Raw genomic sequence first — 57,671 nt, forward strand, 5'->3', positions numbered from 1 at the left:
CGGCCAGAGGCAATGGCCTGTGCAAAAAAGCTGATGCTGCTGAGGGTAGCGCTCACTTCGTCGTGCAGATCGGCCGAAATGCGGTTCCGCATCTGATACTCGCGGGTTAATTTTTTTAAGCGAATGGTGAAGCCGATGTAAAACAGGCTGCCAATCGCGCCAAGGTACAGCAGATAAGCCCACCAGCTACGGTGCCAGGGCGGCAAAACGGTAAAAATGAAAGGCTCAGAGGTTGAAATACCACCGAAGGCATTTCGTGCCTGAATTACAAATTCATAGCGGCCTTCAGGCAGGCTTGTAAAATCGCGCTGGGTTTCAGCTGACCACGGGGTCCAGTCGGCATCAAAACCTGCCAGTTTTACCCGGTATTGGTTTGAGCCCATGAACGTATTTGACGACCACAGGAACCGCATCAAACTTTTGGAGAAAGGAAAAACCGGGCGCATCTCCTGCAGCTCACCGCGAAACTGCTGCACCCCGTCGCGAAAGAGGCGGTAAAGCTGTACGTTAAAGGGCCGTGATGCATCAAAATTATGTTGCGGCACATACCGGATTAGGCCTTCTTCCGTGCTGATCCAAAGCTGACCGTTCGGGTCGGTTGTAAGGTAATTCGACTGAAAGCCCGGTACCAGATTCAGCACCCCGGTGTATTCGGCAAGCTGCCCCGACCCGGTTTGCAGCAGCCCGCGGTATCCGCCGGCAGCCCGCCACCAGATATTTCCCTGCGGGTCCTCTGAGGCCCAAAAAAACTGATGCTCTTCACTGCTGAAGAACTCCCCCCATTCAGGAACAGACTCCATTTCACCGGTTTCGGCATTGAAGCGCATCACCCCGTAACCCCAGGTCAAAAATGATGGCTCACCCTGCAGAACTTTTGGGAGCACCCTAACCAGCCGCCGCAGGTTTCGGGCTTCGGTGAAATGTCGCTGAACAAGTGTGAGTGAAGGCTCACCGTTGGCTTCTCCGGTTTCAAACTGATACAGGCCCGCGTTTTCGCTGCCCACCCAAAGCCAGCCGCGCGGATCACGGATCATGTTATTAATGCTTCCGGAAAGTTCCTCGTCAGTAAAAACGGATCGGGTTGTTTCGGGCTGCAGTACACCATTTTCAGTTTTTACCAGTACCAGCCCGGCATCTGTGGCCATTAAAAGCCGGTGCTCATCCCACTCACTCACAGAGTTAACGGCGGTAAAAGAAGGAAATCGGTTCAATTCACCGTTTCGGAGCATAAAAAGATCACCCTGACATCGCAGGTATAACACACCCTGATGCTTTGTGTATCGGTTACAATCGGGCTGCCGGGACACCTCTGTAAAGATTCCTGAAGGTGTCATTTTTTTTATGCCGGATTGAGTGAAAACATAAAACTCTCCCTCAAACATTAGCATACGCTGCACCAACGATTCCAGACCTGAACGCTTGTCAAATATACGCAGCGGAAGGGATGCATCTACCCGCGATATTCCGTTAAGGGTTGCTGCCCAAATACTTCCCCACGTATCCTCATGCAAGCCGTAAACCGTGTTGTGTATCAGTCCCGTTTCTGTATTAATGATGCGCAAAAGCTCAGCCTGCGCACTGAGATGAATAAGGCCGCTCCGCCGCGTAGCCAGCATAACGCTGCCGTCGCCCAGGGTTATCAGGTTGCTGATCTGAACATCCGAAAGAATATCGGAAGGGCTTGTTTGCCAGGATCGCATTTCGAAACCGTCGTACACATAGCAGCTGCCCGGGTCGCAGAACAAATCCAGTTCCTCCAAAGCTGTGTACCCCCGAAATCCCCGCATCTGCTCAATACCCGCCGGATTCCAACTGTGCAGTCCGCCATCTCTGAACTGCATAAATTTGTGTTCCCTGTCGTAAACGATTATTCCCTCACGGGTAAGCGCCATACGTACGAAAAAAGCCGGCGCAGGAAATAACTCAATTTCACCCTCTTCCAATACGATGAGGTAGCGTTCAGCCATAAAAAAAATACGCCCCTCGTGCTCTTCAACTGCCCAAACGGTACCGATGCGCTTATCAGGGCTTATAAGCCCGCTCAGGCTTTCATAACTTCTGAGCCCCGTACTTGGAGGTGCCATTACATCAACCGGCCGAACCATACCGATTTCATTATTACCGCCCAAATAAATATTACCATCAGAAGCATGTTTTACCGAAAACGTGCTGGCATTCGGAATCAGAAAATGAAGCCAGCGCTCACCGTCGTAAATCATCAGCCCCCCCTGATTGGCAACCAGCAGATTTCCATCGGTATCAGATTCAAAGCCCCAATTCTGAATATGCTGCCCGTAAACATCTGTTCCGTAATTCGTGATGAGCGGAAAACCCAGCCGGTCAGCCTCTGATGCCGCCATTACGGCTTTCTGCATATTCCCTAAAAAAATACAGCACAGCAAGCAGACAGAAAGTCTGGTGCAGCGCTGTTTCAATTCCGTTTTTTTTAATCGGATCATTCCCTGCATTTAATCCATTCTAAGCCACTAATTTTCGTGCAATTATGAATTTCATATTACCTGATTTATTCATCACTCAAAAATAATTAATTGGCAGAATCAAGTTACGTGCCCCCTGATTAATCAGGCGGGTTTATGATCTCAATATCGCCGACTTTTGGCCTGTTTGGCTGCGTTCGGCGAAACTGCAGCGTAACGCTCCCCAAAGAGGCACTTCTGCCTGTTTCCGAAAAAGTAGAAGCCGTTCGGACACCGATCCGGTCTGTTCCGAAAGCAATGATTTCAACTGTGGACCTGACTGCTATGCTGGTTCTGTCTCCTGCCGCAAGCCTGCTGCCAGGATTGCCGTCAGGCCGCAATTCCAGCATAAAGCGGCTGCTATTGGTAATGGAGCAGCTGTTGGATGAAATAAAATCACCGCCAACCCGCTGACTGTTTAACTCATCTGACATTTCGATAACCCAATTACTATGTTTGGTTTACACATACCCCGGTATTTCCGGCGCAACTCGGTGTAAAGCTGTTAAGCGAATATAGGAATTCAACTTAACACCTGCCCGGCGAACGCAATCTTTTCAAAGTTAGCCAATCAGTCTTGTTTTATCGTAATATTACGATTACATTAATCTAATCCATTATCACTCTCATTTCTGCTGCTCACCAATGCTCTACGCCGTATCAATTGACGCGCCCGAAACCAAACGCCTTGCTGAAATAGCCAAAGCGCTTGGCCATCCTGCACGGGTAGCCATCCTCAAAATTCTCGCAGCCCGCAACACCTGCTTCTGCGGCGACATCACCGATCTGCTGCCCATGGCACAGTCAACGGTTTCGCAGCACCTCAAAGCCCTTAAACAGGCCGGGCTTATCCGGGGGGAAGTGGAAGGCACGCGTGTGAGCTACTGCCTCAACCCCGACGGCATCCGTGAGCTTCAGCAGCACCTGAGCAGCATCTCCTCCGATTTAAGCCGCGTATGCTGCTGAGCTGTGTTTAGCCCCCCCTCCCGAAAAAAGAATTTGACTTCGTCTTTATTCATCGTATTTTTACGATATACGATAAATACAAACTGAACGCACAACCTCAACACCATCCCCCTCCGAAAATGATGAACGACTCAACAACCCTCCAAACGCTCATTCAGGTATATGATCCGGCCATGTGCTGCAGCACCGGCGTTTGCGGCTCCGATGTAGATGAAGCACTCGTAAATTTCGCTGCCGACGTAAAATGGCTCAAATCGCAGGGCATTGATATACAGCGGTTTAATCTCGGTCAGGAGCCGCTCGCCTTCAAAGAGCAGCCCGAAGTGCTCAGCCGCCTCAAAAATGACGGCGCCTCCATCCTGCCGCTAATTGTGGTGAACGGCAAAATCGTTGCCGAAGGCCGCTACCCAAGCCGGGATGAAATGTCCGCTCTCGCACTGCCACAGCAAGCGGAAATAACACAGCCCGGAAATGAAGCCCCCAACCTCAGCAAACTTCTTGAAGATATCGAGGCAGCCGTTGCGCACGGCACGGAAGCAGATTTGGTAATCGCTTTTGAAGCGGGCGAGTCGGCCGGGCTTACCTCTCAGGATATGGCCAACGCCATGCAGGCCGGCCTCAACAAAGCACAGCGCCGAATTTCAGTTATTGTAAACACAGCCAATCAGCTGCTTGGTGCCGGTAATTCCTCCGGAAGCTGCTGCACCCCCGGCGGCGGTTGCTGCTAACACCCGGCCCGATACCGCTATCCTTCAATCTTTTTCACACCAAATAAAATCAATATGTTACCCAACATAACCCCCTACATTTTTTTCACCGGTAAAGGCGGGGTTGGCAAAACATCGCTCGCAAGTGCCACTGCCGTTAAACTGGCCGACGAAGGGCATCGCGTGCTGCTTATCAGCACCGATCCCGCCTCCAACCTTAAGGATGTGCTCGAAACCGACATCGCAGAGAAGATTACGCCGGTAAACGGCATCCAAAACCTGCACGCCGTAAATATCGACCCTGAAGCGTCAGCTGAAGCCTACCGGCAGCGGGTTATTTCCCCGCTTGAGGACATCCTGCCCGAGTACGACCTGAACCGCATCCGCGAGGAGCTCTCCGGTGCCTGTACTACCGAGATTGCAGCTTTCGACGAATTCGCGCGCTACGTTGCCGGCGACGGCGAGGAGCAGCCCTACGACGTCATCATTTTCGACACCGCCCCCACCGGGCACACCCTGCGCCTGCTCGAACTGCCCGAGGCCTGGAGCAGCTTCATCGAGTCAAACCCCGACGGCGCCTCCTGTATCGGGCCGTCATCAGCGCTCAAAACGAGTCAGGAGCGCTATCAGAAAGTCGTTGACCGCCTCAAAGATAAAGACGCCACCACCATTTACCTCGTAACCCGTCCCGATACCTCCGCCCTGCGCGAAGCCAACCGCTCCGGACTCGAACTCGAAGAAATGGGCCTCGCCAATCAGCTGCTGCTCATCAACGGCTACTTTGAACCGGTTGATGAGTCCGACCCTTTTGCCCGCGAAATGAAAGCCATGGCCGATGAAACCCTGGCGAACATGCCGGCACGCCTTAAAGGCCTGCGGCAGCTCGTGTTTCCGCTCCGGCCGTACAACCTGCTCGGCCTCGGCCGCCTTCGCACCGTTTTTGAGCCGCTCGACAAAGCTGCGATTCTGGCTGATATCGGCGAAACCGCACCGGCTACACACGAAAGCAGCCTGCCCGATGTAGATGCCCTCGTTGATGACCTCACCAACGGAAAAGATGCCGGCCTCATCATGACCATGGGCAAGGGCGGCGTCGGCAAAACCACGCTTGCGGCGGCCATCGCCCTCAAGCTGGCGCAGCGCGGCTACCCGGTGCACCTCACCACAACCGATCCGGCGGCCCACCTGCTCGATCAGATCGGGGATATCACCCTGCCCGAAAACATTTTGGTTGACCGCATCGACCCGCATGCCGAGAAAAAGGCCTACATCGAAAAAGTGCTGAAACAGCGCGGCAAGGGCAAAACCGAGGAAGAACTCAGGCTTCTGCGCGAGGACCTCGAATCGCCCTGTACCGAAGAAGTCGCGGTTTTCCAGGCTTTTTCGAAAGCCATCCATGAAGCCAAGCGCAAATTTGTGGTGATGGATACCGCCCCGACCGGGCACACCCTGCTCCTGCTCGACACTACGGGCAGCTACCACAAGGAAGTGCTGCGCAACACTGGCATGGACGCCTCCCGCCTCAAAACGCCCTACATGTACCTGCAGGATCCCGAATACGCGCGCCTGCTTATTGTAGCCCTACCCGAAACAACCCCGATTTCTGAGGCCGCAAAACTTCAGGCCGACCTCCGCCGCTCCGGCATCGAGCCCTGGGCCTGGATTGCAAATCAGAGCATGTCTGCGGCCGAAGTCACCGATCCGCTGCTACTTCAGCGCGCCGCCGCTGAGCTGCCGCTGCTTGAAAGCATGAAAACCGTGCACGCCAAACGCCTCTACAGCAACCCCTGGATTCCCGGTGCAAACGTGCTCGAAACCATGCTCCGGAAAGGCGAAGAAGTAGCGTAGTTTCTTTTCGGGGGATGGGTTTCCGGCCCGAATCCCGCTCCCAAATATTCAAAACGCCGTTGCGGCCTGTTCGCAGCGGCGTTTTTTTGTAGGGTGATGGGTTCTGGGACCTGAATCCGGGCTCATGTACATCACCAGAAACTTGCCGGTGATCCTTCCTACGGGGCCTGAATGAAGCCTGATATCCCATTTGTGCTTCTCGTTCCGAACTCAGCCGGGTTAACGTCCCCCCCCGGAAATTCGGTGTGATACCCCTGACCCAAGAGGGCCTCACCCCCGATTTCATTTCAGGGCATTGAGCCCTTCACTCAATAAAAAAAGCGCCGAAGGAAAATTCCTCCGGCGCTTTCTTGTGGTGTGGCGGGTGATGCGATTTGTGAGCGCATCACCCTAAAAAACACACAGATGTTGCAGGGGTTACTTCACAAGCATCATCTTATTGACCTGCTGGAAGCTGCCTGCCTGCAGGCGGTACAGGTACACGCCGCTGGAGAAGCGGCTGGCGTCGAAGGTGACGCTGTGCACACCGGCCGGCTGCTGACCGTTTACGAGAACGGCTACGCGCTGCCCCGCAATGTTGAATACTTCGAGGCGCACATCAGCGGCTTCGGGAAGTGCATAGCGGATTTGCGTGGTCGGGTTGAACGGGTTCGGGTAGTTCTGGCTCAGCTCGAACTCAGCCGGTACGCCGTCAATCGGGCCGAGGCTGGTTGTCGGGTTGAGGAAGGCCACGTCGCCCGTATCGAGTACGGCAAGCAGGCCGAAACTTTCGCCCTGTGATGCATCGAGGAAACCGCTTGCAAGTAGAACCGCTGAGCGGCCGCCGAACATTGAAAGGTCGGCTTCGAAGCTGAACACGGTGGTTTGGGTACCGGCAAGGTTTACATCGAGGGTGTAGGCATCAGCCGGCACTTCGATAAAGAACTCGGTAACATCGGTGTAGGCGAGGTTATCGGCCAGTACGGCGATGTCGCGGGCTACCACATCAACGGCAGGCGCATCGGTTACGCCGTGGTAGATGAGGAACTCGAAGGAGGTGCTGCTGTCAGCGCCTTCAATGGCACCCTGAATTACATCAAGGGTGAAGGCGGTGCTTACGCCGTTCGGGTTCGGGTCGAACGCCGCCGGGTCGAGCACACCCTGTGCAATCACGTAGTACGATTCGCCGCCGTCGAGTTCAACTTCCGCTTCGAATACGGCATCTTCGAGGTCTGCACCGGCAGCGGTGAGGCTCACAGTAAACTCCGTGGGCGCATCGAAGAACGCAGTTGCGCCGCGGAACGGCACGTCGCCGAAGAGCAGCTCGCCGTCAACATACACATCAACCAGGGCAAGGGCCGGGTCGGCTGCGTTGTGGATGATCTGAACGCGCGGGGCGATGGTTGGCTCTTCCAGCTCGAACAGGAAGAACGGGAAAAGCTGCGCTTCTTCGTTAAAGCGGCCAAGTACACCTGAGAGGTTGAAAACGGCCGGCGGTACCGGGCTGCCATCAAACTCAGACTCACCGCGGTCAATGCGGATGTCGTACAGGTTGCCTTCGGCATCAATAGCCTGAACCGTTAAACCGCTGCCGCCCGGAATCGGCTCAGTCGGCCACTGACTCGGGTCAACCAGCGAAACTTCCTGAATGGTTACCCGGCGGCCCTGATCCGCGCCGTCGAACAGCCACTGGCTCTGGTAGTCGGTAATCGGGTTTGCCTCGGGAAGCGGGTTGTCTTCAGAAAGAACGTCGAATTCCAAGGGCTGAATCAGGATTTCCTGGAAACGGTCAGCCATGAAGCCGATAAGTTCAACTTCCTGACCTGCGGCGAACGGGGTATCAGTGTTACCGCCGCCGAAGCCGGGCCAGCGGACTTTCATCCCGCCGTCTTCATCCTGCATGTAAAACTCAGCCGCGTTGAAACCGAAATCGGGAGTTGTAACAATACCGGTTGTGCGCACCACAGTACCAAGAGGAAGCTCGCGGGCTTCATTCAGGGTGGCATCAATGGGGATATCAACAAACAGAGTCCGGCTTTCATTGGCAAGGCGGGTGAGTTCTTCGTTTTCAGCTTGTACGGTCCATTCAATGATAACACTACCTCCCGGCTCGAAACCAAGCGAAAGCAACACCTCGTATGCATCGCCGCTTGTAATCGAAAGGGTTGTAGCGGTGCCGTCTTCATCAGAAGGCAGAGCAAGTACGGGATCGTCAAAACCTTCGCCGGGTACGGTACCAAGCCAAGTGTAGGTCTGCGCGTTTTCGCTCGCTTCCCATTCCACAACGATGAGTTCAGGGTCGTTTTCGAAAACAAAAAGCTGCGTATTATTCGGCGGACTTAAGAGATTAAACGCTCCGGGTACCGGCAGTTCGGTTGCACGCTCAAGGGTAATGGCAAACGGGCTGTTTGCGAGGCGGCTGTCGTCGCCGGCTTCGGCACGCACAGTCCACTGCAGGTTAGCTACGCCGCCTTCCTCTATACCAAGGTCAGCAAGAATGCCGTCGAGGGCAGCTACAGTTACCGTAAGCGTTGTAGCAGTACCGTCATTATCAGCAGGAACAGCGAGCAGCGGCTCTGCAAAATCACCACCGGCTAAAACAGCAAGCCAGGTGTAGCTTTCAGCACCTTCGGCGGTTTCCCACTCGATAACGACTTCGGTTTCGTCGTCACCAGATGTTACAAGCGCAGTACCATCAGCAGGAGCGAGGAGGTCGAAACCTGCAATTGCGGCTTCAGACGGGCTGAAATCGGCCAGATTTCGGGCTGCAATATTCAGACCAGCATTGTTTTCCTGAACGATGGATACGATATCCCATTCACCGGCAGGAATTTCGGATCCTGTGATATCTGATCCGCCGAATACATTACGATGGCGCCCGGTAAAGCCTTCAATACTTGGATCGGTAATCGGCGTTATTGAGCCACCGCCGCCGAAATTCTGACCTGCGTTTTCGAAAGAAACATTTCGAACTACAATCAGAAGTGCCTGGTCATCAAATGAAAGATCAGCAAGCGTTCGCTCTGCAGGCTCCACAACATTACCTGAAGATACCGGTGCACCATAATCCACAAATGGGGTCAGTCTTAACTGTCCCTGGAAAATTGCAAGTGTTCCGTGCAACAGGTTAACATTATCACCGGCCTCATACACGGTTGAGATAATACCGGGCTGATCATCAATCTGAATACCAAAGCCGGAGGCGTCCTGGAAAAACTTTGTGTTCCGGAAGCTGTCAGCCGCAGTGAAGGTTGCTTCACCAGCAACGGCATAGATAGTGCTGCCGGTTTCTGAACTGCGAAGGGCTTCAATATCAGCTACTACCACAGGAGCAACAAGGCTGATGTTCCACTGCTGCTCAGCAAGACGGGTAATCTCATCAGCTGAAGCTTCAACGGTCCACACCAGGTTCGCTACTGCGCCCTGATCGATGTCGAGTGAAGCAAGCACATCAAAAATTGCACCGCTCGTGAGGCTCAGTGTCGTTGCACTGCCATCGTTATCAGCAGGAATCGAAAGCAGCGGCTCATCGAAGCTGCCGCCTGCTACAGTTGCAAGCCAGGAGTAAGAAGTTGCGTTTTCAGAAGCTTCCCATTCGATCACAACTGCATCATCAGAACCTTCAAAAACCGGCAGGCGTGTATTGTTTGGCGGGCTCAGCAGGCTGAAAGTTCCAAGCTCAGGGTCTTCATCATCATCGGAAGGGCTAAAATCGGCCAGGCTGCGGGCCGCGATATTCAGACCAGCATTGTTTTCCTGTACAATTGATACTAAATCCCATTCACCGGCCGGGATTGGTGAACCGGTAATGTCAGAATCACCAAAAACGTTACGATGCCGGCCGGTAAAGCCCTCTATACTCGGGTCTGTAATCGTAGTGATGGATCCACCTCCTCCAAAATCCTGCCCTACGTTTTCAAAAGCTACATTTCGTACCACAATCAGCCGTGCCTGATCGTCGAATGAAAGCTCACCCAGAGTGCGCTCAAGCGGCTCAATTACATTTCCTGATGTAACGGGCGCACCAAAATCAACAAACGGGGTCAGGCGAAGCTGCCCCTGAAAAATACCAAGCGTACCATGCAGAAGATTTACGTTATCGCCAATGTCGTATGTCGTTGAAATGATACCCGGCTGATCATCAATTTGAATTCCGAATCCGGAGGCATCCTGGAAAAACTTGGTGTTCCGGAAGGCATCGCCGCCAATGAAGGTAGCCTCAGAAGCTACTGCATAAACCGTACTACCTGTGGCAGCACCGCGAAGTGCTTCAATGTCAGTAAGGATTGCGGGTGCAACCAGACTGATTGACCACTGCTGAGTGGCAAGCCGTGTTTCTTCACCATCGGATGCGCGCACCGTCCAAACGAGATTGGCAACAGTACCCTGATCGATATCAAGGGAGGCCAAAACATCAAAAATAGCGCCAGATGTAAGGGAAAGCGTAGTTGCAGTTCCGTCGTTATCTGCCGGTAATTCAAGAAGTGGGGTATCGAAGTTTCCGCCGGCAGCAACAGCAAGCCAGGTGTAGGAGGTTGCGTCTTCTGCTGCCTCCCATTCGATAGTTACGGCATCAGATGAACCCTCAAATACGGGTAGGCGTGTGTTGTTTGGGGGGGAAAGAAGCGAAAATGCCCCAATCGGATTTGGTTCGCCGCCGTTATCATCATCAAGCCTGAATAAGCTAAGGTTTTGTCCAAAAGCGGTTGCATAAGCCACAAAGCGTGGTGAGCTCGGATTGTAACGCAACGTTCTGGTGGTGATCGCAGCGTTAGTTACCACAAACTCACCATCCGTAAAGTTGATATCCCAGCGCTGGTTATCGGAAGTCACTTCCTCAACAACCTGAATGTTGTTGGAACTTCCGGTGTAGGAAACAAAACGCTGAGTTGCTTCACTAAAAATGGTCCATGAATCACCATCGGCCTGAATAAGCCATACATCGGCAATGTTCGGATTCTGCAGAACACCATCGACCGGCGATACTGCGGTTTCCGGCAAAAGCGTACCCGTATGGGCGCTGTTCATGGCAAACTCTCCCGGTGCATTGGTTACAACGTAGTAACCGTCTTCAAGCTCAGTAATACCAGTTAGCTGCGTAAATGCGCCCGAACCGGTGTACTGTGCCTGAACCTGAATGGCAAAACCCATAAAAAAGAAGGGAATCAGCCATAGAAAAGACTTGGAGAATCGCTTCCCTAAGTTTTCAGTAACATGATTAATCATAGTTCTTTTATTTGTTGTGAGATGACTTAAACACGGACACGGTGACCGTGCGGATTGCAAGAATGATTCAAACCTGAAAATACCACCGCACTATTACGTGAGTATAAAGGCGGTTTAGCTAATTACTTTGGCAACAAAACGATAACGTATGGAGCGGATGATTAAAGAGGGCTGATATTCTAATATTGCAATTTACGAAATTAGAACTATTCCTGAAGCCCTACTTTATTCTGAATCAAATAGTTAGAATGCATTGCTTCCGGCAGATATTATTACTTGACAAGGGTCATTTTATGCGTAAGAACCAAATCATCGGATTGCAGCCTTACAAAATAAAGACCGCTTGCAAAACTACTGCCATCGAAGCGCACCTGGTGTCGGCCTGACTGCACAGAACCATTCACCAGTGTCGAAACCAGCCGCCCCATCGAATCAAATATTTGAAGCCTTACCTCGGCTGTTTCCGGCAAATCGAAAGTGATGTTAGTGACCGGATTAAAAGGATTCGGATAATTCTGATGCAGCACAATTTCCCGCGGCACTTCCGGCGCAGGTGCGGTACTCACCGGGCTCTCCACAAAAAACGGAATAGCTTCGCTCCAGGCAGCTTCCCCGGCTTCATTTACCGGCCGCACCCGTGCCCATACATTCAGGCCGCTTTCTTCAAGGGTGATGGCAACTGAGCCTGATTCAGACTCACCCGATACCAAAAGCTCCCCGAAACCGGCTGATGAGCTGATTTCGTACTGATAAAAATCCGCACCGGCGATATCCTCCCAAACGAGCTCAAAGGCTGGCTGAACCGTAGCATCTGCCATCGGCTCGGTAATGGCCGTTGCCTCAGGCGTAGTCACAATCCGGAAGATGCGTCCGTTGCTGTAACCCAGAATAAACAGCTCGCCGTCGTTATCCTCCGCAAAAGATGAAATATTTAGCGGAAGATTGATCAGCTCCGTGTTGGAAATGGCTTCGAAGCTTTCCTCATTAAACTCAAGCGCCCAAACGCGGCCTGATATGAAATCACCAAAAATATACCGGCCGTAGAGCGACGGGTTCTTCACCCCGCGGTACACAAATCCGCCCGTAACCGAGCGGTCGCCGTTATCGTGATTGTACTCAAAAACCGGCAGTTCAAGACCGTCAGTATTGCAGTTACTGCCCGGCGGGAAGCAATTGGAGCCCTCAAGAATATTCCACCCGTAATTCTTACCGTTCTCAATAATGTGGATGGCTTCCCATGCATTCTGACCCACATCGCCCGTCCACAACACGCCTGATTCCCGGTCAAAAGAAAAGCGCCAGGGATTTCTCAGCCCCCATGCAAATATTTCAGGCATCCCGCCGGCATCCGCAAACGGATTATCAGTGGGGATGGCGTACTCGGCCGCTTCTATGCTAACATCGATCCGGAGCATTGCACCGAGCAGATTGTTTGTGTTTTGCGCATTGTTCTGCGGATCGCCCCCGCTGCCGCCATCGCCTGAGGCGATATAAAGATAGCCGTCAGGCCCGAAAGAAATATCCCCGCCGTTGTGATTGGCAAAAGGCTGCCCGAATATGAGCAGCTGCTCTTCACTTCCTAAATCAGGTATTCCGTTTTCATTTGTCACAAAGCGCGAAATGACCGTGCGCAACGGACTTGCGATCGTGTAGTTTACATAAAAACGCCTGTTTTGCTCAAACTCCGGGTCAAAAGCTAACCCCAGCAAACCGCGCTCTCCCCCGGAAATAAGCTGAGAAGTAAGATCAAGCCAGGGCGTAATTACCGCGCTGCTGCCGGAGCGGTCAATCCGGAAAATGATCCCGCTTTGTGAAACCGCAAATAAATCATTTGTTCCGGGCGCAGACTCTAAACCCAAAATACCGGAAACACTTACCCCCGGAAAGGCATCAGTTACAATCAGATTGGCGTCCTGCGCCGTAAGCGGCCTGAAAACTCCCAAACAAAAGAGGAGAAGAAAAACGGTCGTTTGATACCTCATTCTGAAAATCATAATTCCCTCAGCTGTATATTAATTTTGTACTAAAAAGCAAAACCGCGGCAAATAGTTCATCATATTGTTATCCGAATATTAATGATGGCTAGTCACCACGGTTTCACTACTTCCGTACGATACCATAACACACGAAACAGACGGACTGACTAACCTTGAAAATATTTTTTTAATCAAACATAGCTGCCTGCAGGTACCAGCTGCCCGGATCTATGACCGGTCTCATCGCTGAAGTAACAGTGAGCCAGTCGCCGCTAATTGGCACCACCTTTAGCCCCTCAGAAGTCCAGATCTGCACCGGCAGACTTCCCTCAACACCGGAAATCCTCAGCCGCCAGGTATGCCGGTCGTTTTCTGACTGCTCCGTTTCAAAGCGCGGCAGCCCTGTTTCGTAGAGATAAATCCGGAACAGGCTGCTGAGATCGTGAGCCGTAAACTGCTGCAAATGCGCCTCAACTGAAGCAGTATCGGTGTAGCCGAACCGGTTTTCTTCCACAAACGAACGCATGGCCACAAAAAAACTTTCGCGGCCTAACACGTGCATAAGGGTGTGCATAAACCATGCGCCTTTGTAGTACACATCATGATTGTACACTTCCGCTGAGGTCATATCAGTGCCCGGAATTATCGGCTGATGGTTCCGGATGAAGCGCACGTACTCCTCAATTTTATCGTAGTAAACTTCCGGGCTGTAGAAATCCCACAAAAAGAGCGCGTCCGTAAAAGTGGTGATGCCCTCATGAATCCAGAAATCAGCCCAGTCGCGAACGGTTACGGCATTACCCCACCACTCATGACCCATTTCGTGCAGGAGCAGCCAATCGTAGGGCCGGTCGTCTATAATAGTGTACTCAAAATTATTCCCGTAAGCGTTGATGGTCTGATGCTCCATGCCGAGATAGGGCGTGTGAACCAACCCGAATTTTTCAGAGGCGAAGGCGTATTCCCCGTAATATTCGCGAAGCTGCTCAAGCTTTTGCAGCGTCATTTCGAGCAGCTGAGGCCCTTCATGCGCATGCTGCTCAAGCACATAGAACACCACCGGCATTTCCGCACCGGTTTCAGTGAGGTAGGTCGTACTGACCTCCTCAAAAACCCCCATCGTTACGTTAATATTGTAGTTGTGGATGGGGTAGCGGGTCATCCACACGAAGCGGTGCCGGTTTTCATCTACGGCTTCGGTTTGTTCAAGCAATCCGTTGGATGCCACGAAATAGGGTTTGGGGACGGTGATATCAATGCGGACACTGTCGGCGCGGCTCGTCGGGTGATCCTTAGCCGGCAGCCAGACTTTCGCCCCTTCCAGCTGACACGAAACCGAAACCCAGTGCCGGCGCTCACTGTCGCGCGCCCAAGTAAAACCGCCCTGCCACGGCGGCCGTACCGCAACCGGCGGTGCCCCCGCATAGCTGATTTCGAGCGGCATCACCCTTCCCTCTGCAAGCAGCTGCGGCAAATTTACAATCAGTTTGTGGTTTTCATGGGTGAAGGGGAGTTCCGAGCCGGCATAGCTCACCGAGCTTACCTCAAAATGGTTTACCAGATCGAACTCTACCTGCATCACCCCCTCTTTCAGTGCAAAAACATGTGCCGTTACTGCTCCTGAGATTTCCTGTTCATCCGGATGGATTTCCAGTCGGATGTCATAAAAGGTTACGTCAAACCCCTGCTGCAGCGGCGACAGCGGTCCGCCGCTCGACCAGCCCTGAGCCAGCAACAGGCCGGGCTGCAGCACGAGGACCAGCATCAGTAAAAAAGCCTGGCCGCAAAACAGCTGCGGCAGCGTCCGGCTAAGGTTTTTGGTAACGCCCGGCTGTTTCATAATGGCTCAGAAAAAGGGTGAAAGGGAGGTTCGGAGTTCAGCGGCAATTCCTTAGCTGTTTAGTACATTATGAAGATACTGCCCGTCGGGCATGCGGTAAATATTGAAATCGTTATCGATGGTTAGCACGTTGGTTACATTCATGCGGTCAGCAGCAATCATCAGACTGATGTCTGCCAGATCGGGCCGGATGCTGCTGTACTTCTCCATGTATGCCTTGATTTCCGGAACGTGACCGGCATTGAGTTCAAAGATCTGAACCCCGTTCCGTTCAACCCAGGTGAGCAGGTCGAGCTGCGCTTTGATATTAAAATCAAGCATGTGCATGGCTTCGGTAAGTACCGGCCAGGTGGTTATGAGCCTGCCCCGGAAGGTTTTGATGTACCGAAGTACGGGCTCGTGCCAGTCGTCATCCCGGTCGAAGAGGGCTATGAAGGGCCCTGCATCGGCCAGGATGTATCGTAACGGGATGATATTCGAAGGCCCTTTTTTGGGTGCCATCGCTTAGTAGGATATGGGTTTGTTGTGCTTGCGGGCGAGCTTATCACGAAGCTTTGCCTTGTAGCTTACGGAGTTGCCGCCCGTGCCGCTGCCGTAGTTTCCGAAAAGCGGCTCGCCAACAATGAAAGGCTCGCTGAGGTTTTCTTCCTGCTCTACGTAGGCCATCAGGGCTTCTTTGATGATGGCGGAGCGGCTGCAGTTTTTGGCTTCAGCGAGGCTGTCGAGCTTTTGCTCGAGCTCTTTGGGCAGGCGTACTGACGTCATGACATTTGGAGTTTGGTTTGCAGATTCCGGCTTGTGCCGGTTTGTACTACATAATGTATTACTTTTTCTCCGGTTTTTCAAGTTTTTTATCTGATGTCGTAAACCATATTATTGCGGTCTATGTCAGGGAAGTGCCGGTCTGGGTCAATTTCTACACGCAGGATGTCGGTGTAGGGCGCCCTGTATTCGGCGTTTCTCGTGCCGGTGAGCCAGTGTTCGTGTGAGATGCGGGCATCGTTTACTTCGCCGTTTGCACGGGTGATGCGCAGCAGCACAGGCATGGGCACGTTGCCGTAATCCCTAATCCGTATTACGCTTTCGCCGTCTTCGATGTGCAGCCCGGCAATGCCCTGATTGAGCGTCCAGGTTTCGTAGTACCAGGACCGCCAGAACCAGCCGAGGTCCATGCCGCTCACGCGTTCAAAGGTACGGAACATATCCCAGGGGTACATTTGCTTAAAGGCCCATTCCTGCACTATAGTTCGGTACGCTTCCCAAAATAAATCTTCGCCGATTACCCCGCGAAGTGCAACCAGCACGGAAGCCGGTTTGGGGTAAGAAGCAATGCCGTACGCCTGCTGCGAGTAGTGAAAATCAGACCAGCGCATCAGCTCGCCTTCCCGGTTGTTGCGCGCAAAACTGATATAGCTTTGCTGAGTGCCGGCATGCTTATCCACTTCGGGGAAACGGTTGTGACGGGCTTCGTCCGTAGCAAACACGGTGTTGCCTTCGTCAATCCAGGTGTAGATGCGCTCGTTGGTGCTCACAATCATGGGGAACCACATGTGCGCGAGTTCGTGCGCGGTTACGCTGTAGAGCGCCATCGCACCCCGCTGATTATAATCGCCCATGAGGGTCATCATCGGGTATTCCATTCCGCCGCCGATTATGGTCGAGCCTTCAACGGAGGTCATGTGCGGCCAGGGATACGGGAAGCCGGTCATTTCCGATAAAAAGCTGATGGCATGCGCGTTGTATTCCGCCATCTCGGTCCACAGCGGGGCGAGCTCGCGGTAGAAGGCGTTCATGAGCGAGTAGTTGGTCTGCCCGTCGCCGGTGAGGTCACCAACGGGCGTGCGGCGTGCATCCCAGAATGATTTGCGGGTCGCACTGAAGGCCACATCCCGCACCCGCTCACTTTCGAAATGCCATGTGAGCATGCCGTTTTCACTTTCAGCAGTTGCGTTGCGGCCGAAATCTTCTGCGGTGATTACATGAATTACTTCATCACTTTCTTTAGCCGCCAGATAGCGCTCCAGCACATGGGGTGCGAGCGTTTCATCAGGATTGAGGAAATCCCCGGTCGCCATCACAACCCAGTCATCGGGCATGGTTATGGCCAGGCGGTAATCCGCGAATCCGTGATAGAACTCAGCGTTTCCTCTAAAGGGCTCGGTGAACCAGCCGTACACATCATCATATACGCTGAACTGCGGGTACCAGTAACCCAGGAAGAAGAGGTCGTCAGCCCAGCCGTTTCTGCCGGATGCACCCCGGCGCGGAATTTCCGCCGTCCATTCGATTTCGACCTCCACCTCACCCCCCGACGGCAGGCCCTCAGCCAGATAAATGATCAGCTGCGTGCCCTGCACCACATAGGCCGGAAAACGGTTCTGACCTTCGGTAAGCCTGCGCCCGTTCACGGTAACAGCCTGAATCTGCTTTCCGCCGGTGATGTCCTGCGTGCGGGCCCTCACAACGCCTTTGCGGTGCACGTTCAGCGCCAGCTCCATGTGGAGGCGCCCGAGCTCATCCGGCGACTGATTAAAGTAGGTGGCCCGCATCTGCCCTTCCAGTTTTTTGGTTACCGGATTAAGGGTTGCCTCGATGTCGTAGCTTGCATACTGCTGCCAGAAGTGCTCGCCCGGTGCGCCGGTTTCGGTGCGGGTGCCGGCCTCGATGGCTGCGAGATATTCACCGGGGATGTCGATAGGATACGGTATCGGGCGGGTGTCGTGCAGCAGCATCAGGTTTTGAGTCCGCTGCTCTTTGGTTGTTTTTTCGGAGGATGAACACGCCCAGGCCACGAGCAGCGCTGTGAGCATTAACAGCGCCGGATAAATTTTGATCATAGTAAAATTAACTTCGGGTAGTAAGGTTAGATTGATTCAGCAAACAACCAAAATAATAGCTGCCTGAACGACCTGCTGTAAAATTTAAACCGCACGTGAAGTCTTTAGCCTGCTTTTTTATTCTGCGGCTATTTGCTGAGGCACAAATATCATGGCTGCAGAATTCATGCAGTAGCGCAGGCCGGTCGGTTCGGGTCCGTCTTCAAATACGTGGCCCAGGTGCGAGTCGCAGCGGGCGCAAATCACCTCGGTGCGAACCATAAACAGGGAACGGTCTTCACGGTAGTCGGTGCTGATTTTCGCCAGGGGCTCCCAAAAGCTGGGCCAGCCGGTGCGGGAGTCGTACTTCACTTCCGATGAAAATAACGGATGATGACATCCACGGCAGTAATAAATGCCTTCCCGGGTCTCGCTGTTGTATTCGTTGCGCCAGGGCAGCTCAGTGCCCTCATTGCGCAGGATGCGGTACTCGCCCCGGGTGAGCAGCTCCCGCCACTCCCGCTCCGTGCGCTCCACGCGGTCAATCACAGAGCGGTCCGTCAGCTGCCTGAAGGCGGCGATTTCCTCCGCACTCAGCGGCTCGACCTGCAAGTGCGGTCTTTCCTGTGCGGCTTCCTCCGCAAACGCCAGTTCAGCCGGCACCGGCACTTCTTCAGGGCCGGAAGCACATCCCCCGAAAAACAACAAAAAAATACCGGCAATGAATGCCACAGTAAGCGGGTAAAATGATTTCATACTTTGGTTGATTTTGGTTTTTTGATGATGAACCCAAAACCGGCAGGCAGTCATAATGGTTCAGACCAGATATCACTGAAAAGCATTTGCCTCAATTTATTGCTGCTCATACACTAACATTTTGCTCAGGAGGTTCGTAAAATGCCGGTCAGCTACACCCTTAGAAAATCAGACATTTAATTAATGTACAAAGTGATGCATACCAAATTTACGATACTTGTTGCAGGCATTCTGCTGCTGCTCATGCCTGCCCTGCTGCCGCTAACGGCCCAGCCCGATAATGTGTACCGCACCGAAACCTTCCGCACCGGAAACGCTCCGTCTCTCTCGGCCGCAACTTCGGGCGGTAACGTCACCATCGAGCGGCACGACCGCGATGAAGTGGTGATACACGTAATTGCACGACGGGCAGGCCGGTACCTGAGCCCCGGCGACGACCTCTCGCAATACGCCGACCTTACCATCGAACAGAACGGTGATGAAATTTCCGTTAGCGCACGGAGCAGAAACCGCTCCGGTTTCAGCCTGTTTGGCAGCTCAGGCGGGAACGTGAGCGTTTCCTACCATATCATGGCGCCGGCCGGGAGTTCGGCCGAGGCTACGACCTCCGGGGGTAACATCAGCCTGAGGGGTCTCAACGGCACGCAGAACCTCCGCACCAGCGGCGGCAACGTGAGCCTTGCAGACGCTTCGGGCAGCCTTCGCGCCAGTACCAGCGGCGGCAACATTGAAGCAAGAGGCGTAAGCGGTGAGCTTGACGCGAGCACCTCCGGCGGCCGCATCACCCTCAGCAACAGCAGCGGCAACCTGCGCGTACGCACCTCCGGCGGCAACATCAGCATCCGCGATTCGAACGGCACCATCAGCGCAAGCACCTCGGGCGGTAACATCACCGCTTCGATTGCGGAGCCGGGCGAGTCCGTGAATCTGACTACCAGCGGCGGCAACGTGAGCCTGAACCTGCCGGCTTCGCTCACCGCAACCGACAGTCCGGGGCTCACCCTCAACCTGCGCGGTAGCAGCGCAAGCATGCAGGGTACCCTACGCGGCGAAATGCAGAACAGCGATATCAGCCGGAACCGCATCAGCGGCAGATTCGGGGCCGGGGCTTCCGAAATCACCCTGCGTACATCCGGCGGGCGCACAACCCTTACCTTTGAATAGGCCGGCAAAGCTGCCGTAAAGCGGGGCGCCATCCCCCGAAAATTGCCTATCTTGGGGAATACGACTTGTTTCGTGTTCCCCTTTTTTTATTTCCAAAACCTTCAAATCTGACCTGTATGAACGCTCTTTTACCAAGCGGCAAGCCTCTGCGCTGCACCCGCATTTCGTTGTTTAGGGTGATGGGCAACGCCCTCGCCCTCATTTTGTTCACAGCCCTGTTTACCGGCCTCAGTGCCCCGAACAGCGCCGCACAATCCGGCGGACTCACCCCGGAGCTCATGATGGAGATCGGCCGCCTCGGAAATCCCGTCGTTTCGCCCGACGGACGCACCGTGCTGTTCACCATCACCTATATGTCGGTTGACGAAAATTCGTCGTCCACTCATATCTACCGACGCGATATCGGTTCAGAAATCATCATGCAGCTCACAACCGGCGCTTCGGCTTCATCGCCGGTCTGGCACCCTTCGGGTGAGCGCATCGGCTTCATGCGCGGCGGTCAGCTCCATGAAATGGACCCCGACGGCACCTACCTCGGTCAGGTCACCGACTTCGAAGGCGGCGTGATGTTCGCGCAGTACAGCCCCGACGGCCGGCACCTCTCCTTCGTGCGGAACGTGCGCGTTGACCCGAACAGCCTCGATCTCTACCCGGAATATCCGCTGGCCGAGGTGCGCATCATCGATAACCTCATGTACCGGCACTGGGATACCTGGCACGACGGCACCTACCGTCACCTGCACATCGCCCCCTATGCCGCGGGGCAGCTCACCGGCCCGGCCGTAAACATTATGGAAGGCCAGCCTTACGACACCCCGCTCAAGCCGTTTGGCGGTTCCTCCCAGATTGCCTGGCACCCTTCCGGCACCATGATTGCCTACACCTCCAAAAAAATGGACCGCACCGAATACGCATACAGCACGAACTCTGACATCTATCTGTACGACCTTGCTACCGGTGAAACCCGCAACCTCACAGCCCCGAACCCCGGCTACGATTTTTACCCGGCCTTCAGCCCGGACGGCAGCAGCATGATCTGGAATCAGATGGTGACGCCCCTGTACGAGAGCGACCGCTACCGCCTCATGGAGCTGCACCTGGAAACCGGCAACACCCGCGAACTCAGCACCGGCTTCGACGGCAACATGAATGCTGCCCGATACAGCCGCGACGGCAGCCGGATCTTCATCACGAGCGGAACCGAAGCTACGGTACAGATTTTCGAGCTCAACATGCTGGCGCGCTCCATGTATCCGCCGGTACGGCAGCTCACCGAAGGCGTACACGATGTAACCGGCTTCGAAGAAGGCCTTGATGCCGGCGGCCGCTCCGTGCTGGTTGCCGGGGTGATGTCGATGTCCTCGCCGGTTGAGCTTTACCTGGTTGGTGCCGAAAACGGCGAAATGAGCCGCTTCACCCATATTAATGATGAGCTGATGGGAAGCCTCACCCTGGGCGAAGTCACCCAGCGCTGGGTCGAAACCACCGACGGCAAGCAGATGCTTGTGTGGGTGATCCTGCCGCCGGATTTCGACGAAACACAGCAGTACCCGGCCCTGCTCTACGCGCAGGGGGGTCCGCAGGGCACGGTATCTCAATTCTTCTCCTACCGCTGGAATTTCCAGGTGATGGCCGGAGCCGGCTATGTGGTCGTTGCGCCCAACCGCCGCGGGCTCCCTTCTTTCGGCGAGGAGTGGAACCGGCAAATCAGCGGCGACTGGGGCGGACAGGCCATGCAGGATTTGTTCAGCGCCATCGACAATGTGAAGGAAGAAGCCTGGGTAGATGAAAACCGGCTCGGTGCTATTGGGGCGAGCTTCGGCGGCTACTCCGTATTCTGGATGGCCGGCAACCACGAAGGCCGCTTCAGCGCCTTCATCTCGCATGCCGGCGTGTTCCACCTTGAGGCCATGTATGGCACAACCGAGGAAATGTTCTTCGTACACTTCGACCTCGACGGCTCTTACTGGGATGATCCGCGGCCGGTCAGCTACGATCAGCACTCGCCCCATCTGTACGTGCGCAACTGGGATACCCCCATCCTCATTATTCACGGGGAAAAAGATTACCGCGTGCCGGTAACCGAGAGCTTTCAGGCCTTTACCGTTGCACAGCGCATGGGCATCGACAGCCGCATGGTGCTTTTCCCCAACGAAAACCACTGGATTCTGAGCCCGCAAAACAGCCTGCTCTGGCATCGCGAGTTTTACGGCTGGCTCGATAAATACCTCAAATAAATCTGCTTAAGCGAACCGGCCGGATGCTGACGGCTCCGGCCGGCAAGGTTTTTACTGCGGCGGATTGCAGTTGCTTTGGAAATCTGAGATTTCTCTTTATTTCAGTTTATCGAAAATATTTCCGTATCATAATGAAACACAACTACCTGTCCAGACGCCATCAGCGACCTATGAAAGAATCCTACGAAAAACCCCGTATTACCGCTACCGACTTCGACGCTGACAACTCAGTTGTCCTGATGTCGCCTGCCGGGCCGCTCATCCTGCCCCCGCCTCCGCCGCCCCCGCCGCCGATGTAAATCCCGCCTTTTCTTTATTTGGACCTTTTTCAAAGCCCCGAAGCCCCGCTTCGGGGCTTTTTTAGTTTAGATTTACGGCATAAAAACCAACTCCATTTTTTTTGTAAAAATAAAATTATAAATACGTATTTTAAAAATAGCTATATCAGACGATCTTCCACTGCATAGGTCAGGATTAAAGAGCATATGAAACTTAACTTTTCGTGTCCGGTTTTCGGCCAAGCAGCTGGCTGCAATAATCAGCAAGTGCCCTGCGCACTTCCGAGTCTGTTCCGGCATCTTAACTTCAAACAGCCGGCCTTAACTAACCAACCGCCACTAACATAATTTTTACTTATGATTTACAAAGAACTATCCTACCAAACCAACCTTAGGCTGAACAATTACCACCGTGCTCTTGTGCTTCATGCAATCGGTTTCGCATTAATCTTTTTTTCGGTGCTTTTTCCCGCGCAGTCTGCTTACGCTGATTCTGACTTTTACCTGGCAGAGAACGGCATTACCGTGATGTGTCCGGATGCTTCTTTCGGAGATTCCGGAGTTGTAACCATAAACGGAACCGACATCACCTTTACGAAACGCGACCGCGAAGATATTACGCCGGAAAATGCTGCTACAAGCTGTACGAGCGGGGTAACATCAATGTCCGGCATCTTTCTGAACGCATGGGAGTTTAATGAAGACATCAGCACCTGGGATACAAGCAGTGTTACAAACATGAGCAGGCTGTTTGACAACGCCTACGACTTCAATCAGGATATCTCAGCCTGGGATGTAAGCAATGTGATACAAATGAATTTCATGTTCAGAAATGCTTTTTCTTTCAATCAGGATATTTCCGGTTGGGATGTAGGTAATGTTTTCGGGATGTGGGAAATGTTTCGTTCTGCCATCGCTTTCAACCAGGATATCGGCAACTGGGATGTAAGCACGGTCACTAACATGAACGGGATGTTTCGTTCTGCCATGGATTTCAGCCAGGATCTGTCCGGATGGTGTGTTGAATTCATTTTATCCATGCCGCCTTTTTTTAGTTCAAACAGCGGCCTCATTTTAGGGCAGTTCCCTGTGTGGGGCACCTGTCCTGAGCCGGTAAGCATTCCGGCCGCAACCGAGCTGGCGCAGCAGGTTACGCTCAGCCAGAATTACCCGAACCCCTTTAACCCCACCACCGTTATCAGCTATGAGCTCAGCGAACCATCAAGTGTTTCCGTACAAGTGTACGATCTTAAAGGGCAGCTCATCAGCGTACTTTTCAACGGGCAGCAAAACGCCGGCGAACACCAGCTCAGTTTTGATGCCGGCAGCCTCAGCAGCGGTGTTTACCTCTACCGGCTGCAGGCCGGCAGCACCGTACTCACCCGGAAAATGATGCTCGTAAAATAGCCCGCACCCCTTTTCCAACCTTGCAAAACAGGCCCCAAAGCTAAGCTCCGGGGCCTGTTCTGTTTATGACTGCTTTTGGTTTTAGGGGGATGCGCTCAGAGCCCGGAAGCCACTCTCCCGGCAATGTGCGGGTTCCGTTTAGTCTGCCCGAAGGGCGGCTGATGCCGGTGGCGTAACCCTGGCAACTTCCAGCAGCGGCAAATCCGTGAGGATGCCGCTGAGCGGGCTGAAGGCACTGTAGCCGCCCGGCGTATCGCGGGCGCTGCTACCCCAGTGTATGCCGGCTATCGCAACGGGGTTGGGTACATCCGGGTGGTTCTCTTGCGGCAGACGCACAAATACCGGCGATCCGCTTGTACCGCCGCCATCGGTGGAGTATCGGGCCCGGTTCTGGCACTGCAGGATGAAGCCGTGACTGCTGCGCCGGCTGTCGTAGCAGGTGCGCGTTACAGGGCCGGAACCCCATCCCGAATTGCCGCCGACCTTGTGGACTTCCATGCCCTGAATGAGGCTGGTCTCCAGACCCACCACGGTAAAAACCGGATCATCAGTATCGATGATGAGGGAGCCGTTGCTCATCCAGTCGGTGCTCTCAACGGTGGTTTTGGCGATGTTTTCGGGCAGGCGGGGTACTTCGGCGTTCAACTGCACAAGGGCGGCATCACTCCATTTGCAGGGCCAGCAGTCGTCGTTCATTTCCACGCAGGCTTCCATAGTCGGGTCGCCGCCGTCGAGTTCGATGCCGATTTCGTCATCGTCATTATTTCGGGCACCCTGCCAGTAGATGGTGCTGCCGGTACGGTGCGGCAGTACCGAACAGTGCGCATTGGTGACCATCACCTCGCGTTCACCGGCCGTGCCGAAAAAGCCCATGGTGCAGAGGCTTGAACTCCCGAAACGGATGCGCAGCCCGCCAACCAGCGGCCGCTGACGCGCCTGAATGCTGCCGGATAAATCCGAAGCATCTTCGCCATCATCCGACAGCCCGATACCTGCACCGGCAACGGCTGCCGTGCGGAAAGCTGGTTCGTGAGCATCATCCCACTCCCCGTCCTCGAGGTCCGGCTGATCGGCAAAAATGACGAGCGCCGTTTCAGGTATGCCGAGCGTTTCGGAGGCAAACTGCCGCAACTGCCCGATACTGCCCGCGTGGAAATGCCGCGCATCGACGCCAAGCATCACCCGGTTTTCCGCTTCGTCAATAAAACTGCTGATCACGTGCGGAAACCGCCTGCTGCCCAGCACCCGTGCGGTAACTGTTTCACGCCAGGCAGCCAGTTCACGGAAGGTGAAATCAGCCGTAACAGCCTGAATTGCAGCACCACCTGACCTTTGCGCTAAATCAGCTGTACGAAGCAGGCCGGAACGCATCTCGTGCCTTACAGCAGCATCGAGTTCTGCGGAGGCCTGTATGTCGTTTCCGGCTACTGCGAGTGTGAGCAAGCCATCATCGCTGATGTAGATGCCGGCAAATTGCGGGTCGGCTTCGCTCAGCCGGTGCTGAAGCTGCTCGGCAGGTCGCTTTACCTGCCCCCGGATCGCTTCAAAACCGGCAGGGTTACCGGGCGCGGGCCGGCAGTCAGCCTGCGGAGGCGGTGGCGGCTCCTCCTCCGGCGGTACAACTTCCGTTTCAGGCCCGGTTGTATCACAGGCGTAAAGGAATAGCAAGACCAACAGAATTAAGCACCATCTTTGGCAGTTACCGGCCGGAAGAACATCTGAATTCATCATCCTTAAATACCTTATGTAAGAAAAATTAATAGACGGGGTCAGGCCAGGAAACACATCCCCCCTACCCTAAAAAAAAAGCTGCGGGGAGCAGGGTATACCCGACTCACCCGCAGCTTTTGCTGTATGAGAGAAGCTGTGCGGATGCTTCTCTCCGAGGTCAACAGCTATGGATCATGGTCTGAGCGTGAGGGCGAACTCCCGGTAGTTATTGGCTGGAAGCACCTCACCGGTGGTATCGCCCATAAGGCGAAGCACTACCACAGGGCGCGCACTTGTTACGTTTTCCGCAATAGCCTCGATCCGGATGGTTGCGAAACTGCTGTTCGCAGGGATCACGGTTGTGAAAGAGGCGATCTGGAAATGCTCACCAAGCACAGCACTGCTGTTTTCGGTATCAATTTCGAACTGTACCTGAATGTCGGTATCCTGATGCGGCCCGATAAGCTGCACAGTTGCGTCGTAGGTAGTTCCGTTACTCATGCGCTGCGTATCCGAAACGGGGTTGAACTCAACCTGCAGCGGACCGCTGTAAATCACTTTGTTATCCGGGAAGCAGCCTGAGAGCATCAGCAGCATAAGGGCTGCTGCCATTAGAAATAGGTTTAATCTTGTTTTCATGATGGAATGGATTTCAGGTTCAGCTTAGTAGCCGGGGTTTTGGTTGAGGAGCGGGTTGTTTTCCACCTGTGTGCCGGAAAGCGGCGCAAGGATTCGGAAATCATCAAAGCTAAGCGGCGGGTTGAGATTCACTGCCGGCTTAGGCACTTCCATTGCCCGGCGCTTGAGGTCGAACCAGCGATGGCCTTCAAAGGCCAGCTCACGGCGGCGCTCGTCAAAAATCTCATTAAAAAGTGCCTGTCCGCTTGGGGGCGTATCATATGCACCAAGGCCGCGTGCGGCGCGCAGGGTGTTCAGGTGGCCAATGGCCGTTGCTTCCTGACCCAGTTCGAAAGCCGCTTCTGCCTGAATGAGGATCATTTCGGGGATGCGGAATACCACGATATTATCGGTGTTTTGCCCTACAGTTCCGGGGTATTTGAGGATGTAGGGGAAGCCGTCGGTATGCACTGCGAAGAGGTTGTTGCGCAGGTCGTCGTCGCTGTACAGGGCGAGGAGTTCATCAGAAGGAAGCAGGTCGAACCAGCCCGGCGGCGGACTTGTTACCGCGTTCATAGAGCCGCTGCTGCCGTGTGTGTTATCGAATGAAAGCTCGAAAATAGCCTCGGGATTCGGAAGCATGTCGAAGATATTGGCTCCGCTGCTGTAGTCCGTAAGGTTGCCGATAGCATTTTCGAGGGCCAGGCCTGCATGCTCATACGCATCAGCCCAGCGCTCCCAGTACAGATACAAACGAGCCAGACCCGCGTGTACTGTTGCCAGATTCACAAAGTGAACACTCCCGCGGTCGTTGCCGTCGAGCAGCTGTGCTGCCTCGAGAAAATCGGCCTCAATCTGCTGATAACCTTCCGCAACGGATGAGCGAGGCCGCATATCAGCATCTGATAAACCCAGGGTCGGGTTCGTGCGCATGATCACCCCTTCACTCCACTCACTCAGCATTGGGTGGTTTGGCTCGTAGGCATACACACGGTGCAGCTCATGGTAGGCCAGCCCGCGCAGAAACAGGGCTTCACCCTTGATGCGGTCGCGGGTTGCTTGTGTGGTCTCTGTACGCTCAATGCCGTCAATAATAATATTGGCTTCATTGATGAGTCGGTACGAGGTTGACCATACCCCGGAGGTGAAGTGTGAACCAATCTGATTTTCGGCCTGACCGCTGAACCGCCCAGAGTTTATCGGGTGAAGCTGCGAGTTATCGGCAAGAATTTCAGGGGCACCCATAATCCAGTAGCGGTACAGGTTTTCGTCGCGAAGACGGTCGTAAGCGGAAATCAGGATGGCTTCCATGCCGCTTACCGTTGTGGTAACCTGATCGGAGCTGATCTGAATAGTTGGTTCAGTATCAAGCAGGCCGTCGCAGGCGCTGATGAGCAGCATCAGCAACAAACCGGTTGTTACAGAAAGAATAAATCGTTTCATAATGTTGTGGATGCCTGTTTAGAATTGGAGGTTTACGCCCATGGAGATCTGTCGGGACTGCGGATACTCGCCTGTTCCCTGCCCTACAAATTCGGGATCACCGAACATGTAATTTGTCCATGTGAGCAGGTTGCGGCCCTGCACAAACACGTTGGCCCGTGTAAGGCTGATGCGCTCAAGCATATGAGACGGTACCTGATAATCAAGGCGAACTTCCTTGAGGCGGATATAGGAAGCATCGTTAATGTACACCGAGTTGGTATTATGGCTACTGCTTCCCGGGAATGAACTTGAAATGTAGTGGCGCGGCAGATAGGTCATATCTCCAGGCTGCTGCCAGGCATCGCGTGCTACGCGGGCATGCAGACCGCGTTCGCTGCTCACGCTGTGCATACGACGGCCAATGGTTTGGTTGAAGGTTGAGCGGCCGTACTCATACTGAAAGAAGGTGTACAGCTGGAAATTCGCATAGCGGAAAGTGTTTACAAAACCACCAAAGAAATCCGGCGAAAAGGTGCCAAGCATACGCTGGTCTGCACTTGTTCTGCGGTAGGTGATATCGCCATTTTCGTCGAGCCACATTACGCGGCCATCGGCTGGGTTAATCCCTACGAATTCGTTGTCCCAGATTACATCCAGCGGGAAACCAACCCTAACAGACGAGCCGAGGATATCCAGACCATCCACCAGTTCCAGGATTTCGTTTTCCTGCCAGGTGAAGTTGAAGCTGCTCGTCCAGTTGAAGGCGCCATAGTTGAGTACCCGGCCGCCCAGCTCAATTTCCCAGCCGGTGTTCTGCACTACGCCCGCGTTACGTGCGATGCTTGAGAAACCGCTGTCGGTTGGCAGGAAGGCATTCAGAAGCAGATTTTTGTTTTTGGTGCGGAAGCGGTTAATATCGGCAAACAGCCTTCCTTCAAAAAGGGAAAGTTCAACGCCTATATCGAGTGTTTGGGCTTCCTCCCAGGTGAGCACATCATTACCGAGACCGCTTGGGCGCAATCCGGTTGAACCTTCGTAGGTACCGCCACTGCCAAACAGCGAGCGGGATGCAAAATCGCTAATGCCTGAGTTACCGGTTATTCCGTAGCTCGTGCGCAGCTTGAACATATCTATGAAGCTAAAACTATCCATGAAGCTTTCCTGTGCCATATCCCAGGCAAGGGCACCGGAATAGAACAAACCCCAGCGGTTTTTCTCGCCAAAGCGGGAGGAGCCATCGTAGCGCATGCTTCCGCTAAGGAAATAGCGCTGCATGAAGCTGTAATCTGCACGGGTGAAGGCGCCGGCGTTTTTTGACTCAGTAGTGCGGCCGGAGATACTGCTTTCGATGGCGGCAAGATCGAGCTGCTGAAACAGCGGGTTCGGGAACATTTCGCCGGCAGCAGCAAAACTCTGGTAGTTGTTTTCGCGGTATTCAACACCGGCCACAACATTGATGTCGTGATCATCAAAGTTTTGGAAGTATTCAATGATCTGATTGGTGTTGAAGGCCACCGTTTCACGGAATCGCTCGGTGAGAGAGCCGCCGGTTGAGGCGTATCGCGGTAACAATGCTGAGGTGTAGGCACGGTCACGCACGGTGCGGAAATCAACCCCCCAAAGAGAACGGAACGACAGGTTTTCCTGAATGCGGTAAATACCGCTTACGCTGCCCCGGAACTGACGCGTAGTAGCCTGCCTAACATTTTCGTTGAGCTGCTGTACCAGATTCACCCGGATAAAGTCGTTGTGGTTGTAACCGCCGTCATCGGTGAAAATAGCGTCGATCGGGCGCTGTGTAATCCCTCCGTGAAACGGGCTGTTGATGTTAGCACTGCCCGTTACCAGGCCGTTAGCCGTTGAGGTTGATGCACTCAGGCGTGTTGCCACGGTAAAGCGGTCGTTGAAGCTGTGATCGATATTTGAACGGAAACGCAGGGTACTGAAATCGCTTGCGAGCGATGCCCCCTGCTCAAAATCGTACGAGCCTGAAAGAAATATCCGGGTATTATCGAAACCGGCCGAGGCTGAAACACTGTATTTCTGAAGTGCACCTGAACGGGTGAGTGCATCCTGCCAGTCGTAGGTTGGGGCAGTAGCCGGGTCGCCGTACCGGGCAAGTGCCAGTTCCCGGGCCTCTGTGGCATCTCTGCCGCGATCAACTTCGCGATTCACAAAGCCCTGAATCATGGTTTCGGTCCAGGTCGGACCGTCCATCACATCAATTTTATCGGGTTGTGCGTTGAAGCCAACCTGTGTGGAAAGATTGATTTGCGTCTGCCCGCGGCGTGCTTGCCTTGTTGTAATAAGCACTACCCCGTTTGCACCCTGTGCCCCGTAAAGCGCGGTAGCAGAAGCATCTTTGAGCACTTCAATGCTCTCAATGTCATTAGGATTGATACCGGTAAGCGCATTATCCTGAACAATTACCGAGGTGAAATCTGTACGCACCTGAACCCCGTCCACAATGTAAATCGGCGAGTTAGACGCATTTATGGAGCCACGGCCACGCACCCGAATCATAAGCCCGCTACCGGGCTGACCGCTGGTATGGGTCGCCATCACTCCGCTCATCCGGCCCTGAAGGGCCTGATCGGGCGATTGAATTAAACTTTGCTGAATCTCTGCTCCTTCAATACGGGAAAGTGAACCGGTCGGGATGCTTCGCTGCCGCACCGAATAGCCGGTTACAACAACCTCATCCAAAAAGGCCACATCCATTTGCATCGTAAAGTGCAGTTCGCGGGTTTCACCGGCTGTAATGCTGATCTCGCGCCGCTTGGTCTGATAGCCTATAAAGGAAAGCCGTACCGTGTAAGTACCTTCCGGAAGGTTGCTGAGCTCAAAAACGCCATCTACATCAACGGCCCGTCCAATATTGAGGCCCTCCACAAATATGGTGGCACCGGTAAGCGGCTCGCCGGTTTCGGCGTCGCGAATACTGCCGGTGAGGTTCCCGGTCGTATCAGGCAGCTCATTGGCCAGCAGTACAAGCTGCCCGCCTTCAGTTACATAGTAAAATAAGCCCGCCTGCCGGGTGATGCTATCGAGCACATACTCGGCCGAACGCTGCGGGAAATTACCGGTAATTTTCACACTGGTATTAATAGCACTTCTGTTGTAGTTCAGCAGCAATCCCGTTTCGGAGGCAACTGTTTCCAGGGCTTCCAAAACAGGCGTGTTGCGAAACTGTACTGAAATACCGGCCTGCAGCTTGTTCGCTACGGCCTGATTCGTTCCCGTGTTTGAAGTAAGCAGCTGATTAGCAACGCGCTGATATTGCTGTGCCTGTGCCTGAAGCATAGTGCCTGACAAAAGTGTCAAAATCAGCACGAATACACCGATAAGCACCGAGCTCATCGGGGTTTTACTGTGATTCACAGATAATTGTAGCGGAGTAGGTTTCATGAATTGCAACTTTACGTTTTGCGTTTCAGTGAGGATTGAGTGAAGGATTTACAGTTAGGGTTATGGGTTAGCATTTCTATGGGTTACCTCAAATGCCACACCATGTGTGAGCGAGGTGATGTTTAAAATTTCTTCCAGCGATTCTGTTGAATAGCGGGCTGTTACCGGCTGTGCAATACTGCTGCTGTCTTTCAGCGTAATGTGAACATTAAAATGCCGCTCGAGCTGCCCCAGCATTTCATGAAGCGGTGTATCACTGAAGACAAACTGCTGCTGCTGCCAGCCCAGATATTGCTCAACACCGCTGCTTAAAGGCGCAGCAGGCTGCTCGCCCGCTGCCACAATGGTATATTCACCGGCTGAGAGTTCAACAGAGGCTGTATCGGTCAGTTCGGCGCTGCTTACCGAAACCCTGCCTGTTTTTACTGCCACGACCGAAATCTGTTGTTCAGCCCTGGCACGAACCACAAAACTGGTACCCAGCACCTGCACCGCAGCCTCTGCTGTATGCACGATGAAGGGCAGTTCTGCATTTGTTTCAACGTCAAAAAAGGCCTCACCCTGAAGCTTTACAGTTCTGGTTTGCTGACCGTAATCAAATGGTAGAAAAAGACGGGAATCAGCATTCAACCGGATGCGGCTGCCATCGGGCATACGATATGATCGCTGCTCGCCAAAGCCGGTTTCATACCAGCTGCCGGCAGCTTCCTGAACTACCGGTGAGTCCGTGCCGGTTAAGCCCGGATACAGCACATAAATGCTGATGCCCAGCGCCAGAAGCAGCACGGCTGCAATTTTAAGCCATACCCCGGTTGGGCGCCTTTTTCCGGCAGGCCGGAGGGCACGGCTTTCTGTTTTTTGATTTGGCGCCTCGGTTGTGGGAAATTCAGAACGGTTTTTGCGAAAGGTTGCAAGCGCTGCAACGGCATCGAAATGTTGTGCTTTTTTAATCGAAACAACATAGATTCTACGGTACTCCTCAAATTTCGCACGGTTTTCATCTGATGCTGCAAGCCAATCCTCAAAGGCTTTTTTTTCTGCAGCACCCGCCTCTCCTGACAGATATCTGTGTATTTGCGTTATTTTCATTCAGTTCGTGGGTAAAAATGGGTGTGCGTTTATACCCCAATGACGAACCCCAAACTGTTTACCCTGAAACTTTTTTTATTTTTTTTCCAACCGGCCTGTACCAATCACCCTTTCCCTGAGCAATTTCAGTGCTTTAGACATGCGGGATTCAACTGTTTTTTGAGGAAGGCCTAAAACTTCCGCGATTTCAGCATAAGTGAGACCGTCGCGGCGGTGCAGCAGATAAGTCTCCCGTATGGTTTCGGGCAAACGCATTATTTCGCGGTTTACTTTTTCGATCAATGCTTCTTTCTCGTTCGCTTCTTCAGAATCAGTAAACGCCTGCATCAGTTCTTCCTGCATCTGCAAACCGAGTTCTGCAACATAGCGGTCACGTATTTCAACTGCCCTGAGCCGGTCGATGCAGCGGTTGCGCACGGCCCGGTACAGCCATGCCCGAAGATTGGTCTCCTCATTAATACTCCCGCAGCCTTCCCATAAGCTCAGGAAAACATCCTGTACCACACACTCCGAAACCTGTCGCGCCCCCGTAATCGAAAACGCAAATCCGCACAACGGTTCGAACATCAGCAGGAACACTTTTTCAAATGCCTGCTCATCTTTGCACTGAAGTGCCTTATTTAAACTGCTATCAAAAAACATTAATTGGGTTTGCCTACAGTCAGCCCTGATATCTCTGTCAGAGCTCATTTAATGATTCAGATTTACAATTTCAGTATAAGCCAAAAAGTCCAAAAAAATATTAACTCAATAAAATAATAACACTTACTATTTTAGCACCCTATAGCTGCAGACCGGCTTACCTTCGGATTTTCACCGCCTGCACGGTTTCCGAAATTAACCGGCTATATTTTTTACTTCTATGTCTTCAAAAAGCGCCTAAACCAGGAGAAGCAGTGTAATCATTTATACTAACATGCAATAAGCAGCTTCTTGCCTGCAAAATTTGAAGCCACAGATTATAAAGCCGTTTTTTTTATTTCAACCACATACACCTGCGCCTTAAATTGAGCAGCTGTTAACTGCGTAACCATTAGTTAATGCAATATTTAGTTCTGCACTGATTCGTGCTGCATAATTCACAAGACTCCCTTATTTGATAATGTGTTTTTCAACTTGTTTTTTTCGGGTGATGGGTTTCGTCGCCTTTTCCTGTTTTTTGGGCATTTCCCCGGTTTGGACTTATGCCGCAGCCGTGCCGGGTGAGCCTCCGCAGGAAGCGGCCCCGGCCGACTCCCTCTGGCAGCTTGAGCTCGATCGGGTAGTCGTGAGCTCGCAACGTACCCCGGTGCGGTTCTCAGAGCTGAGGCGCTCCGTGCAGGTGATCACCCGGCAGGAAATCGAGCTGAGCGGCGCGCAGGATGTAAGCGCCCTGCTCAGCATGGTTCGCGGGCTCGACGTGCGGCACCGCGGCAGCTTCGGGATGCAGAGCGATGTCATTATCCGTGGCGGCACTTTCGATCAGACCCTCGTGCTGCTGAACGGCATCAACCTCACCGACCCGCAAACGGGGCACCACAACCTCAACCTGCCGGTCGATATCAGCAGTATCGAGCGCATCGAAGTGCTGCACGGCGCCGGTGCCCGGATTTTCGGTCCCAATGCCTTCAACGGCGCGATCAACATCATCACCCGGGAGCCGGGCTCGGAGCATGTGCAGGTTTCGGCAAGCGCGGGTCAGCACGGTCTGGGCACCGCCGGCTTCTCGGCCGGCTTCGAAGCCGGCAGTACGCGCCATCACCTGTCGATGGGGCGCAAGGGCAGCAGCGGCTACACCGAAAACACGGATTTCCGCGATGCAAGCCTGTTTTACCGCGGTCTTGCCGAAACCGCCGCCGGCACCGCCGAGCTGCAGGCGGGGCTCAACAGCCGTGCTTTCGGGGCCAACAGCTTCTACACCCCGGTTTTTCCGGATCAGTTTGAACAAACCCGCACCCTGTTCGCCTCGGCAAGGTGGCAGCCGTCAGGCCCGGTGCGCATCAGCCCGACCGTTTACTGGCGGCGCCATAACGACCGCTTCGAGTTGTTCCGAAATGAGGCCCCGGCCTGGTACAGCGGGCACAACTACCACAAGAGCGACATCCTCGGGGCGGCCCTGAACTGGACGCACCTCAGCAGGCTCGGCGCCACTTCCGCCGGCCTCGACTACCGCTACGAGCACATCCTGAGCAATGTGCTGGGCGAGCCGATGGCGGCACCCCGCGCCGTACCGGGTGAAGCCGGCGCTTTTTTCACCCATTCGTATGCCCGCACAGGCCTCAGCCTGATGGCCGAGCACAGCGCGGTGCTGGGCCGGTTTTCCTTTTCGGGCGGCGGGTTGCTGTACTACAACACCGACCTCGACCGCGATTTCACCTTCTTCCCGGGCATTGATGCAGGGTTTCAGCTCACGGAAACCTTCCGCGTGTACGCGAGCCTCAACCGAACCCTCCGCCTGCCCACTTTCACAGATTTGTTCTATGAAGGGCCGACCAATCTCGGCAACCCCGGACTTCAGCCGGAGCGGGCCGTCTCGGCTGAGACCGGTTTTCATGCAGGCTTTGGTCCGCTGTTTTGGGAATCAGCTTTCTTCCGGCGCTGGGGCACCAACATCATCGACTGGACCCGCCGCCCCGGTGAAGAGCTCTGGCGAAGCGAAAACCTAACAGAGGTCACCATCACAGGAATGGAGCACAGCCTGCTTTGGTACCTCCCGGATTGGCTCACAGCCCGGGGCGGCACGGGCACGACAGCAGGCATCCATCGCAGCCTGAAACTCAGCTATTCTTTCATTGATGCGGGCCGGCGCAGCGGTGAGTTTGTTTCCAATTACGCGCTGGATTTCCTGCAGCACAAGCTTGATGTAAGCCTGCGCCATCCGCTCACCGCCAACAGCGGATTTGCCCTGAGCCTGAGCTGGCAGCAGCGGTCCGGCGATTTCATCCTCTTTGAAGGCGGCACTTTCACCGAAACCCGGCCCTTTGAGCCGTTCTGGCTGGCCGATCTGCACATGTTTGCGCGCTTCAACCGCATCACCCTTTTTGCGGAAGCTTCCAACCTCTTCAATACGAGCTATAACGACATCGCAAATGTACCGCAGCCCGGCCGCTGGATGAGGACGGGCTTCACCCTGAGGCTATAAATGCTGCGTTACAGATCGGTAATTTCCTATGCGGCTGTTTTTATGTATTTTGGAGGGAATTCCAAACTAAATGAACTTTTATGGAAAATTACCTGAGCTGTTCAAAAACCCTTATCGTACCATTTTTACTTTTGATGATGATGATCATCATCCCCCCGCCCGTACAGGCGCAGCAGGATGATGCGGCTTTGGAGGATTTTGCCCGGCAGCTGACCGGGCTTTTTAATGAAGCGCGCGCTGAGGGGCGCATGTGCGGGGATGAGTTCATGCCCCCGGCCCCGCCTGTAGCCCGGGACGAAGACCTGCGCCGGGCGGCCCGGATTCATTCCGCCGATATGTCTGAAAACGACTTTCGCGGACATACCGGCAGCGACGGCTCGTCACCGACTGACCGCGTTCGGAGGGTTACGGATCGTTTTTCCGGCGCAGCGGAAATTCTGGCCTATGGAAGCAACTCCCCGCAAAATGCCGTTAACCTGTGGCTCAGGAGTCCGGGTCATTGCCGGATCATCATGGGTCAACACTACCGGTACATGGGGGCGCATGTTATCCGGATGGCTGACCGACCGCAGCAACTGTACTGGACCGCAAAATTTGCCCGCAGTCCGGACCCGGCAGCCTACAGGCCTCAGGCACAAACGCCTGAAGAACAGTACTTACTGCTGCGCGGCAAGCAAATCTACATCTACGGAAGCTTCGATGATGAGCGTTTCAACCGGCTGCGACACTCTGTGTCGGAAGGGAGGCTTAACTATTTCCCAAATGCATTAAGGCATGCGGAACTGCTGCAGGAAAGAGAGCAGCTGCTTTCGCTCGCAGGATATAAACGAAGCCCCGAATTCGCGGTCGTGCGGATTGATAACGTGCTGATCATCGATCCTCCTGATCTCAATAATCTGATATTTCAGTACGAACTCGGGCTCATCACAATTTTTCCGGATGGTATTGAGAAGCTGTCTGAGTACCGGGTTTTCATCTGGGGTGAGGAAGTCTGCGCCGTTTGTGACACCCTCATAGAGCAGCTCAGGCTTGCAGGTACGCGCCCGGTTCGCTACTACACCGACCGCGACCCGCGAACGCTCGAGCACATGTGGAGCAAAGTAGAGCCGGCCGCCGCGTATGAATACAACCTTGACGGCACGCGTCACGTTGATCTGCCGGTGATAGAAATTGCGGGGACCATCCTCACCGGCGAAGTAAGTCTGCAGGATTTGCTGAACGCCCTGGAGTGAGCTTCGGGCCGGGAACACATCACCCTAAAACCAAAACAGCGCCTTAAATGGCGCTGTTTTTTTTGGAAATAGATATTCTAATTTAAAAATCTTCCCGCTTCCAGAAATCTTCAGGCTCTTTTGCCTCACGGTGTATGATTTGGTCCTGCTTGGGATCGGGACCGTAACTGTTGCTGCCTTCATCGCCTTCAGAAAACATGAAATAGAGCAGCACAATAAAGCCGATTAGCGGGATGAATGCCATCAGCAGCCAGAATCCGCTGCGGTTGGTATCGTGCAGGCGCCTCACACTAACTGCCAGCCCGGGGATAAACATAATCAGGCTGAACAGAATCGCAAAAGGGCCAAGACCTTCCTCAATATCAACCCCCGAAAGGGTTTCCATGAAAGAAATTGCAAAAATTATCATCAGGTTGAACAACTGGAAAAACCAGTATTCTTTCCTGCGCGACCGGCCCTGAAAATCAGAGAACCGTTTCAATGCCATGATGTACCATTCCATCAAAAATACCTCCCGCACAATTTATAAAAACATATTCACTGCATTTCGCTTACAAAAGATAACAAATCGGCCCAATGAAATTAAACTAAAAAAATCGGGAAAACGACCTCCCCTGCTTGCAGACTGATCAGGCTTTTGGATTTTATCATTTTGTTTGCTGCAGGCTTGCTATCTTTACGGTGTAGCAGTATTACCGGCTGACGGGCTGCATTTCATCCGAACTAAAACCCTGTATTTAGCTTAAGACGGAATTATCTGTGTTAAAATTACTCCCGGTTTACACTTGTGTTTTTTTAGCTGCGCTCATTGTATCGCTTCCCGTTAACATCAGCGCTCAGACGGGCGGGCAGCAGCTTTCCCCCGAAACCGCAGTCGACAGACTTAGTTATTCTTACGGATGGCAGACCGGAGCCGGAGCAGGAACTTCGGGTGAGCTTCCGTTCTGGATTTATTCCAACCGCTACGGTCAGATCGACCGACAAAGCGCAAACGGACTTTTCAGCTTGTTCGGGCTGGGAGAATATGATTTGGGTTCCGGCTTTTCAGCTGCCGTAAAGGCCGACCTGCTGTTTCGCACCTCTGATCGGTCAAATATTCATTTTAATGAAGGCTTCGTGCAGCTCAGCTACGGCTATTTTGAGCTTTGGGCAGGCCGCAAGCGCGAGCAGTTCGGGCTGATACACCCGACACTTTCTACCGGCAGCATGGATTTATCAGAAAATGCACGGCCGATCCCTCAGATCGTTTTTGCCACCCGCGGATTCATGCCTGTTCCTTATACCGACGGTATCCTGCATTTTGATGCCTCGCTGGGGCACGGCTGGCAAACCGACCGCAGCGACCGTTTTGTGGATGGGCTGGTGCGCATTCACCGCAAGCATTTATATCTGCGGATTTTTGATGAAAACGCGCCTCTTGTTTTGCACGGCGGCCTCAAGCACTTCGCACAGTGGGGCGGCACGAGTCAGCTGCACGGAAGCTCACCCGTAAACTTCCGTTCTTTTCTGGATGTGTTCTTTTCCCGCGCGGCAGATTCCAATGAAATCATCGGGGGAGGGCAGCTGCTAAACAGCGCGCAAAATCATATTGGCACCTACGATTTTGCCATTAAGGTAAATACTGAGCGCTACATTTTTTCGCTCAGCAGGCAGTTCATTCTGGAAGATACGCCCAATGCGAGGTTTGGCACCCCGTGGGACGGCATGTGGGGCGCTACGATATCGCTGCGGGAGCCGGGTCTGCCCCGGAGCTGGAAATCGGCCGGCAGTAATCCGCGGCCTGCAGCAGGTGCGCAGGGCTCACGGCTGCATCAGAGCCGTAGCGGGTCGGGCTTCAGGCCGCTGCTTCAAACCATTCACTACGAGTACATCGACCTGAAAGAAGGCATGTCGCGTTTTCCACAGCGGGCACGTGATGAATACTTCAACTACTACAATCACTGGGCTTACCGTGGCGGCTGGACCTACTTCGGGCAAAGCCTGGGGAATCCGCTGCTGCTCACCGATCCCTTGTACCTTGGGGTTGTTAACAACGAAATCATAGCCCATCATCTCGGTCTGGAAGGATTCTGGGGAGCCTTTGACTGGCGTTTTCTCTCAACGTACAGCCGAAACTACGGAGCGAACCGGGCTTCCCGCCGTACCAACCCAACCGGCCGAGAAAACCTGCTAACCGAAAGGCGGGATCAGTGGTCATTTTTGCTGGATGTGGGCACAAAGCAATTCTTCAAAAACACTGAAGCCCGAATCAGTTTTGGCTTTGATACGGGCGAGGTTCATCCTCAAAACTTTGGCACCCTGCTGACCCTGCGCTGGACAGCAGGTTCTTAGATAAAAAGAGCGGAACTGACCAACAACATCAAAGCGTGCATATCAGCTTTTAAATGCTGAATTTTACAGATTTACGGCTCAGGCTGACCGATTAATTGCGCCCAACGCTTTTCGGCATAGATACTGAAAGCCTGCTTTTCATGGCCCCAGCCGAAATGAAGCACATAAGGCCTCACCCAGATATGATCGCCGCTGCGGGGTAGAATCCAGAATAGCGACCGGAGCAGCTCGTGCATCCAGGGGCGCTGAATGCCCCGAAGCGAATAAATGAAGGGGTTGCAGTAGTACTTACAGGCGACCTCAGTGAAATCCTCATTATGATGGGTGAGGTAGCGGATGTAGTCCAGCTGTGCGCTTTCGTAGCCGTTGAACCAGGGCATCACATACAAACCGAGCCGGCTCATCGCCATGCCGAGGCTCCATTCGCAGCTTTCAAGGGTGCGGTTACGTTCATTAGTGCGGCTGATGAAGTGAGTTTCATCCATTCGGGCAAGAAAGGCTGATGCCTGTTCACAAACACGGCGGGTGAGCTCCGGATCGGCGGCAAAAATAAAGCCGGACTGCACCCTGTACAAATGGGTGAGACCAAAACGGCGCAGGGTTCGCTGCCGGCGGCGCAGCAGGATGTCGGTGGCGATGCCAAAAGATTTGGGTGCCCCAAAGAATACATCAGCCGACTCAGAACCTGTAAGCGTAAACCCGAACGGTTGCATAATGTGCCACAGCGGGTCGGGGTTTCGGCACCAAATCATATCGGAATCCAGATACAGGTTTCTTTCAAAAGGCATAAACCGATAAAGCTGATGCTTAAACCCTACAATGGATCTGTTTTCTACCGGTAAATCGAGTATTTGTGCAAACCAGTGACCGAATCCCAGTTTCCGGATTTCAGTGGCATGTTCATGGCTGCAATACAGAGCTACTGGTCTTTTCTGATCATACCTCCGGATGGCATCAACAGCTACAAGTACATCCCGCAAATACTTTGGCTTGCCGTAACTTGTAAATACGTAACCTTCAGGCTGTTTTTTCAAACCCGGCATGATCTCAGCACCCCGGTTTATATTTGTTCGGGAAGGCAAACTCAATACCTGACATAGCAAGCTGACCGAAAGGAAACCTTAAGATATAAACCAAAGCTAACCTTCATTAATGGCAGTTTTAGGACTTTATGTTTCCAAAAGTAAGGGATTCATCTTTCCAAAACCCAACAAAATCCCCGCTTGCGCATTTCTTCAATTAGTCAACAAGAAAGAAATTATAAAATCCTCCTATTTCAGCCTCACTTGGGAGGTTAAACCGCGCTTTTCCTCTGAATTCCAGTACCTCTCCTCCAAGAAAACCACGGGCTACCCGCCTTTCAACCCACGAGAGTTCTGAAAGCATTGAAAACCGCTCCAGATCAGCAGTGCGGTTAAGTCTCACGCTTTTTATGGCACCCTGTGGGTGCATCAGCTGAAGCTGAAGGTCTCGTGCAACACGTTTACCGTGCAGTCTTGATGTGCTGACGTTCTCTATACTGTGTACCGTAAAAATATCAGGACTTCCGTTACGGCTGTTCAGGTAATGACCTATTGTTCGGTTGTGCCGCTCACCTGCCGGTAAAAAGAAGAAGACAATATCCCAGTTATCCCGGTCATTCTGTGCAATAAACCTGTAACCGCTGTCCATCAGGCGTGTAGTCGTCTGATTTTGAAAGGTATGATCCATGTGTGCCGTACCACTCACTTCCTTCCGCGTCCCGTTTACTTCCACATAGCCTTTGGTACGGGCAAATGGAATGTGGGTAAAAATCCCGATTTCCTCACTTCCAATCCGGTAGATGCCGTCTCCAAGCTTAAAACCGGGCGCAATATCTTCGAGAAACAAGTGAATATCGTAGCTGATACCGTCTTTAGTAGTTTCGACACGAACCTGCATTTGTTCAGGCAAACGGCCTTTAAACCAAACTTCCCTGCCTTCTCTGAGCTGAAAAAGCCCGGTCTCTTTATTTTGGATAAGCTCTTCGATCGGGTACTCCCGGGAAAGCTGCCAGGTGTTGCCTTCCAGCCCGACTACCGAAACCCTCACACCTGTTACAGGCGACTTCAAGTTGCCAAAATTGGCCGCAGAAAAGGTAATGGTGACCAGCATACCATCATCCATGAAAAAGTGCCAGGTCCAGAACTCGTTGAAATGGCTTCCTGTGAGGGTTTGAGCCCAAATGTTATCCGGACCTAACGTGCTCAGTTCTCCCTGCGGATTAAGCGGTTGTGAAGCAACTTCCTCAGGAAGTCCATGCCACATAAATATCAGAAAAAAAGTAAACAGACGGGCTTTCATGGACGGAGAATTTGGAGTAGTTAAATCGGGGCTTTTTCAGAAGTAAAGACAGATGATGCACTTAATGCATCATCTGCCAAAAACTTCACTGCAACTTAGGATACGCCTGCCCGTCGTCTGAGATTATCCATCAGAGCATCAAAACCCCGGCGCTGGATAATCCGCTGAAAGGAACGCCGGTAAGACTCGGCTGTCGAAACATTATCGACGGACATATCAATCACAAACCACTCTCCGGCGCGGTTTTCAAGTTCATAAATTACCGGGGTGCGCACATTTTCGAGCGTAGCAATTGTGTGTGCGGTAACAAAGTTTCCGTTAACTTCGAATGATTCGTAGGTAACATCGGCGCGGTAAATTTCAAGACTGTTGAGAGACTGATCGCGGATAACGCGGGCAAAAACATCTACAAACTCTTCCCGCTGAGCCTGTGTGAGGGTACCCCAGGTCTCCTGAAGCGCATGTCGGGCCATAGCCTCATAGTCTATGATTTGATTGATGATATCCATTAATTCATCGCGCTGAGCATCGGTATGCTCAGTACCTTCGGGGCCGAGCAGGGCCTTTATTTCCTGATCGCGATCAATGAGCATTTCGCGCACTTCGTGGATTATAGCCTGATCAGCTGTGGCAGCCTGCACAGTATTGTGAACAAAAGTGCCGATAAAAATGGAAAAAAGGAGAACAAATACTTTCATAAGTCTGCGGTGTTGGTCGTAAAAAATTGATCGAGACGAAACCCGCCGGCGTTGAGCAGGCGTGCAAGCCTCACGTTGAAATCGTAGATATATTGCTTTTGCTGCGCTTCAAGCTCAAGGTTTTTGGTGAAGGCATCGATCAGGTTTGGTATTTCTCCGAAACCGATGTCGTAATCGAGCTGCTCCTGCCGCAGCCAGTTACGGCTTACATCAAGGGCACGTTCTACCGAAGACAACCTTGTTCGTGCAATCTGCGCATCTTTGTACTTATCGCTTACTTCAAGTTCTATGCCATCCCGAACGGCTTCGAGCGCATAACCTGCCTGCCGTAACTGAATCTGAGCTCGGTCGGTACGATTCTGAAGCTGTAGGAAATTCAGGTTTTGCCTGAAACCCAGGCCTACTGTCAGGCTTTCGGTATTGGCAGCATTGCTGATAAAGGGATTGCGCTGCCTGGGACGGTTTGGAGCGTAAGCGTAGCGATAAGTTGCCCCGACAAAAAGTGCCGGAAACATTTGTGCGCGCTGCGCATCTACGCCAAAACCGGCAGCATCCCGTACAGCGTCAATCTGGCGAAGTTCGGGCCTGCTAACTGCCGCATGAGCCAGGTAAGTTTCAAGGGGTTCAATTACAGCATCAAGCGGGTCAAGAAAGCGCTCATCCGGAATATAAATGATACCTGAATCCCTGCTGCCAAGTGCTATTGCCCATGCGCGTTCCAAAACTTCGAGATTGCGTTTTACCTCTTCTTTCTGAGCTTCAAATTCAAACTTAAAAATTTCAAACTGATAAAAATCAGCATCATCAATTTCATCGCTCCCCTCTTCGAAAAGCTTAATCAGTTCCCGCTCAGCCATTTCAATAGTACGCTCAGCTTCTGTAGTAAGGCGATCGAGTTCTACCGCTAACAGCCTGCCCTGCCATAACTGAAACAACTGAAGTTTAGTTTTTTGCTCTTCTGCTTCAAATTCAAACAAACTCACATTTATTCCCGCCTGTGAAGCCTTGATAGCGTTTCGGATGGCTCCCCATGTGTACACCGGCTGCAAAGCCGTAACTTCAAACTGATTAAAAAAGGCCCAGTCCTCCCAGTCATTTCTTAGACTTGGATCGAGATAAAGCTGTGATGAAGGCAAATCCATATCATCTCTGCTTTTCACACCGGGGATCAGGCCGTGGGCTGTTGTAAGGGTGAAGTTTGGTAAGATCCGGCTGTTACGTGCCCCGGCGTTGGTGTTACGCGCCAATTCGACATTCTGACGCCTTGCCTGGAGCTCTTTTGATTGTTCCGTTGCCAGCGTTAGAAAATCAGCAAGCGTGATGGTAACGGTGTCGGGCACGGCAGCACTATACGTACGCGAATAGGCAGGTTTATGTACTGTTAGGCCCAGTAAGGCCACGCACAGCAAAAGGTATCGGGCCTTAAAAAGAAAGTTTGTGATTATCATAAAGAATAAAATGGGTCGATGGGGATGACAGCATCCCAAACGCAGATAACGTAATTTGATGATACAAAAAAAGCCTTCACTTGTGATGAAGGCTTTTTTTGATGCGGAGAGTGAGGGATTCGAACCCCCGGAGACTTTCGCCTCAACGGTTTTCAAGACCGCCGCAATCGACCACTCTGCCAACTCTCCTGAGTTTCCAAATATAATAAATTTATCCGTTCAATGCTTCAGCTCCGGAAACAATTTCTGAAAGTTCTGTCGTAATGGCTGCCTGACGGGCCTTATTGTAGCTCAGGTTCAGATGTCCGATAATTTCTTTCGCGTTTTCGGTAGCGTTATCCATAGCAGCCATACGTGCACCCTGCTCGGAAGCATTTGACTCAAGGAGGGCACGCCACAACTGCATGTTAATATGAAGCGGGATTATATTATCCAGGATTTGGGCCGGATTAGGCTCAAAGATGTAATCAATATTATCGAAGGAATCTTCCTCGGTTTTATCAACCGAAACCGGAAGCAGTTTAGTAAAAATGCGGTTTTGAGCAATCACACTTTTGAACTCATTGAATGCGATATATACGCTGTCATATTCCCCGCTTTTGAAAGCCGCTGCAACTTCCGCAGAAATTTCAGCAGACCGATCGAAACGGAGGTTATCAAAGAAGCCGTTATTTTTCATAACTACCTTAAAATCGCGTTTACCGAAAAAATCTCCGGCTTTACGACCGATGGTAATTACGGAAAGTTTTCCGTTTTCTTTGAAGCCAGGAAAACGCTCTTTCAACGAATCGGTAACAAAGCGAAAAAGGTTGCTGTTAAAGCCCCCGCAAAGACCGCGGTCAGAACCTATAACGATAAGCAGAACATTTTGCGGATTCTCAACTTCTTTCATGAAAACGTTCTGAGATTCCGTACTGCTGCTCAATTTTTCGATAACAGCTTGCAAACCGGCCACATAGGGCCGGGTTGCAAGCACGTTTTCCTGGGCCTTGCGAAGACGAGCAGCGGCAACCATTTTCATGGCTTTGGTGATTTGCTGCGTACTTTTTACCGAAGATATTCGGTCCCGTATTTCGCGTAAATTGGCCATATTAGTTTGCTGAGGAGCTTAATATTTCATCTTTGGCTGTTTTTGCCGCTTCAATGAACTTCGCTTTTGTATCATCAGTGAGGTTTCCTGTTGAGCTGAGCTCATCCATCTCTTTCTGATACTTCAGATGCAGGGATTCGAGATAGTTTTTCTCAAAAAGCTGAATTTTATCAACTGTAAGCTCACTCAATACACCTTCATTATTAGCAAGCAGTACAGCTACCTGCTCTTCTACTGAAAGCGGCGAATATTGCTTCTGCTTGAGCAGCTCTACCGAACGCTCTCCTTTTGCGAGCTGCCGCTGCGTTGTAGCATCGAGGTCAGAACCAAATTTAGCAAAGGCTTCGAGTTCACGATACTGCGCAAGATCAAGTTTGAGCGTACCTGCAAGTTTTTTCATCGCTTTAATCTGTGCAGAACCACCCACACGAGATACAGAGATACCAACATCAATAGCAGGACGCACACCTGAGTTAAAAAGGTTAGTTTGCAGGAAGATCTGACCGTCCGTAATAGAAATTACGTTAGTCGGGATATAGGCAGAAACGTCACCGGCTTGTGTTTCGATAATCGGAAGCGCAGTTAATGAACCGCCGCCCTTTACGAGAGGCTTCAGTTCATCGGGTACGTCATTCATACGCTCTGCAACAGCCTGGTTCCGGTTGATTTTCGCAGCGCGCTCGAGAAGACGGCTGTGCAGATAGAAAACGTCGCCAGGGTAGGCTTCGCGTCCCGGAGGTCTTCTCAACAGAAGGGATACTTCACGATAAGCTACAGCCTGCTTGGAAAGATCATCATAGATAATCAAAGCATGGCGGCCAGTATCTCGGAAGAATTCACCAATAGCAGCTCCAGCGTAAGCGGCAATGTACTGAAGAGGTGCCGGAGCTGTTGCGGGTGCAGATACGATAGTAGTGTACGATTTTGCGCCTTCGCGCTCCAGAATCTGATTTACCTGAGCAATAGTCGAATTTTTCTGGCCTATTGCTACATAAATACAGTAAACACCGTTACCGTCTTTTTTATCGTGAGAAGCTTTCTGATTCAGGATAGTGTCGATTGCAATTGCCGTTTTACCGGTCTGACGGTCACCAATAATCAACTCACGCTGCCCACGACCGATTGGAATCATCGAATCGATGGCTTTTATACCGGTCTGAAGCGGTTCACTAACCGGCTCACGGTACACAACACCTGGTGCTTTGCGTTCAAGGGGCATACGGATGGTCTTGCCTGAGATCGGTCCCTTGCCATCAACAGGCTTACCGAGAGGGTCAAGCACGCGGCCAAGAACGCCTTCACCCACTTCGATGGAAGCAATGTTTTTGGTTCGCCGAACCGTATATCCTTCCTGAATAGCACTTGCAGAACCGAAGAGTACAATACCAACATTGTCTTCTTCGAGGTTGAGTACCATTCCCTGAACAGGGTTTCCGTCTTTGTCTCTGGAATCGGGAAGCTCTACGAGCTCACCCGCCTGGATTTTGCTCAATCCGTACACACGAGCGATACCGTCCCCTACTTCGAGAACTGTGCCTTCATCGTAGATATCGGATTCAGACTGAAACCCAGCCAGTTGCTTACGCAGAATGGCGGATACTTCATCGGGTTTAACGTGGCTCATAATAATATTGAATTAAACTCAGTCTTAAATCGGTATCGGTTTAAATTGCTGCTTTGAAAAACAAGTATTGAAGCTGTTCGAGCTTATGTTTAACAGAACCATCAATTACGGTATCATCAATTTTAACAACAAGGCCGCCAATGAGGCCGGGCTTATGTTTGGTTATTAATTCAACCGTTTTCCCTGTTTTCACTTCAAGTGCTTTTTTGATGCGGGATAGCTGCTCAGCTTCGGGCTGTTCGGCGAAAAACACCTGAACAAGCTCGATGCCTTCATGCCTGCGGTATGCATCAATAAAAGCCTGCATTATACCGGCAATGAGATTAAAGCGCGACTTCTCAGCAATAAGATCAAAAAAGGCGTTAACCTCGGCAGATACCGACTTACCAAAAAGTTGTTTGATAGCTTCCCGCTTTTTGTCAGCTTTTATTACAGGGTTCCGCAGAAACAAAACAAGCTCCCTTGAATGCTGAATGGTTTGATGAACATGTTCAATGTCCTTCAGTACCCTTGGTAGCGTTTTGGTTTCCAGGGCGAAACCCAGGAGTGCGGCTGAATATCGCCTTGCAGCTTTTGAAGGAATCATCTGGGATTAATTCTTGGATATTCCGTCGATAAAATCATCGACAAGCTTCTTGTTTCTCTTTTCGTCAAGTTCGGCGTTCAGGATTTTGGAGGCTGCTTCAAGTGCGAGTTCAGCTACATGCGACCTGAGCTCGAGCATTGCCTTTTGTTTTTCCTGTTCAATGGTTGCCAGAATCTGTTGTTTTACAGCTTCTGCTTCCGAACGTGACTTTTCAATAATATCGACACGAATCTTTTCGGCTTCTTCTTTAGCCTCTTTACGAAGGCGCTGCGCCTCAACCTCTGCTTTCCGAAGCGCTTCATCGTTGTTGCGGGAAATTTCTTCCGCACGCTTCATCGCTTTTTCGGCAGAATCGAGGGATTCCTGAATGCTCTTTTCACGCTTTTCAAGCGCAGCAAGAACCGGACCCCATGCAAATTTGCGAAGTGCCAGCAGGAATATAACGAAGGTGATTCCGATCCAGATAACAATACCGGGCTCGAAATTCAGCAGTGCATTTGCTAAAACCGGATTCATGCGTTTTAAAGATTTCGGGACCGTTTGCCTTACACCGGCATACTACCAGTGTTTAATGCACACGGCCGTAGGTGGAAAAGATTGTTTCGTATTAAGTATTTGCAAGAATAATGCAGATTACCAGCGCAAAGAAGGCAGCACCTTCAATAAGACCGGCGGCAATAAGCATAGCTGTACGAACATCGCCGGCTGCTTCTGGCTGACGTGCCATGGCATCCATTGCGCCTTTTCCAATCATACCGATTCCGAAACCAGCACCAAGAAGAATAATCCCGGCACCAAGACCGGCTGCGAGGTGGGCCATGTCAGCGAATTGAGTAACGTCCATAATAGTAACTCCTAAACGTGTAAGTGTATTTAGTTAACTGTTGTTGAATGATGATTGTGACAATCAGTGTGCTGCAGCTGTTTCTGCATGATGGTGCTCATCGTGATGGCTGTGATCTTCCAGAGCCATTCCGATAAACAATGCAGAAAACATAGTGAAAATGTACGCCTGAAGGAATGCAGCAAAAACCTTAAGCGCATAGATAAACAGTGTAAAGGGAACCCACAGCAAAGCTGATGCAAGTCCGAGACCGGCACCGTAAAGCCCGGCGAAAACGAATATCATGCCGAGCATGCTTAGAATGAGCATTTTCCCGGAAAGCATATTTGCAAAAAGACGAACTGCCAGTGCGAACGGTTTGGTAAAAAGGCCAAGCACTTCAACCGGGATCATAATAATGAGCATGAACTTGGGGATACCCGGCATTGCGAACACGTGCTTCCAGTAATCTTTGGTACCGTTCAGGTTCACCATGAAAAAAGTGGTGATTGCAAGAGCCGCTGTTACTGAAATATCTGAGGTAGGTGTTTGCCCCCATGGCGCAAGGCCAAACAGGTTCATGAAAAGAATCATAAAAAAACAGGAAAGCAGATAAGGGGCAAACTTCATGTATTTCTCTTCCCCAATATTTGCTTTAACTACTTCGTCCCGCAGATATACAATTAGGACCTCCGCAAAATTCATACCTGCACCTTTTGGTGCAGTTTCGCGGCCAATGCCGGCTTCATATTTGCGGGCCATGCGGCCGAAAATAAAGAGCGTAAGAAAACCCGCAAGCCAAAACCAGAGTATATGTTTAGAAATCGAAAGATCAAGAGTTACCGGAGTGCCGTCAGTTCTTACAAGTTTGTACGTTACCGGACCTGATTCGCCTGCAACAAAGGCCTGAGGATTTTCTACGTAAAACTGATCCTGAAACAACCCGCTGTTCATGGCACTTTTAGTTGAGCCAAAAAAATGAAAACCTTCTGAAATCAGAATCCGTGGCAGATACAGCTTCGGAAGTGGTTCAAACTCAATGTAATACCTATCCCCTAACTTGGCAATTACGTCAATATCCCCGTAGTTTCTCTCTTCATCTTGCGCAATAACAGTTGTAGGTGTAACATACAACAGAGCAAAAAGCAGCAGGAATGCAGTACGAACAAATTTATTCATTACGTAATAATTGCGGGTTGTCTTTGATTTTGAGTACAAAAATAATTTCCAATACAGACTTGATAATATAAGCAATAAACAGACTAATTATAAAGCCAAATTGGGGGAGTTCTGTCAAAAAAATAATAATGAACACCATAATCAGCATAGCTAACATCCGAAGCCCCATGCCCCCCATCACTTTGAGCATGAATACATTCATTCCTGCATGAATTCCGCCTTTAGCGAAATACAGAGCAGTAATGGCGTTGAGGCTTGTTGCAATCAGTGCAATTATGTGGCCTGTGAGCAAATCTGTACTGTAATAATAATGAAACAGCGCCAGGGCTGTAAGGAACAGAAATGCATCAATAGCAAGTAAATATAGCAGAAACTTACGCCACATCACAGCTTATTCTTTTTTTTGTTGTGCCGGTCCTTTTCATTCAATTCCAACGCGGTTTTATAAATGGTCCAGAGCATAGATATGAAACCCAGAAATATACCTGCAAGCATAAGCCAGGGGCCGGTATCATAGCGATTGTCGAGCCACACACCAATCAGAACAGGAACGGACATGGTAATCCCCACTTGCAGCCCAAACTGTATGTATTGCCCGAAACCCCTTACATCCATTAATTTAGACTGTTTTTTTTGGGTTTATGCACGCTAAAACTGCGGCTCTTCGCTGTCTTATTTTTTTGCACCTTCTTTATCAAGCGAGATGGTACTGCCCATTCGGCAGGCTCCGTCAAACTTTGCCCCTTCTTCGATCAGGAGGACATTCGTTTTAATATCACCGGTTACGTGGGCTGACTGTCGTAAAATAAGACGGTTAGCGGAAACAACATGCCCGTCAACTTTACCAGCGATATCTGCATCTTTAGAATTAATGTTTCCTCTTACAACACCACTTGCAGAAACAATGCACTTGGCTTCGATTTCGATTTCTCCATCTACTGTACCGGAGATACGGATGTCATTTTTCCCCGAAATAATACCCTGAACTGTTGTTTGCTCGCTTACCATGTTAATTGCCGGCACAGACTGGTTGTCCTGAGCCGGAACAGTTGATTCAGGCTTATTTTTTTTTCTGCTAAACATATGGTTTAGTTTAAGTTGGTGAATGATTCAGATGGATTTAGTGCCACACCGTTTCGCCATAGTTCAAAATGAAGATGTGGCCCTGTTGTAAGCAGACCGGAACTTCCTACACGCCCGATTATATCTCCACGCTTAACAAAATCGCCCTTTTGCCTTGCGAGGCTTTTACAGTGCTTATAAATGCTCGCAAATCCGTTAGTGTGCTGTATAATAATTACATTGCCATATTGAACCGTAAACGCGCTGAACAGGATCACCCCGTCGGCAAAAGTCCGTATGACCGTACCCTCAGCGGCAGCAATGTCAATTCCGGTATGGCCTGTTGAAATATCAAACCGCCTTGTTACTGTACCTTCAAGCGGAAACGGCAGAGGCAAATCCCAGTCAGACGAAAAAAACGCTTCTGAGGAATGAACAATCTCCTCCGGGCTCAGTCCGCGTACCTGCGTAAATGCATCGCCATCCTCTAACTCAAAAAAAGCGGGTGAAATACTAAAAATTTCAGGCCTGTCTTCTGCATTTATGCCGGTTGCAAATGTCGTGTCGGTACTTTGCATTAGGGCCAGCTTAAAGTTACTTAACTGAAGTTCGTTTGCATGAAGTGAATCTCTCAAAACTTCAATTCTGTCTCTGATTTCCACAATCTGCTCCCGAACAGCCTGATCTTCTCTGTTAAAAAGAAGTGTACCAAGCGGTGTAAGGAAGAAAAACAAAAACATAAGGCCGATCACAATCAGATGCGACAATACCACCAAGCCTAACATCTTACGTGGTACAATGGTGTAAGGCTTGTTGGTATCGTGTGCCTGACCCTGCCATAGCAACACGGTCAGTTTTTCATTGCTGAAGGATGTTATACGAGAAATAAAATCAAGCATCCGGTCAGTGCGAAACTTTGGTTGATTCCGGCATAAGCCGCTATTTTTGTGATTTGCTTAGAACGGCTAAGATATGATGTTTACAATCAATTTCTCAGATTTCTTTAGCCCGATTGTTTCATTTTGAAAATTCCTGAAGCTCATCCAACAACCCGCCAAACTCACGTGCAATGGTTTTCCGGCTGAACTGCTGCTTAAAAGCACTTTCTGCCCGGGGCAGCGTTTTGCCTTCCCAATCCCGGTACATCTTTTCAAGGGCTTTTGCCTGTTCGACAGCTTCATTCATGCCGCAAATATATGCGGCCCCATAGGATCTCAGCAGATCAGCGGTTACCCCTTCAGGCAGATATGCCAGCACCGGCTTACCGCTGCCAATGTATTCAAAAACTTTGCCGGGGGTTACGGCATCAATTTTGGGGATGTTGCCAAGAGTAAGGAAAAGGGCATCAGCTTTCATCAGGTTTTCGACAGCCCGCTGATGCGGCACATATCCCAAATCTTCTATGATATCATTTAGCTGAAGCCGGCCGATGACCTTTCGGTGCGCATCTGTGAGCCCGCCCTGAAACTGAACACGAAAGCGGCTTCTTTGCTCCGGGTTCCTTTTCAAAAAAATACTTATGCTCACCAACAGCGCATCGGGTGCTATGCCGCTGTAAAAACGGCCGCTGTGCAGCAGCGTGAATGTTCTGAAACCCGCCGCTTTGGGTGCGCTAACTTCCCCGGTGATGCCTTTGGCAAAATTCTCCGGGTCGTAGCCGTTTGGAATTACGTAAACCTGCCCCGCCCGGGCCCTTTCAACCCGTTTCAGAAGAGCGGTTTTGTAGGCTTCATTAACAACGGTAATCAGGTCTGCAGCGGCAAGGGTTTTGGCTTCGATGGCTTTCATCCTGCGGTAATGCCAGCGTGTCGGATAGCTGATCCAATGACTTTCCAACCAGTCATCCCGGAAATCCATAATCACCGGCAAACCATATTCCCTCTTAAGGCGGGCTGCAAGCAGCAAATTGCTGTACGGCGGCGCCGTTGCTATAACGGCCTGAATTTTATTTCGGGCGATGAGCTCACGGGCCTTTTCGAGGGCCGGTTCGATCCAGCCTGTTTTATTATCCGGTTGGAAAAACCAGGCTGTTACAGCAGAAAGCAGGCGTGTTTTCCACTCTTTAGGCTGAACCTGAAGCCTTTCGCCCCCTGCTGCAGATGCCATAAAATGGAAAAATGTTCTTGCCTTTACCCGCTCAATGTGAATACGCCTGTGCTGCAGTTCTTCGAGCAGGCTCTCATCAAACTGATAATATGCACCGGGTTCCGGAGCTAAAATTACGGGGTTCCAGCCATAATCCGGAAGGTACTTTGCAAGTTTTGCTGGCCGCTGCACACCACTTCCGCCCATGGGTGGAAAGTAGTAGGCAATGATCAGAACTGTTTTTGCAGGAGGTTGCAGCGAAGGCGCTTCCTGTTTTTCCATTTATTTCAGGATGTATGGCGGTTTAGCGCATCGAATAATTGGGGGATTCTTTGGTGATGTGTACGGAGTGCGGATGGCTTTCCCTCATACCTGCCGGTGAAATACGCACAAACTCAGCCTGCTGTAAATCGCTGACCGAAGCAGCGCCGCAGTACCCCATGGCAGCACGAAGTCCGCCGTTCATCTGATACACAACTTCAGATAAAGTACCTTTGTAGGGCACACGGCCTTCTATGCCTTCCGGCACGAGCTTGCGAACGTCGTCTTCCACATCCTGGAAATAGCGGTCTTTGCTGCCCTTGCTCATGGCGCCGATGCTGCCCATGCCGCGATAGGTCTTGAATTTCCGGCCCTCATAAATAATGGTTTCTCCCGGGCTTTCATCTACCCCGGCAAACATTGAGCCCAGCATCACCACATCTGCCCCGCCCGCTATTGCCTTGGGGATATCTCCCGTTTGCTTTATACCGCCATCGGCAATCAGGCCGATACCGTTTTCGCGGGTATAGGCGGCAACCTCCATTACTGCACTCAGCTGTGGTACACCAACGCCGGTTACGATACGTGTTGTGCAGATCGAACCAGGGCCAACACCTACTTTCACGGCGTCGGCACCGGCTTTGTGCAGGGCTTCCGCAGCCTGACGCGTAGCGATATTTCCGCCAATTATAACAAGCCCGGGGAATTTGGTCCTGATGGCTTTCACCATATCAAGCACCCCCTGTGAATGACCGTGTGCGGTATCAACCACAACTGCATCTACTGAGGCATTCACCAATGCGGTAACACGCTCCTCGGTATCAGCTGCAATACCTACTGCTGCGCCAACGCGAAGCCGGCCGATATCATCTTTACATGCGTTAGGGAAATTCTTTTTCTTTTCGATATCCTTAAAGGTTATGAGGCCAACAAGGGTACCATCTGAATCAACAATCGGGAGTTTTTCGATTTTGTGGGTCTGAAGCAGGGTTTCGGCTTCTTCAAGCGTTGTACCGGCCCGGGCGGTAACAAGGCGGCCTGCAGTCATAATCTGAGTGAGTTTACGGCTGAAGTTGGTCTCAAAACGCAAATCGCGGTTGGTAACAATACCCAGCAGTTTTTTCTGATCATCCACAATCGGAATGCCGCCAATTTTGTGATGGCTCATCACGTCGCGTGCCTGCCCTACAGTAGCATCGGCGCCCAGCGTTACCGGATCAACAATCATTCCGCTTTCGCTGCGCTTCACCAGCCTCACATGCTCAGCTTGTTCAGCTATCGTCATGTTTTTGTGAAGGATTGCCATACCACCTTCGCGGGCCAGGGCAATGGCAAGCCGGTATTCTGAAACGGTATCCATTGCAGCAGCAAGAACCGGTATATTCAGCTTCAGATTACGGGCCAGAATTACAGACGTATCAACATTACGCGGCAGAACCTGTGAGTGTGCCGGAACAAGCAGCACATCATCATACGTGAGACCCTCGCGGGTAATTTTATGCGGAAAAGGTTGATGGGACATAGTTTTTAACTGGTTTCAGGATAGCTCTCAAGATAACTAAATATGCTTTGCCGGATGAAACCGAATTTATAAGTGTTCAGCCCAAAACTGCTGCACAAGGCTTAGCTGATCGGGTCGTATTTGAACCTCTCTTCCCGCTCAACTGCTTGGTACAGTATCTTCACCCTTATATTACGGGAAAAGCAATCGTTGAAATTTTCCTGCAAATTGGTATTATCCCGCTTAATGAAATAAGCAAAAGATTCTGAGTGCTTATGAATCAATCGGTTTTCAGAATGGTTAATTTTAGGTACAAACTCATTTCACTCAATCCCGGATACTTTGGATTCCTTTTTTCAGCTTAACCTTCCCGTTAACGACCCGGTTCTGATTTTTGCTATCGTGATGCTCATCATCCTGCTGGCACCCATGGTCGTGCAGCGCCTTAAAATACCGGGCCTTGTGGGAACCATCCTTGCCGGAACCATTGTAGGGCCGAGTGTACTCGGTCTTCTTGAGCGCGATCAGACCATCATTCTGCTTGGTACCGTAGGCCTGCTGTACCTGATGTTTATGGCCGGTTTGAGTATCGACCTGAATAAATTTGAAAAGAATCGTAACAAGAGCCTCATTTTCGGCCTTATTTCCTTCCTCATACCTCAGCTTGCGGCATTACCCGTTGGGATGTATCTGCTTGATTTTTCTTTGGCTTCCTCTTTGCTGCTTGGTTCCATAGTAGGCTCTCATACCCTGCTGGCATACCCGATCGCAAACCGGATCGGCATTACCAAAAATACAGGTGTAACAATGGCCATGGGCGGTACTATTGTTACTGATATGCTCTCACTGCTGATTTTGGCGATTGTAGCCAATTCACTCGCCGACGCTACCGGCTTCACCTTCTGGCTTACTTTTGCAGTTCTGGTTATTGGATACACCGCTGCCATTTTGCTTGGTTTACCTGTAATCGGCCGCTGGTTTTTTAAAAATGTGCGCAATCAAACCAATACAGAATATGTATTTATGATTGCATTGCTGTTTATTTCAGCTTTCCTCGCCGATTTGGTTGGCCTGGCACCCATTATCGGTGCCTTTCTCGCAGGGCTTACCTTAAACAGACTTGTACCGGAGAGCGGCACCCTTATGAGCAGGGTGCAGTTTGTAGGAAACGCTTATTTTATTCCCTTTTTCCTTATTTCAGTAGGGATGCTTGTTGATGTAAAGGTTATGTTTGAAAGCTGGGAGGTATGGGCTCAGACCGCTGCATTTACAGCGCTTGTACTATTCGGAAAAGGCTTCGCAGCTAAACTCACCCAATGGATCTTTAAATTAACGCCTGAAGAAGGATGGACCATCGCCGGGCTCACCATTCCGCAGGCCGCAGCAACGCTGGCCGTTACACTTGTTGGCTTCGAAATCGGCCTGTTCACTCAAACCTCAGTGAACGCAGTTGTACTTATGATTCTGATCACCTGCCTCATCGGGCCCAGCTTAGTAGAGCGGTACGGGCGTAAAGTAGCCCTAAAGGAAGCAAGCCAAAGCTACAACCCTCTGGATGCTCCGGAGCGTATTCTGGTACCGCTTGCAAATCCTCAGACGGCCGAGGCCCTGATGGATATCGCTATGATAATCCGGAAGAAAAACTCAACAGAACCACTTTTCCCGCTCACTGTAGCGCGTAGTTCCGATACTGCCGACAGCGACGCCCGGGTTGCCGAAAGCGAGAAAATGCTGAGTCATTCCGTTGTTCATGCCGCTGCCGCCGAAGTACCGGTTCTGCCCGTAACCCGCATCGATATGAATATCTCAAACGGCATTATTCGGGCCGTGAAAGAGCTTCGTATCTCACATGTCGTAATTGGCTGGAACGGGGAAATTTCTGCCAGGCAGCGCATTTTTGGTACCGTACTCGATCAGCTTCTGGAACAGAGCAAACAGCTTATTATGGTTTCAAAGATTGACCATCCGCTCAATATCACCGAACGTATTTTCCTTATAGTACCTCCTTATCTCGACCGGGAACCAGGCTTTACCGGCGCCATGCTCACCATCAAAAATATGGTGAATGAGATCGGCGCTGAACTTCTGGTAGTTACTTCTCGCAACAACCATCAAACCCTCAAGCAGCTTGTCGAAAACCAGGAACCAGAAATCGAAGCCGGCTACATAGTACTCGATGAATGGGCAAGCCTGCTCAAAGATGAGCGGATTCAGTTCAAAGATGAAGAAGACCTGCTAATTCTGCTCAGCACCCGTAACGGCACCGTTTCATGGGATGCCAATCTCGAGCGCCTGCCCCGCATTATCGCCCAAAACTACCCCGGCGTAAACTTTTTCACCATATACCCCAGTGAAATCACCAACGACGACAGCCAGCAAAGTTATGTTTCTTTCGATAACATGCACGATATCCCCGATATTCACAACGAAAACGTGAATTTCGAACTCGATGATATGGATGCACACCAGGCCTTGCGGGAGCTGATGGGCAAGCGGTTTAATTCTAACCCGGTTGAGCTTTCTGAAATTATCGAAAAAGTACTCGCACAGGAAATCGACAACCTGCCGGGCGAACTGCCGGGCGTTGTTCTCACCAAAACCCGCTCAGTAAACCTGCAGGAGCCTGCTCTTTTCATGGGTATAAGCCCTAACGGCATCTCATACCCTAATGTGGAGGAAAAAGTAAAACTCCTGTTTGTGCTTGTTTCACCGGCATCCCACAGCACACAGCGCAACATCCGTACCCTCGGCAATATTGCACGAATGCTGGGGCACAAAAAAACCTATCTGAAACTTAAAGATGCCCGTACCTTTACCCAGATTAGTAAAATTATCTTTGACGCCCGGTCCGAATTTTAACCCCTGGTAACCAAACTATGTTTTTTGTTTTTGATATTGAAACCATTCCCGATATCGCTCTGGTAAGGCTTGCTCTTGATCAGCCCGATATGCCGGAACCTGATTTACTGGAACTTGCAGGTGAGGAGCTTGCCAAGAATAAATCCGGCTTTTTGCCACCCATGTTTCACCGTATAGTTGCCTGGGTTGGGCTCTGGATCGATAACGAGGGGCAGCCCCGCAATAAAGCAGAATGGCACGGAACAGACGAGAAAGAAGGCATTCAAAAACTGATTGACGTCCTTCGCATTTACAAAGATTTCGGGCTGATCCATCACAACGGCCGCGGCTTCGATTTGCCCCTGCTCACCTACCGCAGCCTCAAACACGGCCTTCAGCTGCCGCACCGGCTCAACACCCACGATATAAAGTACCGGTACAGCCAGCAAAATGTTGACCTTGTAGATCAGTTCAGTAATTTCGGTGCAAGTTCATGGCCCAAGCTCAAGCATTTGGGGCTGCTGCTCGGTATCCCCTTCAAAAAAACGGGTGAAGGAAACGCCGTGTACGAAATGTTTCAACAGGGCAGCCTTGCCGCCATTGAGCACTACTGTTATGAGGATGTAATCGCGACCTACCTGATCTGGCTGTACATGAAGTTCAACAATGGCGAATTCCGGCCCGAACACTTTGAAGGGCTGCGCGACCGCGCCCTTGCCAAGCTGCTTGAAATTCAGGCTGAGGAGCCCTGATTGCCAACACGTCCCTGCATGCAGTGCACCTAAGGGCACAAGCTTGCCAAGATTGGAGTCTGGCAGGGTTTCCGGCTGAGTGCTCTTGCTAAAGCAGTTTGTTGGGGGTGGGATGTGATAGCGGGTGTAAGTCATAAAAAAGCCTGCCTGGCATTTTGCCGGGCAGGCTCTTTATTTTCAGGATGAGGGAGAAAACCTCCGCAACATCAGACTCAGATAACGGTACCGTCTTTTATTACAGAACTCTTCGGCACAACCACAATGCCGTCCACAACGGAGTACTGATCGTAATTGCCGTCCTCAAGGTGCGTTCCGCCGTTGATTCGTACATCATTTCCGATTCGGGAGTTCTTATCGATGATGCAATTCTGAATGAAGCAACGTTCACCGATTCCAACCGGGGGCAGGCTCGCATTCTTTGTAGCGATTTCATCAAACCGCGGGAAGTAGTCATTCCCCATCACGATACTGCTTGCAACAGTTGTGCCACGGCCAATACGCGAGCGGATACCGATAAGCGAATTTTCGATACGGCTGGCTTCAATCACCGAGCCTTCAGCCACAATGGTGCGCTCAAGCGTAGTGCCGCTAATTTTCGAAGCCGGAAGCATTCTTGCACGGGTGTAAACCATATTGGCAGTATCATAAAGGTTAAACTTCGGCATTGCTGTTGTAAGCTCGAGGTTGGCTTCAAAAAACGACTTGATGGTTCCGATGTCTTCCCAGTAACCGTCATAGACAAATGAACTGACCTTACGGCCGTTCTGAATTGCTGCCGGGATAATTTCTTT

The 57,671-nt window shown here is 51.6% G+C and carries 46 protein-coding genes and 1 tRNA gene (1 of these 47 running past the window's edge); 13 read left to right on the forward strand and 34 right to left on the reverse strand.

Features of this window, described 5'->3' with window-relative positions:
- Together LAT75_RS00615 and LAT75_RS00620 are read right to left on the reverse strand one after the other, a co-directional pair.
- A partial coding sequence (locus tag LAT75_RS00615) for a hypothetical protein (protein ID WP_291480672.1) occupies nucleotides 1-2,360 on the reverse strand: 2,360 nt, incomplete at its 3' end.
- Between the two features lie 218 nt (nucleotides 2,361-2,578).
- Nucleotides 2,579-2,911 carry a hypothetical protein gene (locus LAT75_RS00620; RefSeq protein ID WP_291480673.1) on the reverse strand — a complete coding sequence of 111 codons (333 nt, stop codon included), beginning with the start codon at nucleotides 2,909-2,911 and terminating at the stop codon, nucleotides 2,579-2,581.
- 211 nt (nucleotides 2,912-3,122) lie between these two features.
- Here LAT75_RS00620 and LAT75_RS00625 point away from each other — a divergent pair, with 211 nt between their 5' ends.
- The 3 genes from LAT75_RS00625 to arsA all read left to right on the forward strand — a co-directional run bounded on the left by LAT75_RS00625 (nucleotide 3,123) and on the right by arsA (nucleotide 5,998).
- Nucleotides 3,123-3,443 (forward strand): metalloregulator ArsR/SmtB family transcription factor, encoded by a 321-nt coding sequence (locus tag LAT75_RS00625; protein WP_291480674.1) that lies wholly within the window; start codon nucleotides 3,123-3,125, stop codon nucleotides 3,441-3,443.
- Nucleotides 3,444-3,562: 119 nt separating this feature from the next.
- Nucleotides 3,563-4,171, forward strand: coding sequence for an arsenite efflux transporter metallochaperone ArsD (gene arsD / locus LAT75_RS00630; protein WP_291480675.1), 609 nt, complete (start codon nucleotides 3,563-3,565; stop codon nucleotides 4,169-4,171).
- Between the two features lie 54 nt (nucleotides 4,172-4,225).
- Complete coding sequence (gene arsA, locus LAT75_RS00635; protein WP_291480676.1) at nucleotides 4,226-5,998, forward strand: arsenical pump-driving ATPase; 1,773 nt, start codon at nucleotides 4,226-4,228, stop codon at nucleotides 5,996-5,998.
- A 417-nt stretch (nucleotides 5,999-6,415) separates the two neighbouring features.
- On the opposite strand, the gene LAT75_RS00640 is transcribed toward arsA, so the two are convergent.
- The 7 genes from LAT75_RS00640 to msrB form a co-directional block, all read right to left on the reverse strand.
- Nucleotides 6,416-11,203 (reverse strand): SusE domain-containing protein, encoded by a 4,788-nt coding sequence (locus LAT75_RS00640; RefSeq protein WP_291480677.1) that lies wholly within the window; start codon nucleotides 11,201-11,203, stop codon nucleotides 6,416-6,418.
- Between the two features lie 272 nt (nucleotides 11,204-11,475).
- On the reverse strand, nucleotides 11,476-13,197 hold the full coding sequence (locus LAT75_RS00645) for a PQQ-dependent sugar dehydrogenase (RefSeq protein ID WP_291480678.1): 1,722 nt from the start codon (nucleotides 13,195-13,197) through the stop codon (nucleotides 11,476-11,478).
- 169 nt (nucleotides 13,198-13,366) lie between these two features.
- The gene (locus LAT75_RS00650) at nucleotides 13,367-15,019 is read right to left on the reverse strand and encodes a M1 family metallopeptidase (protein ID WP_291480679.1); all 1,653 of its coding nucleotides are present in this window, start codon (nucleotides 15,017-15,019) and stop codon (nucleotides 13,367-13,369) included.
- Between the two features lie 51 nt (nucleotides 15,020-15,070).
- A complete protein-coding gene (locus LAT75_RS00655) occupies nucleotides 15,071-15,520 on the reverse strand; it encodes a PIN domain-containing protein (RefSeq protein ID WP_291480680.1) in 450 nt (149 codons plus the stop codon).
- Nucleotides 15,521-15,523: 3 nt separating this feature from the next.
- Nucleotides 15,524-15,784: a ribbon-helix-helix domain-containing protein gene (locus tag LAT75_RS00660; RefSeq protein WP_291480681.1), complete on the reverse strand. Its 261-nt coding sequence runs from the start codon at nucleotides 15,782-15,784 to the stop codon at nucleotides 15,524-15,526.
- Nucleotides 15,785-15,870: 86 nt separating this feature from the next.
- Nucleotides 15,871-17,856, reverse strand: a complete 1,986-nt coding sequence (locus tag LAT75_RS00665; RefSeq protein WP_291480682.1) for a M1 family metallopeptidase — start codon at nucleotides 17,854-17,856, stop codon at nucleotides 15,871-15,873.
- A gap of 117 nt (nucleotides 17,857-17,973) precedes the next feature.
- On the reverse strand, nucleotides 17,974-18,591 hold the full coding sequence (gene msrB / locus LAT75_RS00670) for a peptide-methionine (R)-S-oxide reductase MsrB (RefSeq protein WP_291480683.1): 618 nt from the start codon (nucleotides 18,589-18,591) through the stop codon (nucleotides 17,974-17,976).
- Nucleotides 18,592-18,786: 195 nt separating this feature from the next.
- Between msrB and LAT75_RS00675 the strand changes: the two genes are divergently transcribed.
- The 4 genes from LAT75_RS00675 to LAT75_RS00690 all read left to right on the forward strand — a co-directional run bounded on the left by LAT75_RS00675 (nucleotide 18,787) and on the right by LAT75_RS00690 (nucleotide 23,677).
- Nucleotides 18,787-19,755 carry a DUF4097 family beta strand repeat-containing protein gene (locus tag LAT75_RS00675; RefSeq protein ID WP_291480684.1) on the forward strand — a complete coding sequence of 323 codons (969 nt, stop codon included), beginning with the start codon at nucleotides 18,787-18,789 and terminating at the stop codon, nucleotides 19,753-19,755.
- 116 nt (nucleotides 19,756-19,871) lie between these two features.
- Complete coding sequence (locus tag LAT75_RS00680) at nucleotides 19,872-21,992, forward strand: S9 family peptidase (RefSeq protein ID WP_291480685.1); 2,121 nt, start codon at nucleotides 19,872-19,874, stop codon at nucleotides 21,990-21,992.
- A 170-nt stretch (nucleotides 21,993-22,162) separates the two neighbouring features.
- Nucleotides 22,163-22,291, forward strand: coding sequence for a hypothetical protein (locus tag LAT75_RS00685; protein WP_291480686.1), 129 nt, complete (start codon nucleotides 22,163-22,165; stop codon nucleotides 22,289-22,291).
- Nucleotides 22,292-22,627: 336 nt separating this feature from the next.
- Entirely contained in the window at nucleotides 22,628-23,677 is a 1,050-nt protein-coding gene (locus tag LAT75_RS00690; RefSeq protein WP_291480687.1) for a BspA family leucine-rich repeat surface protein, read from the forward strand.
- A 138-nt stretch (nucleotides 23,678-23,815) separates the two neighbouring features.
- On the opposite strand, the gene LAT75_RS00695 is transcribed toward LAT75_RS00690, so the two are convergent.
- The 6 genes from LAT75_RS00695 to LAT75_RS00720 form a co-directional block, all read right to left on the reverse strand.
- Nucleotides 23,816-25,345, reverse strand: coding sequence for a hypothetical protein (locus LAT75_RS00695; RefSeq protein ID WP_291480688.1), 1,530 nt, complete (start codon nucleotides 25,343-25,345; stop codon nucleotides 23,816-23,818).
- A 234-nt stretch (nucleotides 25,346-25,579) separates the two neighbouring features.
- Nucleotides 25,580-25,999 (reverse strand): hypothetical protein, encoded by a 420-nt coding sequence (locus LAT75_RS00700; RefSeq protein ID WP_291480689.1) that lies wholly within the window; start codon nucleotides 25,997-25,999, stop codon nucleotides 25,580-25,582.
- 51 nt (nucleotides 26,000-26,050) lie between these two features.
- Nucleotides 26,051-27,448, reverse strand: coding sequence for a RagB/SusD family nutrient uptake outer membrane protein (locus LAT75_RS00705; RefSeq protein ID WP_291480690.1), 1,398 nt, complete (start codon nucleotides 27,446-27,448; stop codon nucleotides 26,051-26,053).
- Nucleotides 27,449-27,466: 18 nt separating this feature from the next.
- Nucleotides 27,467-30,811 carry a TonB-dependent receptor gene (locus LAT75_RS00710; protein ID WP_291480691.1) on the reverse strand — a complete coding sequence of 1,115 codons (3,345 nt, stop codon included), beginning with the start codon at nucleotides 30,809-30,811 and terminating at the stop codon, nucleotides 27,467-27,469.
- An 87-nt stretch (nucleotides 30,812-30,898) separates the two neighbouring features.
- Nucleotides 30,899-31,927 (reverse strand): FecR domain-containing protein, encoded by a 1,029-nt coding sequence (locus tag LAT75_RS00715; RefSeq protein WP_291480692.1) that lies wholly within the window; start codon nucleotides 31,925-31,927, stop codon nucleotides 30,899-30,901.
- Nucleotides 31,928-32,002: 75 nt separating this feature from the next.
- The gene (locus LAT75_RS00720) at nucleotides 32,003-32,569 is read right to left on the reverse strand and encodes an RNA polymerase sigma-70 factor (RefSeq protein WP_291480693.1); all 567 of its coding nucleotides are present in this window, start codon (nucleotides 32,567-32,569) and stop codon (nucleotides 32,003-32,005) included.
- A 517-nt stretch (nucleotides 32,570-33,086) separates the two neighbouring features.
- On the opposite strand from LAT75_RS00720, the gene LAT75_RS00725 reads away from it, so the two are divergent.
- Entirely contained in the window at nucleotides 33,087-35,048 is a 1,962-nt protein-coding gene (locus LAT75_RS00725; protein WP_291480694.1) for a TonB-dependent receptor, read from the forward strand.
- 80 nt (nucleotides 35,049-35,128) lie between these two features.
- Entirely contained in the window at nucleotides 35,129-36,280 is a 1,152-nt protein-coding gene (locus LAT75_RS00730) for a CAP domain-containing protein (protein WP_291480695.1), read from the forward strand.
- 82 nt (nucleotides 36,281-36,362) lie between these two features.
- On the opposite strand, the gene LAT75_RS00735 is transcribed toward LAT75_RS00730, so the two are convergent.
- Complete coding sequence (locus LAT75_RS00735; protein ID WP_291480696.1) at nucleotides 36,363-36,782, reverse strand: DUF805 domain-containing protein; 420 nt, start codon at nucleotides 36,780-36,782, stop codon at nucleotides 36,363-36,365.
- 257 nt (nucleotides 36,783-37,039) lie between these two features.
- Here LAT75_RS00735 and LAT75_RS00740 point away from each other — a divergent pair, with 257 nt between their 5' ends.
- A complete protein-coding gene (locus LAT75_RS00740; RefSeq protein ID WP_291480697.1) occupies nucleotides 37,040-38,611 on the forward strand; it encodes a capsule assembly Wzi family protein in 1,572 nt (523 codons plus the stop codon).
- 71 nt (nucleotides 38,612-38,682) lie between these two features.
- Here LAT75_RS00740 and LAT75_RS00745 read toward each other — a convergent pair whose 3' ends face one another.
- The 17 genes from LAT75_RS00745 to guaB form a co-directional block, all read right to left on the reverse strand.
- A complete protein-coding gene (locus tag LAT75_RS00745; RefSeq protein ID WP_291480698.1) occupies nucleotides 38,683-39,654 on the reverse strand; it encodes a hypothetical protein in 972 nt (323 codons plus the stop codon).
- A 196-nt stretch (nucleotides 39,655-39,850) separates the two neighbouring features.
- A complete protein-coding gene (locus tag LAT75_RS00750) occupies nucleotides 39,851-40,933 on the reverse strand; it encodes a hypothetical protein (RefSeq protein ID WP_291480699.1) in 1,083 nt (360 codons plus the stop codon).
- 95 nt (nucleotides 40,934-41,028) lie between these two features.
- Nucleotides 41,029-41,631 (reverse strand): ABC transporter substrate-binding protein, encoded by a 603-nt coding sequence (locus tag LAT75_RS00755; RefSeq protein WP_291480700.1) that lies wholly within the window; start codon nucleotides 41,629-41,631, stop codon nucleotides 41,029-41,031.
- Nucleotides 41,628-43,079 (reverse strand): TolC family protein, encoded by a 1,452-nt coding sequence (locus LAT75_RS00760; protein ID WP_291480701.1) that lies wholly within the window; start codon nucleotides 43,077-43,079, stop codon nucleotides 41,628-41,630. Before LAT75_RS00760 ends, LAT75_RS00755 begins: the two co-directional genes overlap by 4 nt.
- A gap of 104 nt (nucleotides 43,080-43,183) precedes the next feature.
- Nucleotides 43,184-43,268, reverse strand: a tRNA-Ser gene (locus LAT75_RS00765).
- Between the two features lie 22 nt (nucleotides 43,269-43,290).
- Nucleotides 43,291-44,169, reverse strand: coding sequence for an ATP synthase F1 subunit gamma (gene atpG, locus LAT75_RS00770; RefSeq protein WP_291480702.1), 879 nt, complete (start codon nucleotides 44,167-44,169; stop codon nucleotides 43,291-43,293).
- A 1-nt stretch (nucleotide 44,170) separates the two neighbouring features.
- Complete coding sequence (gene atpA / locus LAT75_RS00775; protein WP_363320494.1) at nucleotides 44,171-45,796, reverse strand: F0F1 ATP synthase subunit alpha; 1,626 nt, start codon at nucleotides 45,794-45,796, stop codon at nucleotides 44,171-44,173.
- A 37-nt stretch (nucleotides 45,797-45,833) separates the two neighbouring features.
- Complete coding sequence (atpH, locus tag LAT75_RS00780) at nucleotides 45,834-46,379, reverse strand: ATP synthase F1 subunit delta (RefSeq protein ID WP_291480704.1); 546 nt, start codon at nucleotides 46,377-46,379, stop codon at nucleotides 45,834-45,836.
- 6 nt (nucleotides 46,380-46,385) lie between these two features.
- Entirely contained in the window at nucleotides 46,386-46,895 is a 510-nt protein-coding gene (gene atpF / locus LAT75_RS00785; protein WP_291480705.1) for a F0F1 ATP synthase subunit B, read from the reverse strand.
- A 91-nt stretch (nucleotides 46,896-46,986) separates the two neighbouring features.
- Nucleotides 46,987-47,223, reverse strand: a complete 237-nt coding sequence (gene atpE / locus LAT75_RS00790) for an ATP synthase F0 subunit C (protein ID WP_291480706.1) — start codon at nucleotides 47,221-47,223, stop codon at nucleotides 46,987-46,989.
- Nucleotides 47,224-47,286: 63 nt separating this feature from the next.
- On the reverse strand, nucleotides 47,287-48,381 hold the full coding sequence (atpB, locus tag LAT75_RS00795; RefSeq protein ID WP_291480707.1) for a F0F1 ATP synthase subunit A: 1,095 nt from the start codon (nucleotides 48,379-48,381) through the stop codon (nucleotides 47,287-47,289).
- Nucleotides 48,374-48,769, reverse strand: a complete 396-nt coding sequence (locus tag LAT75_RS00800) for a hypothetical protein (RefSeq protein WP_291480708.1) — start codon at nucleotides 48,767-48,769, stop codon at nucleotides 48,374-48,376. The genes atpB and LAT75_RS00800 overlap by 8 nt, the downstream gene beginning before the upstream one ends.
- Nucleotides 48,766-48,996 (reverse strand): AtpZ/AtpI family protein, encoded by a 231-nt coding sequence (locus LAT75_RS15610; protein WP_363320493.1) that lies wholly within the window; start codon nucleotides 48,994-48,996, stop codon nucleotides 48,766-48,768. Before LAT75_RS15610 ends, LAT75_RS00800 begins: the two co-directional genes overlap by 4 nt.
- 57 nt (nucleotides 48,997-49,053) lie before the next feature.
- Complete coding sequence (locus tag LAT75_RS00805) at nucleotides 49,054-49,464, reverse strand: polymer-forming cytoskeletal protein (RefSeq protein WP_291480709.1); 411 nt, start codon at nucleotides 49,462-49,464, stop codon at nucleotides 49,054-49,056.
- A gap of 5 nt (nucleotides 49,465-49,469) precedes the next feature.
- Nucleotides 49,470-50,291 (reverse strand): M23 family metallopeptidase, encoded by an 822-nt coding sequence (locus LAT75_RS00810; RefSeq protein ID WP_291480710.1) that lies wholly within the window; start codon nucleotides 50,289-50,291, stop codon nucleotides 49,470-49,472.
- A 169-nt stretch (nucleotides 50,292-50,460) separates the two neighbouring features.
- Nucleotides 50,461-51,810 (reverse strand): glycosyltransferase, encoded by a 1,350-nt coding sequence (locus LAT75_RS00815; protein WP_291480711.1) that lies wholly within the window; start codon nucleotides 51,808-51,810, stop codon nucleotides 50,461-50,463.
- A gap of 22 nt (nucleotides 51,811-51,832) precedes the next feature.
- Nucleotides 51,833-53,311 (reverse strand): IMP dehydrogenase, encoded by a 1,479-nt coding sequence (gene guaB / locus LAT75_RS00820; protein WP_291480712.1) that lies wholly within the window; start codon nucleotides 53,309-53,311, stop codon nucleotides 51,833-51,835.
- A 47-nt stretch (nucleotides 53,312-53,358) separates the two neighbouring features.
- On the opposite strand from guaB, the gene LAT75_RS00825 reads away from it, so the two are divergent.
- From LAT75_RS00825 to LAT75_RS00835, 3 genes are all read left to right on the forward strand, one after another.
- Nucleotides 53,359-53,559 (forward strand): hypothetical protein, encoded by a 201-nt coding sequence (locus LAT75_RS00825; RefSeq protein ID WP_291480713.1) that lies wholly within the window; start codon nucleotides 53,359-53,361, stop codon nucleotides 53,557-53,559.
- Between the two features lie 73 nt (nucleotides 53,560-53,632).
- A complete protein-coding gene (locus LAT75_RS00830; protein WP_291480714.1) occupies nucleotides 53,633-56,149 on the forward strand; it encodes a cation:proton antiporter in 2,517 nt (838 codons plus the stop codon).
- 17 nt (nucleotides 56,150-56,166) lie between these two features.
- The gene (locus LAT75_RS00835; RefSeq protein ID WP_291480715.1) at nucleotides 56,167-56,880 is read left to right on the forward strand and encodes a hypothetical protein; all 714 of its coding nucleotides are present in this window, start codon (nucleotides 56,167-56,169) and stop codon (nucleotides 56,878-56,880) included.
- A gap of 212 nt (nucleotides 56,881-57,092) precedes the next feature.
- On the opposite strand, the gene LAT75_RS00840 is transcribed toward LAT75_RS00835, so the two are convergent.
- Nucleotides 57,093-57,671, reverse strand: partial view of a glucose-1-phosphate adenylyltransferase gene (locus tag LAT75_RS00840; RefSeq protein WP_291480716.1) — the final stretch only. 690 nt of this gene lie beyond the right edge of the window; the window shows 579 of its 1,269 coding nt (coding positions 691-1,269); its start codon lies beyond the right edge, outside the window; its stop codon occupies nucleotides 57,093-57,095.

Source organism: Cyclonatronum sp., from assembly GCF_022565315.1.
GTDB lineage: Bacteria > Bacteroidota > Rhodothermia > Balneolales > Cyclonatronaceae > Cyclonatronum.

What these genes read in the sequence shown, in the direction of transcription:
- LAT75_RS00640 (WP_291480677.1), bottom strand. Translation starts at nt 11,203, where the DNA reads ATGATTAATCATGTTACTGAAAACTTAGGGAAGCGATTCTCCAAGTCT.
- LAT75_RS00730 (WP_291480695.1), top strand. Translation starts at nt 35,129, where the DNA reads ATGGAAAATTACCTGAGCTGTTCAAAAACCCTTATCGTACCATTTTTA.
- LAT75_RS00760 (WP_291480701.1), bottom strand. Translation starts at nt 43,079, where the DNA reads ATGATAATCACAAACTTTCTTTTTAAGGCCCGATACCTTTTGCTGTGC.
- guaB (WP_291480712.1), bottom strand. Translation starts at nt 53,311, where the DNA reads ATGTCCCATCAACCTTTTCCGCATAAAATTACCCGCGAGGGTCTCACG.
- LAT75_RS00665 (WP_291480682.1), bottom strand. Translation starts at nt 17,856, where the DNA reads ATGATCAAAATTTATCCGGCGCTGTTAATGCTCACAGCGCTGCTCGTG.
- LAT75_RS00705 (WP_291480690.1), bottom strand. Translation starts at nt 27,448, where the DNA reads ATGAAACGATTTATTCTTTCTGTAACAACCGGTTTGTTGCTGATGCTG.
- LAT75_RS00625 (WP_291480674.1), top strand. Translation starts at nt 3,123, where the DNA reads ATGCTCTACGCCGTATCAATTGACGCGCCCGAAACCAAACGCCTTGCT.
- atpE (WP_291480706.1), bottom strand. Translation starts at nt 47,223, where the DNA reads ATGGACGTTACTCAATTCGCTGACATGGCCCACCTCGCAGCCGGTCTT.
- LAT75_RS00660 (WP_291480681.1), bottom strand. Translation starts at nt 15,784, where the DNA reads ATGACGTCAGTACGCCTGCCCAAAGAGCTCGAGCAAAAGCTCGACAGC.
- LAT75_RS00675 (WP_291480684.1), top strand. Translation starts at nt 18,787, where the DNA reads ATGCATACCAAATTTACGATACTTGTTGCAGGCATTCTGCTGCTGCTC.
- LAT75_RS00735 (WP_291480696.1), bottom strand. Translation starts at nt 36,782, where the DNA reads ATGGAATGGTACATCATGGCATTGAAACGGTTCTCTGATTTTCAGGGC.
- LAT75_RS00620 (WP_291480673.1), bottom strand. Translation starts at nt 2,911, where the DNA reads ATGTCAGATGAGTTAAACAGTCAGCGGGTTGGCGGTGATTTTATTTCA.
- arsA (WP_291480676.1), top strand. Translation starts at nt 4,226, where the DNA reads ATGTTACCCAACATAACCCCCTACATTTTTTTCACCGGTAAAGGCGGG.
- LAT75_RS00805 (WP_291480709.1), bottom strand. Translation starts at nt 49,464, where the DNA reads ATGTTTAGCAGAAAAAAAAATAAGCCTGAATCAACTGTTCCGGCTCAG.
- arsD (WP_291480675.1), top strand. Translation starts at nt 3,563, where the DNA reads ATGATGAACGACTCAACAACCCTCCAAACGCTCATTCAGGTATATGAT.
- LAT75_RS00750 (WP_291480699.1), bottom strand. Translation starts at nt 40,933, where the DNA reads ATGAAAGCCCGTCTGTTTACTTTTTTTCTGATATTTATGTGGCATGGA.
- LAT75_RS15610 (WP_363320493.1), bottom strand. Translation starts at nt 48,996, where the DNA reads ATGGATGTAAGGGGTTTCGGGCAATACATACAGTTTGGGCTGCAAGTG.
- LAT75_RS00755 (WP_291480700.1), bottom strand. Translation starts at nt 41,631, where the DNA reads ATGAAAGTATTTGTTCTCCTTTTTTCCATTTTTATCGGCACTTTTGTT.
- LAT75_RS00745 (WP_291480698.1), bottom strand. Translation starts at nt 39,654, where the DNA reads ATGCCGGGTTTGAAAAAACAGCCTGAAGGTTACGTATTTACAAGTTAC.
- LAT75_RS00715 (WP_291480692.1), bottom strand. Translation starts at nt 31,927, where the DNA reads ATGAAAATAACGCAAATACACAGATATCTGTCAGGAGAGGCGGGTGCT.
- LAT75_RS00690 (WP_291480687.1), top strand. Translation starts at nt 22,628, where the DNA reads ATGATTTACAAAGAACTATCCTACCAAACCAACCTTAGGCTGAACAAT.
- atpH (WP_291480704.1), bottom strand. Translation starts at nt 46,379, where the DNA reads ATGATTCCTTCAAAAGCTGCAAGGCGATATTCAGCCGCACTCCTGGGT.
- LAT75_RS00680 (WP_291480685.1), top strand. Translation starts at nt 19,872, where the DNA reads ATGAACGCTCTTTTACCAAGCGGCAAGCCTCTGCGCTGCACCCGCATT.
- atpB (WP_291480707.1), bottom strand. Translation starts at nt 48,381, where the DNA reads ATGAATAAATTTGTTCGTACTGCATTCCTGCTGCTTTTTGCTCTGTTG.
- LAT75_RS00835 (WP_291480715.1), top strand. Translation starts at nt 56,167, where the DNA reads ATGTTTTTTGTTTTTGATATTGAAACCATTCCCGATATCGCTCTGGTA.
- LAT75_RS00815 (WP_291480711.1), bottom strand. Translation starts at nt 51,810, where the DNA reads ATGGAAAAACAGGAAGCGCCTTCGCTGCAACCTCCTGCAAAAACAGTT.
- msrB (WP_291480683.1), bottom strand. Translation starts at nt 18,591, where the DNA reads ATGAAATCATTTTACCCGCTTACTGTGGCATTCATTGCCGGTATTTTT.
- LAT75_RS00650 (WP_291480679.1), bottom strand. Translation starts at nt 15,019, where the DNA reads ATGAAACAGCCGGGCGTTACCAAAAACCTTAGCCGGACGCTGCCGCAG.
- LAT75_RS00720 (WP_291480693.1), bottom strand. Translation starts at nt 32,569, where the DNA reads ATGTTTTTTGATAGCAGTTTAAATAAGGCACTTCAGTGCAAAGATGAG.
- LAT75_RS00700 (WP_291480689.1), bottom strand. Translation starts at nt 25,999, where the DNA reads ATGGCAGCAGCCCTTATGCTGCTGATGCTCTCAGGCTGCTTCCCGGAT.
- atpF (WP_291480705.1), bottom strand. Translation starts at nt 46,895, where the DNA reads ATGAATCCGGTTTTAGCAAATGCACTGCTGAATTTCGAGCCCGGTATT.
- LAT75_RS00685 (WP_291480686.1), top strand. Translation starts at nt 22,163, where the DNA reads ATGAAAGAATCCTACGAAAAACCCCGTATTACCGCTACCGACTTCGAC.
- LAT75_RS00655 (WP_291480680.1), bottom strand. Translation starts at nt 15,520, where the DNA reads ATGGCACCCAAAAAAGGGCCTTCGAATATCATCCCGTTACGATACATC.
- atpG (WP_291480702.1), bottom strand. Translation starts at nt 44,169, where the DNA reads ATGGCCAATTTACGCGAAATACGGGACCGAATATCTTCGGTAAAAAGT.
- LAT75_RS00645 (WP_291480678.1), bottom strand. Translation starts at nt 13,197, where the DNA reads ATGATTTTCAGAATGAGGTATCAAACGACCGTTTTTCTTCTCCTCTTT.